Origin of the sequence: Thermotoga sp. 38H-to, from assembly GCF_011057665.1 — a bacterium.
GTDB lineage: Bacteria > Thermotogota > Thermotogae > Thermotogales > Thermotogaceae > Thermotoga.
Map to the genome: position 1 here is coordinate 402,670 of NZ_LNFZ01000002.1, position 57,671 is coordinate 460,340.

General features: G+C 46.7%; 53 protein-coding genes and 9 tRNA genes (2 of these 62 only partly in view). 42 read left to right on the forward strand and 20 right to left on the reverse strand.

The window, feature by feature from the left end:
* Together AS158_RS06095 and AS158_RS06100 are read left to right on the forward strand one after the other, a co-directional pair.
* Positions 1-450: the 3' portion of a 3'-5' exonuclease gene (locus AS158_RS06095; protein WP_012310544.1), read on the forward strand. 111 nt of this gene lie to the left of the window's left edge; 450 of the gene's 561 nt are visible here — the last part of the coding sequence; its start codon lies beyond the left edge, outside the window; the stop codon is at positions 448-450.
* Positions 451-454: 4 nt separating this feature from the next.
* Positions 455-1,711, forward strand: coding sequence for a PhoH family protein (locus tag AS158_RS06100; protein WP_012310545.1), 1,257 nt, complete (start codon positions 455-457; stop codon positions 1,709-1,711).
* Here AS158_RS06100 and scpB read toward each other — a convergent pair.
* The 3 genes from scpB to trpS are packed head-to-tail and all read right to left on the reverse strand — an operon-like array spanning position 1,676 to position 3,842.
* The gene (gene scpB, locus AS158_RS06105; protein WP_011943070.1) at positions 1,676-2,179 is read right to left on the reverse strand and encodes an SMC-Scp complex subunit ScpB; all 504 of its coding nucleotides are present in this window, start codon (positions 2,177-2,179) and stop codon (positions 1,676-1,678) included. The two genes, AS158_RS06100 and scpB, sit on opposite strands and share 36 nt — an antisense overlap.
* Positions 2,157-2,846, reverse strand: a complete 690-nt coding sequence (locus tag AS158_RS06110) for a ScpA family protein (protein WP_165304718.1) — start codon at positions 2,844-2,846, stop codon at positions 2,157-2,159. Before AS158_RS06110 ends, scpB begins: the two co-directional genes overlap by 23 nt.
* A 9-nt stretch (positions 2,847-2,855) precedes the next feature.
* Positions 2,856-3,842, reverse strand: a complete 987-nt coding sequence (gene trpS / locus AS158_RS06115; protein WP_011943072.1) for a tryptophan--tRNA ligase — start codon at positions 3,840-3,842, stop codon at positions 2,856-2,858.
* A 57-nt stretch (positions 3,843-3,899) separates the two neighbouring features.
* Between trpS and AS158_RS06120 the strand changes: the two genes are divergently transcribed.
* From AS158_RS06120 to AS158_RS06130, 3 genes are read left to right on the forward strand one after another with little or no spacing between them, the layout of a single operon-like run.
* Positions 3,900-4,514, forward strand: a complete 615-nt coding sequence (locus AS158_RS06120; RefSeq protein ID WP_010865134.1) for a DUF4897 domain-containing protein — start codon at positions 3,900-3,902, stop codon at positions 4,512-4,514.
* Positions 4,486-5,220, forward strand: coding sequence for an NAD-dependent protein deacylase (locus tag AS158_RS06125; protein WP_011943073.1), 735 nt, complete (start codon positions 4,486-4,488; stop codon positions 5,218-5,220). Before AS158_RS06120 ends, AS158_RS06125 begins: the two co-directional genes overlap by 29 nt.
* On the forward strand, positions 5,217-5,741 hold the full coding sequence (locus tag AS158_RS06130) for a DUF6115 domain-containing protein (protein WP_011943074.1): 525 nt from the start codon (positions 5,217-5,219) through the stop codon (positions 5,739-5,741). Before AS158_RS06125 ends, AS158_RS06130 begins: the two co-directional genes overlap by 4 nt.
* On the opposite strand, the gene prmC is transcribed toward AS158_RS06130, so the two are convergent.
* Together prmC and AS158_RS06140 are read right to left on the reverse strand one after the other, a co-directional pair.
* A complete protein-coding gene (gene prmC, locus AS158_RS06135; RefSeq protein WP_012310546.1) occupies positions 5,722-6,570 on the reverse strand; it encodes a peptide chain release factor N(5)-glutamine methyltransferase in 849 nt (282 codons plus the stop codon). The two genes, AS158_RS06130 and prmC, sit on opposite strands and share 20 nt — an antisense overlap.
* Positions 6,519-6,827: a metal-sulfur cluster assembly factor gene (locus AS158_RS06140; RefSeq protein ID WP_011943076.1), complete on the reverse strand. Its 309-nt coding sequence runs from the start codon at positions 6,825-6,827 to the stop codon at positions 6,519-6,521. Before AS158_RS06140 ends, prmC begins: the two co-directional genes overlap by 52 nt.
* Before the next feature lie 72 nt (positions 6,828-6,899).
* Between AS158_RS06140 and AS158_RS06145 the strand changes: the two genes are divergently transcribed.
* The 4 genes from AS158_RS06145 to AS158_RS06160 are packed head-to-tail and all read left to right on the forward strand — an operon-like array spanning position 6,900 to position 9,559.
* The gene (locus AS158_RS06145; protein WP_011943077.1) at positions 6,900-7,184 is read left to right on the forward strand and encodes an MTH1187 family thiamine-binding protein; all 285 of its coding nucleotides are present in this window, start codon (positions 6,900-6,902) and stop codon (positions 7,182-7,184) included.
* On the forward strand, positions 7,156-7,908 hold the full coding sequence (locus tag AS158_RS06150; protein WP_011943078.1) for an ABC transporter permease: 753 nt from the start codon (positions 7,156-7,158) through the stop codon (positions 7,906-7,908). The genes AS158_RS06145 and AS158_RS06150 overlap by 29 nt, the downstream gene beginning before the upstream one ends.
* Positions 7,905-8,855: an ABC transporter substrate-binding protein gene (locus AS158_RS06155; RefSeq protein ID WP_011943079.1), complete on the forward strand. Its 951-nt coding sequence runs from the start codon at positions 7,905-7,907 to the stop codon at positions 8,853-8,855. Before AS158_RS06150 ends, AS158_RS06155 begins: the two co-directional genes overlap by 4 nt.
* Positions 8,780-9,559 carry an ABC transporter ATP-binding protein gene (locus tag AS158_RS06160; protein WP_235231264.1) on the forward strand — a complete coding sequence of 260 codons (780 nt, stop codon included), beginning with the start codon at positions 8,780-8,782 and terminating at the stop codon, positions 9,557-9,559. The genes AS158_RS06155 and AS158_RS06160 overlap by 76 nt, the downstream gene beginning before the upstream one ends.
* Here AS158_RS06160 and AS158_RS06165 read toward each other — a convergent pair.
* Positions 9,543-13,790, reverse strand: a complete 4,248-nt coding sequence (locus AS158_RS06165; RefSeq protein WP_012310548.1) for an acyl-CoA dehydratase activase — start codon at positions 13,788-13,790, stop codon at positions 9,543-9,545. The genes AS158_RS06160 and AS158_RS06165 overlap by 17 nt on opposite strands.
* Positions 13,791-13,889: 99 nt before the next feature.
* Between AS158_RS06165 and AS158_RS06170 the strand changes: the two genes are divergently transcribed.
* From AS158_RS06170 to AS158_RS06295, 26 genes are all read left to right on the forward strand, one after another.
* Positions 13,890-13,965: transfer RNA gene (locus tag AS158_RS06170), tRNA-Lys, on the forward strand.
* Positions 13,966-13,970: 5 nt separating this feature from the next.
* Positions 13,971-14,057: transfer RNA gene (locus AS158_RS06175), tRNA-Leu, on the forward strand.
* An 11-nt stretch (positions 14,058-14,068) separates the two neighbouring features.
* Positions 14,069-14,143, forward strand: a tRNA-Gly gene (locus AS158_RS06180).
* A gap of 63 nt (positions 14,144-14,206) precedes the next feature.
* Positions 14,207-15,355, forward strand: coding sequence for a TIGR00529 family membrane protein (locus tag AS158_RS06185; RefSeq protein ID WP_012310549.1), 1,149 nt, complete (start codon positions 14,207-14,209; stop codon positions 15,353-15,355).
* Positions 15,352-18,102, forward strand: coding sequence for an excinuclease ABC subunit UvrA (gene uvrA, locus AS158_RS06190; protein ID WP_038033638.1), 2,751 nt, complete (start codon positions 15,352-15,354; stop codon positions 18,100-18,102). Before AS158_RS06185 ends, uvrA begins: the two co-directional genes overlap by 4 nt.
* Before the next feature lie 19 nt (positions 18,103-18,121).
* On the forward strand, positions 18,122-18,352 hold the full coding sequence (secG, locus tag AS158_RS06195) for a preprotein translocase subunit SecG (protein ID WP_004081487.1): 231 nt from the start codon (positions 18,122-18,124) through the stop codon (positions 18,350-18,352).
* 4 nt (positions 18,353-18,356) lie between these two features.
* Positions 18,357-19,562 carry a tyrosine--tRNA ligase gene (tyrS, locus tag AS158_RS06200; RefSeq protein WP_165304719.1) on the forward strand — a complete coding sequence of 402 codons (1,206 nt, stop codon included), beginning with the start codon at positions 18,357-18,359 and terminating at the stop codon, positions 19,560-19,562.
* 82 nt (positions 19,563-19,644) lie between these two features.
* Positions 19,645-20,847 (forward strand): S-layer homology domain-containing protein, encoded by a 1,203-nt coding sequence (locus tag AS158_RS06205; protein ID WP_165304720.1) that lies wholly within the window; start codon positions 19,645-19,647, stop codon positions 20,845-20,847.
* 34 nt (positions 20,848-20,881) lie between these two features.
* On the forward strand, positions 20,882-22,135 hold the full coding sequence (locus tag AS158_RS06210; RefSeq protein ID WP_165304721.1) for a hypothetical protein: 1,254 nt from the start codon (positions 20,882-20,884) through the stop codon (positions 22,133-22,135).
* A gap of 67 nt (positions 22,136-22,202) precedes the next feature.
* Positions 22,203-22,291: transfer RNA gene (locus AS158_RS06215), tRNA-Ser, on the forward strand.
* A gap of 37 nt (positions 22,292-22,328) precedes the next feature.
* The gene (locus tag AS158_RS06220) at positions 22,329-22,853 is read left to right on the forward strand and encodes an isochorismatase family cysteine hydrolase (protein WP_038054712.1); all 525 of its coding nucleotides are present in this window, start codon (positions 22,329-22,331) and stop codon (positions 22,851-22,853) included.
* Between the two features lie 10 nt (positions 22,854-22,863).
* Entirely contained in the window at positions 22,864-24,159 is a 1,296-nt protein-coding gene (locus AS158_RS06225) for a nicotinate phosphoribosyltransferase (protein ID WP_038054714.1), read from the forward strand.
* Between the two features lie 13 nt (positions 24,160-24,172).
* Complete coding sequence (gene pdxS, locus AS158_RS06230; RefSeq protein ID WP_004081493.1) at positions 24,173-25,054, forward strand: pyridoxal 5'-phosphate synthase lyase subunit PdxS; 882 nt, start codon at positions 24,173-24,175, stop codon at positions 25,052-25,054.
* A gap of 3 nt (positions 25,055-25,057) precedes the next feature.
* On the forward strand, positions 25,058-25,624 hold the full coding sequence (gene pdxT / locus AS158_RS06235) for a pyridoxal 5'-phosphate synthase glutaminase subunit PdxT (protein WP_004081494.1): 567 nt from the start codon (positions 25,058-25,060) through the stop codon (positions 25,622-25,624).
* Entirely contained in the window at positions 25,621-26,250 is a 630-nt protein-coding gene (locus AS158_RS06240; RefSeq protein WP_165304722.1) for a diguanylate cyclase, read from the forward strand. Before pdxT ends, AS158_RS06240 begins: the two co-directional genes overlap by 4 nt.
* Positions 26,251-26,290: 40 nt before the next feature.
* The gene (locus AS158_RS06245) at positions 26,291-27,280 is read left to right on the forward strand and encodes a YbhN family protein (protein WP_081501862.1); all 990 of its coding nucleotides are present in this window, start codon (positions 26,291-26,293) and stop codon (positions 27,278-27,280) included.
* Positions 27,277-27,870, forward strand: a complete 594-nt coding sequence (locus tag AS158_RS06250) for a TIGR03936 family radical SAM-associated protein (RefSeq protein ID WP_165304723.1) — start codon at positions 27,277-27,279, stop codon at positions 27,868-27,870. Before AS158_RS06245 ends, AS158_RS06250 begins: the two co-directional genes overlap by 4 nt.
* Positions 27,863-28,231, forward strand: coding sequence for a response regulator (locus AS158_RS06255; RefSeq protein WP_165304724.1), 369 nt, complete (start codon positions 27,863-27,865; stop codon positions 28,229-28,231). Before AS158_RS06250 ends, AS158_RS06255 begins: the two co-directional genes overlap by 8 nt.
* Positions 28,224-29,561, forward strand: coding sequence for a PP2C family protein-serine/threonine phosphatase (locus AS158_RS06260; RefSeq protein ID WP_165304725.1), 1,338 nt, complete (start codon positions 28,224-28,226; stop codon positions 29,559-29,561). Before AS158_RS06255 ends, AS158_RS06260 begins: the two co-directional genes overlap by 8 nt.
* Entirely contained in the window at positions 29,561-30,322 is a 762-nt protein-coding gene (locus AS158_RS06265) for a YebC/PmpR family DNA-binding transcriptional regulator (protein ID WP_038054720.1), read from the forward strand. The genes AS158_RS06260 and AS158_RS06265 overlap by 1 nt, the downstream gene beginning before the upstream one ends.
* An 8-nt stretch (positions 30,323-30,330) precedes the next feature.
* Complete coding sequence (locus AS158_RS06270; RefSeq protein WP_038054722.1) at positions 30,331-31,047, forward strand: hypothetical protein; 717 nt, start codon at positions 30,331-30,333, stop codon at positions 31,045-31,047.
* Positions 30,989-31,837, forward strand: coding sequence for a protein-glutamate O-methyltransferase CheR (locus AS158_RS06275; protein WP_165304726.1), 849 nt, complete (start codon positions 30,989-30,991; stop codon positions 31,835-31,837). The genes AS158_RS06270 and AS158_RS06275 overlap by 59 nt, the downstream gene beginning before the upstream one ends.
* Entirely contained in the window at positions 31,838-32,398 is a 561-nt protein-coding gene (locus AS158_RS09315; protein ID WP_165304727.1) for a signal peptidase II, read from the forward strand.
* Complete coding sequence (locus tag AS158_RS06285) at positions 32,310-33,191, forward strand: RluA family pseudouridine synthase (RefSeq protein ID WP_241241268.1); 882 nt, start codon at positions 32,310-32,312, stop codon at positions 33,189-33,191. Before AS158_RS09315 ends, AS158_RS06285 begins: the two co-directional genes overlap by 89 nt.
* Positions 33,188-35,716: a DNA polymerase III subunit alpha gene (locus AS158_RS06290; RefSeq protein WP_165304729.1), complete on the forward strand. Its 2,529-nt coding sequence runs from the start codon at positions 33,188-33,190 to the stop codon at positions 35,714-35,716. Before AS158_RS06285 ends, AS158_RS06290 begins: the two co-directional genes overlap by 4 nt.
* Positions 35,717-35,781: 65 nt before the next feature.
* Positions 35,782-37,626, forward strand: a complete 1,845-nt coding sequence (locus tag AS158_RS06295; protein WP_165304730.1) for an ABC transporter substrate-binding protein — start codon at positions 35,782-35,784, stop codon at positions 37,624-37,626.
* A gap of 59 nt (positions 37,627-37,685) precedes the next feature.
* Here AS158_RS06295 and rpoC read toward each other — a convergent pair whose 3' ends face one another.
* From rpoC to AS158_RS06365, 14 genes are all read right to left on the reverse strand, one after another.
* Positions 37,686-42,758, reverse strand: a complete 5,073-nt coding sequence (rpoC, locus tag AS158_RS06300; protein ID WP_165304731.1) for a DNA-directed RNA polymerase subunit beta' — start codon at positions 42,756-42,758, stop codon at positions 37,686-37,688.
* 16 nt (positions 42,759-42,774) lie between these two features.
* Positions 42,775-46,566, reverse strand: a complete 3,792-nt coding sequence (locus AS158_RS06305) for a DNA-directed RNA polymerase subunit beta (RefSeq protein ID WP_165304732.1) — start codon at positions 46,564-46,566, stop codon at positions 42,775-42,777.
* 190 nt (positions 46,567-46,756) lie between these two features.
* Positions 46,757-47,143 (reverse strand): 50S ribosomal protein L7/L12, encoded by a 387-nt coding sequence (gene rplL / locus AS158_RS06310; protein WP_165304733.1) that lies wholly within the window; start codon positions 47,141-47,143, stop codon positions 46,757-46,759.
* A 15-nt stretch (positions 47,144-47,158) separates the two neighbouring features.
* Complete coding sequence (gene rplJ / locus AS158_RS06315) at positions 47,159-47,698, reverse strand: 50S ribosomal protein L10 (RefSeq protein ID WP_165304734.1); 540 nt, start codon at positions 47,696-47,698, stop codon at positions 47,159-47,161.
* 140 nt (positions 47,699-47,838) lie between these two features.
* On the reverse strand, positions 47,839-48,540 hold the full coding sequence (rplA, locus tag AS158_RS06320) for a 50S ribosomal protein L1 (RefSeq protein ID WP_165304735.1): 702 nt from the start codon (positions 48,538-48,540) through the stop codon (positions 47,839-47,841).
* Between the two features lie 23 nt (positions 48,541-48,563).
* Entirely contained in the window at positions 48,564-48,989 is a 426-nt protein-coding gene (gene rplK / locus AS158_RS06325; RefSeq protein WP_165304736.1) for a 50S ribosomal protein L11, read from the reverse strand.
* 47 nt (positions 48,990-49,036) lie between these two features.
* The gene (nusG, locus tag AS158_RS06330) at positions 49,037-50,098 is read right to left on the reverse strand and encodes a transcription termination/antitermination protein NusG (protein ID WP_165304737.1); all 1,062 of its coding nucleotides are present in this window, start codon (positions 50,096-50,098) and stop codon (positions 49,037-49,039) included.
* Positions 50,099-50,109: 11 nt separating this feature from the next.
* The gene (gene secE, locus AS158_RS06335; protein WP_165304738.1) at positions 50,110-50,307 is read right to left on the reverse strand and encodes a preprotein translocase subunit SecE; all 198 of its coding nucleotides are present in this window, start codon (positions 50,305-50,307) and stop codon (positions 50,110-50,112) included.
* Between the two features lie 26 nt (positions 50,308-50,333).
* Positions 50,334-50,409, reverse strand: a tRNA-Trp gene (locus tag AS158_RS06340).
* Positions 50,410-50,413: 4 nt separating this feature from the next.
* A complete protein-coding gene (gene rpmG / locus AS158_RS06345; protein ID WP_165304739.1) occupies positions 50,414-50,563 on the reverse strand; it encodes a 50S ribosomal protein L33 in 150 nt (49 codons plus the stop codon).
* Between the two features lie 26 nt (positions 50,564-50,589).
* A tRNA-Tyr gene (locus AS158_RS06350) sits at positions 50,590-50,676 on the reverse strand.
* Positions 50,677-50,685: 9 nt separating this feature from the next.
* A tRNA-Thr gene (locus tag AS158_RS06355) sits at positions 50,686-50,761 on the reverse strand.
* A 23-nt stretch (positions 50,762-50,784) separates the two neighbouring features.
* Positions 50,785-50,857 (reverse strand) — tRNA-Met (locus AS158_RS06360).
* A 106-nt stretch (positions 50,858-50,963) separates the two neighbouring features.
* Positions 50,964-51,039: transfer RNA gene (locus AS158_RS06365), tRNA-Met, on the reverse strand.
* Between the two features lie 56 nt (positions 51,040-51,095).
* On the opposite strand from AS158_RS06365, the gene AS158_RS06370 reads away from it, so the two are divergent.
* The 7 genes from AS158_RS06370 to AS158_RS06400 all read left to right on the forward strand — a co-directional run.
* Positions 51,096-51,248, forward strand: coding sequence for a hypothetical protein (locus tag AS158_RS06370; RefSeq protein ID WP_004081516.1), 153 nt, complete (start codon positions 51,096-51,098; stop codon positions 51,246-51,248).
* 90 nt (positions 51,249-51,338) lie between these two features.
* The gene (gene thyX / locus AS158_RS06375) at positions 51,339-52,001 is read left to right on the forward strand and encodes an FAD-dependent thymidylate synthase (RefSeq protein WP_004081517.1); all 663 of its coding nucleotides are present in this window, start codon (positions 51,339-51,341) and stop codon (positions 51,999-52,001) included.
* Positions 51,998-54,133, forward strand: coding sequence for an outer membrane protein assembly factor (locus AS158_RS06380; protein WP_008192085.1), 2,136 nt, complete (start codon positions 51,998-52,000; stop codon positions 54,131-54,133). The genes thyX and AS158_RS06380 overlap by 4 nt, the downstream gene beginning before the upstream one ends.
* 12 nt (positions 54,134-54,145) lie before the next feature.
* On the forward strand, positions 54,146-55,288 hold the full coding sequence (purK, locus tag AS158_RS06385; RefSeq protein ID WP_165304740.1) for a 5-(carboxyamino)imidazole ribonucleotide synthase: 1,143 nt from the start codon (positions 54,146-54,148) through the stop codon (positions 55,286-55,288).
* Positions 55,276-55,791 carry a 5-(carboxyamino)imidazole ribonucleotide mutase gene (purE, locus tag AS158_RS06390; protein WP_008192081.1) on the forward strand — a complete coding sequence of 172 codons (516 nt, stop codon included), beginning with the start codon at positions 55,276-55,278 and terminating at the stop codon, positions 55,789-55,791. The genes purK and purE overlap by 13 nt, the downstream gene beginning before the upstream one ends.
* Before the next feature lie 120 nt (positions 55,792-55,911).
* Complete coding sequence (gene hydF / locus AS158_RS06395) at positions 55,912-57,126, forward strand: [FeFe] hydrogenase H-cluster maturation GTPase HydF (RefSeq protein WP_165304741.1); 1,215 nt, start codon at positions 55,912-55,914, stop codon at positions 57,124-57,126.
* Positions 57,123-57,671: the start of an aspartate ammonia-lyase gene (locus AS158_RS06400; protein WP_165304742.1), read on the forward strand. Its footprint extends 828 nt past the window's final position; 549 of the gene's 1,377 nt are visible here — the first part of the coding sequence; its start codon is at positions 57,123-57,125; the stop codon falls past the right edge of the window. The genes hydF and AS158_RS06400 overlap by 4 nt, the downstream gene beginning before the upstream one ends.

The window sequence follows — 57,671 nt, forward strand, 5'->3', positions numbered from 1 at the left end:
AAGATCTACAGGAACAAAGCGTTTCACTCTCTCGTGAATCCCAGAATAAGAATCCCTGCGCTGATTCAGAAAGTTCACGGTATCAGCAACATGGACATTGAGGAAGCACCTGATATGGATGCGGTTTACAATCTCTTCAGAGACTACGTGAAAGGGACGGTGCTCGTGTTTCACAACGCCAACTTCGACCTCACTTTTCTGGATATGATGGCAAAAGAAACGGGAAATTTTCCAATAACGAATCCCTACATTGACACACTCGATCTTTCAGAAGAGATCTTTGGAAGACCCCATTCTCTCAAATGGCTCTGCGAAAGACTTGGGATAAAAACCACGATACGGCACCGTGCACTTCCAGATGCCCTGGTGACCGCAAGAGTTTTTGTGAAGCTTGTTGAATTTCTTGGTGAAAACAGAGTCAACGAATTCATCCGTGGAAAACGGGGGTAATAAAATGGTTAAGAACTACGTTCTCGACACGAACGTCTTGATTCACGATCCAGATTCCATCTTCTCCTTCGAAGACAACAACGTGATCATTCCTCTTCCCGTTCTTGAAGAGCTCGACAAGCTGAAAAGAGAACACGGAAGTGTGGGAAAGAACGCCCGAGAGGTGATTCGACACCTCGATGAACTCAGAAAGAAAGGAAATCTCAGAAAAGGAATCCCGCTGGAGAACGGCGGAATTCTCCGCGTCATGGTTTTGGAAAGAGAAGTGGAGAACGTTCCAAGATTCCTTCACGAACGCTACGTGGACAACATCATTCTCGCGTACGTGATAGAGCTCATGAACAGAGAAAAGATCCCCACCATTCTCGTCAGCAAGGATATAAATCTTCGGGTGAAAGCGGACTCTCTTGGTATTCCCGCCCAGGACTATCTGACCGATCGATCCGAGCTGGAGACGATGCCTAAGGGGTATGTCGAAATCGACGACGAAGAACTCAAAAAACAGTTAAAAGTGAAAGGAGTTGTGGAAAAGAAACTCGACCTTCTCGACAATTTCTACATAGATCTGGGTGGAGTGTACGGGAAATATCGCAAAGGAAAAGTTCTGAGAGTGGAACCTTTCGAGACTATGGGCATTTCTCCGCGGAACAGAGAACAGATCTTTTCCATGGATGCCCTTCTGGATGACGAAATACCTCTGGTCTTCCTTGTTGGAATCGCAGGAACCGGAAAGACGCTTCTCGCTCTCGCTTGCGGTCTCTACAAAGTCCTCGTTGAAAAACGCTACAAAAAACTGATAGTGACTCGTCCTACGGTTCCCATGGGACGCGATATCGGGTATCTCCCCGGAGAACTTGAAAAGAAAATGAAACCGTGGCTCCAACCGATAATGGACAATCTTGAACTCATATCTTCTCTTTCCGGTTTGAAAATCAAGGAACTCGAGAAACAGGAAATACTGGAAGTGGAAGCGATATCTTTCATCAGGGGAAGATCCATACCAAAGCAGTTCATCATCATAGACGAAGCACAGAACCTCACTCCACACGAGGTAAAAACGATCCTCACACGTGTGGGAGAAGACACCAAGATAGTTCTCGTTGGAGATCCGTACCAGATCGACACCCCGTATCTGGACAAAGACACGAACGGACTGGTTTACGCAGCCTTGAAACTTCTGGAATCGGATCTTTCCGCGGTGATAAAGCTGGAGAAGGGAGAAAGGTCAAGACTCGCCACCATCGCTGCTGAGCTTCTGTGAGACCTCTTTCAATATTTCATCCAGCATGGTGCTTTCAACAAACGAAGGGGAAAGCTGATACAGATAGCTTTTCCCCTTTCTTTTCTTTCTGACAATTCCCATTCTCTGAAGCGAGGAGAGAACAGCGGATGAGTCTTTCCCCCTGAACGCGTCTATTTCGCTCTTTGGAATCGGTCCTGAGAGGAGAAGCAGTGCCACCACTTCCATCTGCGCATCGGTGAGATTTTTGTACTTCCTTCCGGACAGCTTAGAAACGAAATCAGCGTACTCAGGTTTGGTGAAAAAACGATACCTTCCATTCACCTCTCTCAGAACAACTCCGTGTGCTTCGTCTTCGTATTCCTTTTTCAATTCTTCGAGAACTCTTTTTATCTCTTCAGGATCTTTTTCGAGTATTTTGATAAGCCTTTCCAGAGTGATACCATTTGAAGCAAATATGAGTGCCTCAATAGCGGCCTTGAGCTGCATTTGTGTACCTCCTGATCCTGCTTTCTCCCACGAGAATCAATTTCCCTATCTTCACAAGCTCGAGGATAGCAAGAAGTCTGACTATCAGTTCGTAGACATTCTCCGCTCTGGAAAGCAATCGCAGGATCTCGATCTCACCATCTATTTCATCAAGTATTCTCTCCATCATCTCTTCAACAGAAAGAGTTTCGCTCCTCACCTTGTGTACAGCTTCACGTAGTGATTCTTCTTTCCATATCCTCTCGAGCGTTTTCCTGAACCTTTCCAGGCCTTCTATTCTTTCAAAGAAGACACTTCTCACCCTGATTTGTTTTCTCTTCAGAAGATTCGTTTCATTTCTGATTCTCTGGATAATTTCCTTCACCTTGGAGTATTCCTCAATTCTTCTGTAGAGTTCTTCTTTCTTTCTGTCTACCTCTTCTTTTTCTTCTTCTCTCACTCTCGGAATGAGCATTTTCGACTTGAGCTCCATCAGAGTGGAGGCCATTTCCAGAAAATCGGAGGTGACCTTCATATCCAACTTTTTCATCTGCTCGAGGTATTCTACGAACTCGTCTGCGAGCTGTGCGATGGATATTTCTCTGATATCTACCTTTTTCTTTCTCACAAGATAGAGCAGAAGATCGAGAGGTCCCTCGAAAACGGGAAGTTTGAAGACAAGTTCCATTCTTTCACCTCAGAACATCAAGTTCATGGCCTTTCTCACTTCCTCCATCGTTTTAGAGGCTACTTCTCTGGCCTTCTTCGTCCCTTCCATTATAACGTCTTCTACGTAATGTGGATCTTCGTCTATATTTTTGAAATTTTCCCAGATCGGTGCCAATTTTCGTTTCATATTCTTCAACAGCAACTTCTTACAATCAACACAACCGATGCTGGCCGTTGTACAGCCTTCCCATACCCATTTGCTCTCTTCTTCACTGATATCGAACGCCTGGTGGTATTTCCATACGGGGCAGTTCTCCGGATTTCCAGGGTCGCTCCTTCTCACTCTTGCCGGGTCGGTCATCATTCTCAGTATAGTCTGTTCCAGTTCTTTTTCCGTGATTTCAAGGTTTATTATGTTCCCATAGCTTTTGCTCATCTTTCGGCCGTCCGTTCCTGGAAGCTTTGGAACTCGAGACAGAATTGCTTCTGGTTCTGGAAAGACTTCATCGTAGAGATAGTTAAAACGCCTGGCGATCTCCCTCGTGAGTTCTATGTGGTAAACCTGATCTTCACCGACTGGTACTCCTTCAGCTTTGTAGATCAAAATATCGGCTGCCTGAAGAACGGGATAGATGAGAAAACCAGCCGTGGAAAGATCTTTGTAGTTCAGCTCACTTTTTATCTCTTTGTAAGTGGGAACCCTCTCGAGACGTGAAACAGAAACGATCATGCTGAAAAGCAGTGCAAGCTCAGCGTGCTCTTTGACACCAGACTGAACAAAAATCACGGACTTTTCAGGATCTATTCCACAGGCGAGAAATCCCCTCACCAGGTCGCGGGTGTATTCTTTGAGCTTCGAAACATCGTCGTAGTGGGTGGTCAAAGCGTGCCAATCCGCGACAAAGTAGAAACATTCGTTTCCTTCTTCCTGAAGCTTCACCCAGTTTTCCAGAGCTCCCACGAGATGACCTATATGGAGTTTTCCGGTAGGTCTCATGCCGCTCAGTATTCTCAACTTTTATCCCTCCATGTTCTGTGATAATATTAATTGAGAATATCAAGAATGAGGAGAGTGAAAAGGTTGAGCTCAAGAACCATCTACATCTTGCTGATCATCATGGTTGTTTTCATGCTCGTCGAATTTCTCTTTTTCTTTCTGGGAGGAAGAGCTCCCTTTGAAATAGTATACTACAGGAGCACCATGGAATACGATTATTCCGGGAACGCCACGTTCACCACCAGTGCGAAGCTTTATTTTAAAGATGAGAAGAAAAAAGAAGAGTACAAGATCAATTATGCTTCTGCATCTAAGGAGGAGTTGAATAAATACTTTTCTCAGATCAGCAAAGAAGTTGGAAGAGAAATAGTTCCACTGGATTACAACGTGAGAGTTGAAGACACAGGAGGTATGCTCGAAGTCACAGAAACAACGCTCCTGAGGGGAGCTGCACAGGTGAAGGGTGATGTCTTGGACACCAGCATGGGAAGTCTCACAATGAACGTAGCGGGTGAAACGGAGATCGTCGTGAAATTACCTGAAGACGCAGCTGTGATATCGGTCACACCAACCCCATCTGAACGTGAGAACAACACTCTGATCTGGCGTCCAGATTCATCCATGGTGTTTCCAAAAGTTATCTTTAAAAGGGTGAATGAAAATGAAGGAATTCCTGGATCTTCTCAATGAATCCAGATTGACCGTCACTCTCACGGGAGCCGGTATCAGTACCCCAAGCGGCATACCAGATTTCAGAGGACCGAATGGGATATACAAAAAGTATTCCCAGAATGTCTTCGACATTGATTTCTTCTACTCTCACCCTGAGGAATTCTACCAATTCGCCAAGGAAGGTATTTTCCCTATGTTAGAAGCAAAACCGAACCTTGCACACGTGCTGCTCGCAAAACTGGAAGAAAAGGGCCTGATAGAGGCTGTGATCACACAGAACATAGACAGACTTCACCAGAGAGCGGGCAGTAAAAAAGTGATAGAGCTACACGGAAACGTTGAGGAGTATTACTGTGTGAGGTGTGAGAAAAAATACACCGTCGAAGATGTTATAGAGAAACTCGAATCATTGGATGTTCCACGCTGTGATGACTGCAACGGTTTGATCAGGCCGAACATCGTGTTCTTTGGGGAAAATCTGCCGCAAGACGCCCTCAGGGAAGCGATCGAACTTTCATCCAAGGCCAGTTTGATGATCGTCCTGGGATCTTCGCTCGTTGTGTATCCCGCTGCCGAGCTTCCCCTCATAACTGTCAGGAGCGGTGGAAAGCTCGTTATCGTGAATTTGGGAGAAACTCCTTTCGATGATATCGCAACTTTGAAGTACAACATGGACGTTGTCGAGTTCGCCAGAAGAGTGATGGAAGAAGGAGGTATCTCATGAATCTCGTAGACTATCTGGTGGTGCTTTCCACGGTGGGAACGGTGGTCTTTTCGTGGACGTATCTTCTCCTTGGGAGGAACGGTAACTCAAAAGAGCCGAATCAGGAGGATGTAGAAGAGAGGATCATGGAACTCATGGGAAAGTTCCGCTACCTGTCGGCCAACAGACTCGAACTCCTCGAAAAGAAGACACAAGAGTTAAGAAAACTCATATCCGAAGCCAACACCGTGATGTCAAGGCTGATGGTCAAGATGTCCGAAATAGAAAGAGAAAGGATCTTCTCCTCTGAAGATGAAGGGGAAAAATCTGAAAAGATGGAAAAACCAATTATCCCTGTTATTCAAGAGCAGGATGAAACGAAAGCGGAAGAAAAAGAAGAGGAACTGGAAACCGCTTTAGAAAGAAGAATCGTCTCGATGTACGACAGGGGATTTTCAGAAGTGGATATCGCCAAAAAACTGGGTATCACGGTTGGAGAAGTCAGACTGATACTCCAACTGTTCAAGAGGAACGCCGGTTGAGAAAGAGAAAACGGTACTTTCCGGCGGAATCCTTCAGGAAAACAGCGTCGGAAACGATCTTTTTCAACTCCTCCACCTGGTCTTCTCCTATCTCCATCAGCACAATCTTTCCACTCGTGTTGTACCTGCCGAAAAATTCTCTGTAAAAGTCGAGGCCGTCCTCTCCTCCAAAAAGCGCCTCTGCAGGTTCGAAAAGAACATCTTTTGGCAGATGAGCACTTGATTTCACGTATGGAGGATTCGAAAGGATCATCTCGATCGATGCGAACTTTTCTTTGAACGGTTCAAGAAACTCACCTTTTCTCACAAAGAATCTGTCGGAAACACCGTGCCTCTCCGCGTTTTTTCTGGCGACTTCAACAGCTTTGGAAGAAACGTCCGTCGCGAAAACAACCACATCGGAGAATTTCGCTACACTCACTCCAATGGCACCGCTTCCTGTTCCTATGTCTGCGACTGCTTTTATTCCGTACTTTCTTATCAGCTCGAGGGCGAGTTCGACCAGTTCCTCCGTCTCCGGTCTTGGAACGAATACACCTTCTTCCACGAGTAAAGAAAGACCCATGAACTCTTTCTCACCGAGAATGTAGTGCAGGGGATATCCACTTGCTCTTTTCTCCACGAGTTTCAGAATCCTTTTTTCCTCAGTTGGAGAAACTACCAAGTCTTTCAAAAAGAGATCTTCCTTGCGGATCCCAAGTACCCGGGAAACGATGAGTAACACCTCAAGAACAGGAGTTTCGGTCACTCCCTCGAGTTTTCCAGAGCAGTCTTTTATCAAACTCCAAATTTTTCTCTCAGCTCCGGAGACATTCTTTCTGGTGTCCATGGTGGGTCGAATGTGAGCTCCACCTCCACGTTGTTGACTCCCTCGATCCTCTTTATCGCCTCTTCAGCGTCGGAAAGAATCATTCCGGCAAGAGGACACATGGGTGTGGTCATTGTCATGAGGACTTTCACGTTGTTCTGATCGTCTATCTGGATGTCGTACACCAGACCCAGACTCACCACATCCAGACCGAGTTCAAAATCGATCACGTTTTTCAGGGCGTTCAGAACATCTTCTTTAGTCACCTTTTTCGACATCGGCATCCCTCCCGGTTCTATTATACTATGTTATAATTCAAATTAGAAGAGCCGAATTGAGGAGGTGAAAAAATGCCGAAAGTAACGGTTTCCATAAAGGTGATTCCCGCCGTGGAAGATGGAAGACTCCACGAGGTGATCGACAGAGCGATCGAAAAGATCTCTTCGTGGGGCATGAAATACGAAGTGGGTCCTTCCAACACCACCGTGGAAGGTGAATTCGAAGAGATCATGGATCGTGTGAAAGAGCTCGTCAGATACCTTGAACAGTTCGCGAAACGATTCGTTCTTCAGCTGGACATCGATTACAAAGTCGGAGGTATCACGATTGAAGAGAAGGTATCGAAGTACCGCTAAATGGCTGTTTTTTATAGCTCTGATTTTCGTGTGGGAGTTCTCGAAAGTCCCACAGTATCTTCTTCCCAAACCTTCTTCCATAGTTCTCGAGGGACTTTCGCAGTGGAAAATCTTGATGGATCACAGTCTCTACACGATCCTTGAGGCTTTTTCTGGCCTGGTTATAGGCCTCGTGTTGGGAATGGGGCTTGCGGTCCTGATGGATCTGTTCCAGACGGTGAAAGAGGTAATGTACCCGATCCTCATCATCTCACAGGCGATACCCATCGTTGCTGTGGCACCGCTCGTCATCATCTGGTTCGGTCTGGGCGTGGGCACGAAAATAGGCATAGTAGCGTTCGTCACACTCTTTCCGGTTGCGCTCAACACTCTCGAAGGATTCAGAACGATCGATCAGGACGCTCTGGATCTTTTCAAAGTGATGAAGGCAACGAAGATCCAGATCTACAGGTACCTTGTACTACCGCACACGTTACCTTACGTTCTCTCTGGGCTCAAGATATCCGCCACATACGCTGTGGTTTCCGCTGTGATAGGAGAATGGCTTGGAGCAGAAAAAGGCCTGGGCATATACATGATAAGGGCAATGAACACCTTCAGAGCTGACAGGCTCTTTCTCTCTGTGATAGTTGTGGTTGTGCTCAGCGTTGCCGTCTTCAAGATAGCTGATATTCTCTCCAGAAAACTCACACCTTGGTTCGAGGAAAGGAGGCTGGTAAAATGAAAAGACTGACCTTCATTGCGATGTTTTTGATCTCTGTCCTTGCACTTTTCGCTGAAGAGGTAACGGTCGTACTGGACTGGTATCCCAACACGAACCACACGGGGCTCTACGTAGCCAAGGACCTTGGATACTACAGAGAAGAAGGGTTGGATGTGAAGATCGTTCAACCGTCTCGGTTGACAGCGGAACAGCTTGTAGCGAGTGGAAAAGCGGAATTTGGCGTGAGTTATCAGGAAGCGGTCACCCTCTCCAGAGGAGAAGGGATGCCCATCGTCTCCATAGCTGCCATCATCCAGCACAACACATCGGGTTTCGCTTGGCTGAAGGATGAAGGAATCAAAAGTGTGAAAGACTGGGAGGGTAAGAGATACGGAAGCTGGGGTTCTCCTATAGAGAAGGCGACCATAGAATACATCATGAGAAAATACGGTGCAGATCCTTCAAAGGTGATTTTTGTGAACGTGGGACAGATGGATTTCTTTGCGGGAACGCTGAACAATGTGTTCGATTTTGCCTGGATCTTCTACGGATGGGACGGTGTTGCCAGCAAGGTGAAAGGGATAGAGATAGAGTTCCTCCCGCTGAAGGATATAGACGAAGTCTTTGACTACTACACGCCGGTTCTGATAACGAGCGAATCTCTCATAAAGCAAAATCCAGATCTCGTAAGAAGATTTTTGAGAGCCACGGCCAAGGGATACGAGTACGCAATACAGCACCCTGTGGAGGCAGCCAAAATACTCCTCAAATACGCTCCGGAACTGGATGAAAAGATCGTTGTAGAATCTCAAAAGTACCTCGCAGGTCAGTACAAAGCGGACGCGGAAAAATGGGGCTACCAGAAAGAAGAAGTCTGGAGGAGATACGCGGAATGGCTTCACTCTATGGGATTCCTGAAAGAGACGATAGACGTGACGAAGGCGTTCACAAACGAGTTCCTACCGTGATAAAGGTATCCCACCTCACGGTTTGCTACGGAGAACTCAAAGCGGTGGAGGATCTCTCCTTGGAGGTTCAAAGGGGAGAGATCCTCTCCCTTGTGGGACCATCCGGATGTGGAAAGACCACCGTTGTGAAGGCTATTCTGGGATTGATTCCCTACGAGGGAAAGATAGAGATCTTCACATCTCGTCTCGGATACTGTCCTCAAAAGGATGTGCTGTTCGACTGGATGACCGCCTATGAGAACGCCGTGCTCCCACTCGTTCTCAGAAAAGAACTGCCGCCATCAAACATAAAAGAATTGTTTGAACGATTCGGTCTTTCTGGCTTTGAAGAGAAAAGGCCGTACCAGCTGAGTGGCGGTATGAGGCAGAGACTGTCTCTTCTGAGGGCCGTTCTATCGGGCGAGGAGCTCCTCGTACTCGATGAACCTTTTTCTTCGGTAGATGCTTACACTCGAAAGAAACTCCAGATATGGCTTTCTGAGATCGTACACAGGATGAAAAGTACGGTCGTACTCATCACTCACGACGTGGAGGAAGCGGTCTTCCTTTCAGACAGAATATTGATCCTCTCCGATCGCCCCGCAAGGATTTTGAAGGAAATACGCGTGCCGTTTCCAAAGCCGAGAACCATAAAAACTTTTTCCGATCCTCGTTTCTCAGAAATAGAAGAAGAGGTGCTGGAGACTCTCATGAATCAACCCTGATATTTTCAGGGAGAGTCTCTTCAGTTTCCTCCAGGGTGTTCTCCGTGTTCAGCAGACCGTTCAGGTAGTTTCTCAATCTTCTGACCTGGAACATGAACGCCTCCAGCTTGCTCTGTACCGTTGGTGTGAACGGATTCCCATCGGACTCTATGTGTATCACGGGAAGGTCTCCGAACTCGTCCAGTACTTTTCTCAAAACCCCTGTGGTCTTCTCTTTTTGTTCTTTCAAGCCTTTTTTCACAACCGCTTCCGCTATCCTGCTCGGCATGCAACCAAAGGGTCCTATTGAGATGATACCATCGTAGTGGTTTACGATCTCATGCAGGACGGTTCCTATGGTGAGGATCGCTTCTCCGGTGAGCTTTGGATTCAGGTAGTCTTTCGCCGCGTCAACAATGGATTCTACATCCACCATATGAGACCTGTAAAAGCCGCTTTTTTCCAAGATTTTTTTCACTCTTCTCTCTACGTACCTTTTCACGAGGATCTCGATTCGCTTCTTCAGCCTGTCCACGCGGGTGGAATTCGGAGAGATCAACCTGTTGAGGTACAGATAATCCGTGTAATAGATCCACTCGTGGACCGGCGATATGTGCATGATGATCCCGTTCTTCTCCATCAGGTTTTCGAGGTGTTTTCTGGAAAACTCGTCTCTTCTCACGTAGATTTCTCCTGTGAGCAGTACCTTCGGTGCCTTTTCGTAATCCATTATTCTCTCAACACCCGAAAGTATCTCTGAGACTTCATCGAGTGTTTTGAAGAAGTCCCTGAGAGAATCGTTTGCAAGACTGTTCAATATCTTTTCCCTGCATCCTTCAAGGATTTTTTTCGCTTCTTCTTTGTCCCTCGCCAGCGTCATCACAGCGCGTTCCACATCGAAGAACACATCGGAAACGACAACAGCCAGCCATGCTCTGATCCTGAAAGCGATTCCAAGCCCCGCGTAGGCGTTTTCGGAATTCAAACCGAAGAGCGTCACGTTTCTCACGTTGTTCCTGTCGAGCCACAGGTTCATGAAGACACTGTACTGCCCGAAACGGCACGGTCCCATCGTCTCTGGCATGAAATAAAGTATGATCTCGTCATCGGATGCTTTCTCTCTGATGTACTTTATGAGGCTTCCAAGAGTGAGTTGAAGAGGAAGACACTCCTTCGAAAGAGAGTTCCCCCTTCCGAGTTTGAACTCCTCGACGTCCGGTGGAGGACACACGTCGGACCTGACACCGTAGTATCTGAAAGCCGCAGAAAGACACTGAGACCCGAACTGACCCATCGACGGGAAAACAACCTTCACCCTTTCATCGTTGAGCCGCAGTCTCTCTCCGTCCGGAGTGATCACGTAGAGGGTGTTTTTCTCCAGCACTGTTTGGGGTCTTTTCGCACTCTTTCTTTCTTCTTTCTTTCTCTGAAGTCTGAGATAACTCTTCACAATGTCTATGAAGGCTTCGATTCTCGTTTCTATGCCCGCGTCCGCTGTGTGACTGTCGAGTTCCAGAACGAGTGATGGTTTCTTCGCCATTATGTCTCTGAAGTAAGAGATGATGAAAGAATCGGGCCCACAGCTGAAGTTGGTGATGTAAACCCCAAAGAGTTTTGGATGCTTTTCGACGAATCGTGACGCTTTGAGAATCATCTCTCCCCACGACCAGTACATGTTTCTGTAGCCCTTTTCATCCTCGAAGGGTATGGAATCGAAGTTGATGATGGGAATTCCGCGGGTGGCGAATTTTTCGGGGATTCCCATGTTCGCATCGGAAGAGAAGGCGTTGTAAGATCTTCCAAAGAGAACCACACCGAATTCCGACTCGTCAAGAATTTTCAGAAATTCATTCCACTGTTTCTTTATGAGACTAAACCTTTCGTTGAAAGCCTTCCAGGCCTTTTCAAAGGCTCGTTCCCCTTCCTCGCGTGATCTTCCAAGCCTTTCAGCCACTCTGAGAAATTCTTCCTTTTCATCACCGCGCGAGAAATCGAAATAGCCCGTCACGAGCTTTTCTTCCATTTCAGGAAACGCAGATGTGAGCCAGTCAACTTCACTCTGAACAAAGGGACAGAAGACGTTGTAGTTCTCTGAATTTTCCACTTTGATTCCTCTCAACCTTGGAACGAATATCAGATCCGGATTCTTCGAGATCAGATCGTACATGTAGCCGTGGGAGAGTTCCACCGGGAAGCAGAATTCGGAGTTCATCATCTCCCAGCCGCGTCTGTCGGACTTTTCGGGAACCACAACGTCGAAACCGAGTTCTGTAAGGAAGGTGTAGAAAAGCGGGAAAAGGTTGTTCATCGCCAAAGATCTGCTCAAACCGATGGTCTTTGCTCCCTTCACTTCTCTCTCGAGGTGGAAAATGTATTTCTCCCTGTTTTTGACGAAGTTGTACTTTGTGCTGTCTATGTTGGCGTGTCTCAGCACGTTCTCGTACTTGTTGCAGGCACCACCGAACGGGAACCGCTTTCCATCGATCTCTATGATCCTGATCTCACACTTTCTATCGCATTTTTCTTTCCCACCGGGACAGATGAACGTTCCTCTGTATCTGACTTCTCTGGAGATCAATTCCTTCAGTTTGAACTCTTTCTTTTCCAGAAAACCGAGTTCAAGATTCTCTTTGGTGAGCAGAGCCACTCCGTAAGCGCCCATCAAACCCGGGTGCGGGGGAACAACTATGTTCTTTCCAACGAGAGCAGCCATGGCAACAGGCACCGCTTTGTTGTAGCAAACTCCGCCCTGCATGAAGATCTTCTTTCCTACAGGTCTGCTTCCTTTCACCCTGTTCAGGTAGTTCATACACACGGAGTACACAAGCCCGGCGCATATGTCTTCTTTAGAGATCCCTTCGTTCACCGCCGTCTTGACGTCGCTTCCTATGAAGGCCGCGCACTGATCGCTGAAGTTCGGAGGATTTTCGCCTTTCAGAGCGAGATCTCCGATCTCGGTGTAGTGGACTCCAAGGGACTCTCCCGCTGCCTCTTCGAGGAAAGATCCCGTCCCGGCCGAACAGGCTTCGTTCATCGCGTAATCCGCCGGAACCCCGTTCACCAGATAGGTGTACTTGGCATCTTGACCTCCTATCTCGAAGATCGTGTCCACCTCTGGATCGAAATGAGCGGCCGCTTTCGCGTGCGCCATTATCTCGTTGTACACGGCGTCGGTCTGAGAATACAGCCCAACGATCTTCCTCCCTGATCCCGTCACACCGAGTCCGATTATCTTCACTTTCGTCCCGTTGAGCTGCTCCAATATAGAGGAGTAGCACTGCCTTGCCGCTCTTATGGGATCTCCCAGAGTTCGAAGGTACACTCCCGCCAGGATGGCTTCATCATCGTATCTCATCAGCACCGCTTTCGTTGTGGTGGATCCAACGTCTATTCCCAGCACACACACATCCCCATCTCTTGCCTGCTGGAACGGCATTTCTTTGAACTCGACCATGTGCAGGTACTTTTTGAGAGGCTCGTGAGTGGGAAAACTGGTAATTTCTTCTTTTTTGATCGTGAAGGTCTTTTTCGATACCACTCCGTTCAGCTTTCCCCACAGGTAAGCCCCGTAGGCTTCGAAGAACAGCGCTTCTTCCGGAACGATCACTTCCAGAACTCTTTCCAGGTGCTTCAACATGAGCCTGTTTCTCGTCGTTCCACCGACAAGGAGGATCTTCTTAACTCCTGCCTTGTGAGCCAGTTCCACTATCTTGTCGGCCATCACCTTTCCAAGACCGTTCAGAACGAGTTCCTTTGGAACCCCTTTGTTCAGCGCGTGGGTGCAATCACTCTTGCAGAAAACGGTACACCTCGAGGAGAGTTCATAGTACTCTTCCGTCTCGACACTGTTGGCTTCCTCAAGAGATATTCCCATCCTCTGAAGCTGCTGAAGGAAGAATTCTCCCGTTCCCGAGGCGCACTTGCTACCCGTGTATATGCCGGTTATGATTCCCTTATCGTTCACTCTGTAGAGAATGGTGTTCTCCCCACCGGCACTGACAACGGCTTCGACCTTTCCGTATTTTTTCATGAGATGCCTGTAGGCGATTTCCGTTGCCTCCGCTTCGGATATCTGAGGCAGATCTATTATTTCTCTTGTCTTTCGACCTGTGATGACCACGGGCCCTTCATCGAGAAAAGCGGGGATCATCATGGAAAGCAGAGCGAGGGGATCTCCGTTGTGAGGAAGATTTCCTTTCTCCCTTTCACTGTAGAATGAAACACTCGAGGAACCGATGCACACTCCGGTCATTTCACATCACCTCTTTGTTGAATATTTTAACACCTAACGTTCGCAGTCTCAACTCACCTCTTGAAATCCTCTCCACTCTGTGATATCATTTGTACCGGCGACCCGGTAGCTCAGCAGGCAGAGCACCTGACTTTTAATCAGGGGGTCGTGGGTTCGAATCCCACCCGGGTCACCAGCGGTGCGAGAGTGGCGGAACTGGCAGACGCGCTGGACTTAGAATCCAGTGGGCTGAAGCCCGTGTGGGTTCAAGTCCCACCTCTCGCACCAGGATAGAGCAGGCGGGTGTAGCTCAGTGGTAGAGCACCAGCTTGCCAAGCTGGGGGTCGCGGGTTCGAATCCCGTCGCCCGCTCCAGACAAGAAAGAAGGGGAAATCTCCCCTTCTTCTTTTTCTTTACGTCGTGGAGGTAGAAGAGTCTTGAACACTCTGTCAGTGTTGTTATCCCTTTTCACAGTCATTGTTGTGCAGAGAGTTTTCAAAAAACTTTCCATTTCTCTGCTCTCTGGTGTCATCGTGATGATTCTCTCTCTCAAGGTGAGAAACATTCCGGAAATTCTTTCCTGGACGATCTCTTCAGATTCCTTCTGGTCACTCATTGCGACGGTTTTTCTGATATACCTTCTTTCAGGAATGATGGAAAATTCAGGTGATTACAACCGCTTTTCCGAGGAAATGCGAACTATCTTTTCGAAGAACGTGGATTCGTTCGTCCCCGCTCTCATAGGTCTCATGCCGATGCCCGGCGGAGCTCTCTTCACAGCTCCCATAGTGAAGAATTCACTTCCCGAAGAGAATCCGCTGAAACTCGCCGTCAAGAACTACTGGTTCAGACACACGATAGAATTCTTCTGGCCCATATATCCAGCTGTGGTGCTCGTCTCTGAACTCTCCGGGATCCATCCGGGAAAGGTTTCTCTGACTCTCTTTCCTGTGTTTGCCATAGCCTTTCTTCTGGGATGGTTTTTTTTCAATGGAAAGCAACTTCCCCGTCTCTCTAAACCCAGATCTTTCTTCAATCTTCTTCCACTGATACCCGTTCTGGGAACGGGTGTTCTCATACTTATTTTCAAAGTTCCAGGATGGTTCGCACTTCTTTTGAGCACATCGGGTTATGCGGTATTCAGGAGAAGATACCTTCTAAAGACTCTGAAGCAGGTTTTCAATAAGTGGGATGTTTTTCTCGTCCTTTTTCTTGTTTACATCTACAAGGTCATAGTTGAACACTCCGGCGTGGGTGAAGGCATCGCGGCTGAATTTGTCAGATGGAATCTTTCTCCCTGGATCCTTCTCATCTTTTTACCTCTCGTGTCGGGAATCTCCACGGGTATCACACAGGCAGCCGTCGGTATTTCTCTTCCTGTTTTGATGGAGGTGTTCAGCAGCAAGTACGCCGTGTACACCTACATGTTCGCTGTGGGTGGTGTCATACTGTCTCCGGTTCATCTGTGCGTCGTGCTGTCTGCGAAATTCTTCGAGGTAGAGGTGTTCGACATTCTAAAGAAGGTGTTCCTCCCACTGGTGCTGACTCTGATCCTCGGCGCCCTCGTTTTGGGGGTGATCCTGTGAACGAAATCGTGGTGAAAGGAGCAAGAATTCACAATCTGAAAAACATAACCGTGAGGATTCCAAAGAACAGGCTTGTTGTCATAACGGGAGTTTCAGGATCGGGGAAGTCTTCACTCGCCATGGACACGATATACGCCGAAGGGCAGAGAAGATATCTGGAGTCACTTTCTACGTATGCGAGACAGTTCCTCGGCAACCTGAAAAAACCCGATGTTGACGAGATAGAAGGGCTTTCCCCCGCCATAGCCATAGATCAGAAAACCGTCTCTCACAATCCCAGATCGACCGTTGGAACGGTGACGGAAATTTACGATTACCTGAGGGTGCTCTACGCGAGGATAGGAAAAGCCCACTGCCCTGAGTGCGGAAGGCCTCTCGAGAAAAAGAGCATCGATGAGATCCTTCAGGATTTGTTCAATTCTTTCAAAGAGGGGAGTCGAATCTACATACTCGCACCAGTTGCGACGGAGAAGAAAGGAACATTCAAAAAAGAGATCGAAGAGTTCATCTCCAAAGGATTCGCGAGAATAGAAATAGACGGCGAGATTTACAGGCTCGAGGAAGTGCCGGAACTCGACAAGAACAAACGACACACTGTGAAGCTGGTGGTCGATAGGTTGATCCTTGAAACCAGAAACGAACACAGGATACTGGACAGTCTCGAGCTAGCAATGAGGGAAGGAAAAGGATTCGTCGAGATCAGAAACGTCGACACCGGAGAATGCAAGATCTTCAGCGAAAACCTCATGTGCCCGGTGTGTGGTATCGGGTTTCCAGAGATCACACCAAAGCTGTTTTCTTTCAACAGTCCGTACGGTGCGTGTCCGAACTGTCACGGCCTCGGCTTCACATTTGAGGTGGATCCATCCCTCGTGATAGACGAAGAGAAGAGCGTTCTCGAAGGTGCGATCATTCCGTACAGATGGGACAGAAGGCTCTCGAGATGGGTCGCAAGGGAGATAGAAAAGCGAGGTGTTTCCCCTCACCTTCCCTTCAAAGATCTGCCTGAAGATGTGAAAGAGTTCATCTTGTACGGAGATGATCGTTTCGAAGGAGTGGTTCCAAAAGTTCAGAGGTGGCACAGAGAAACGGAATCTCCCGAGATGAAGGAGTGGCTGGAAAAGAACTTCATCGTACAGAGAACCTGCTCCGTCTGCGGTGGGAAAAGACTGAACAGGGAAGCCCTCTCTGTGAAGATAAACGGTTTGAACATACACGAGTTCACCGAGCTTTCTATCTCAGAAGAACTCGAATTTTTGAAGAATCTGAATCTCACCGAAAGAGAGCGAGAAATCGTGGGAGAACTCCTGAAGGAAATAGAAAAAAGGCTCGAATTCCTCGTGGACGTTGGACTCGAATATCTCACTCTCTCCAGATCCGCCACCACACTCTCTGGAGGAGAATCTCAGAGAATAAGGCTCGCAACACAGATAGGTTCGGGTCTCACGGGAGTCATCTACGTTCTGGACGAGCCGACTATTGGACTCCACCCAAGGGACACAGAGCGACTGATAAAAACCCTCAAAAAGCTCAGAGATCTTGGAAACACGGTGATAGTGGTGGAACACGATGAGGAAGTGATCAGGAACGCTGACCACATCATAGACATCGGACCGGGCGGGGGAACGAACGGTGGTCGGGTCGTCTTCCAGGGTACCGTGGATGAACTTTTGAAAAATCCAGACAGCTCTCTGACGGGTGAATACCTCTCGGGGAAAAGAAAGATCGCAGTAAACAAAACGAGGCGGCTTCCTTACGCGTCTTTGAAGATCAAAGGCGTTCGTCACAACAATCTGAAGAACATAGACGTTGAGATTCCCCTCGGTGTCTTCGTCTGTGTCACGGGAGTGTCGGGATCTGGAAAATCTTCCCTCGTCATGGAAACGCTCTACCCGGCGTTGATGAATCTCCTTCACAAAACCAAACTTCCCGCTGGAGAATTCGATTCGATCGAAGGACACGAGAACATCGACAAGGTGATCGCGATAGATCAATCTCCCATTGGAAGAACACCGAGGAGCAACCCGGCTACCTACACCAAGGTGTTCGACGAAATAAGAAGCCTCTTTGCCATGACCCCCGCTGCTAAGGCACGTGGTTACACCAAGAGCAGATTCAGCTTCAATCTGAAGGGAGGAAGATGTGAAGCCTGTCAGGGTCAGGGTTACGTGAAGATAGAAATGCTCTTCCTTCCCGATGTGTACGTGGAGTGCGATGTTTGCAAGGGAAAGAGATACAACAGAGAAACACTCGAGATAACCTACAAAGGAAAAAACATTTCTGATATACTCGATATGACGGTGGATGAAGCGCTGGAGTTCTTCAAGAACATACCCTCTATAAAGAGAACGCTTCAGGTTTTGCACGATGTGGGCTTGGGATACGTGAAACTCGGGCAACCAGCCACCACCCTCTCCGGGGGTGAGGCGCAGAGAATCAAACTCGCCTCTGAGTTGAGAAAAAGAGATACGGGAAGAACCCTCTACATACTCGACGAACCAACTGTGGGACTTCACTTTGAAGACGTGAGAAAACTCGTGGAAGTTCTCCACAGGCTGGTAGATAGAGGAAACACCGTAATCGTGATAGAACACAATCTCGATGTCATAAAAAACGCAGACCACATCATAGATCTCGGTCCTGAAGGTGGAAAAGAAGGTGGCTACATAGTTGCAACGGGAACACCAGAGGAAATAGCAAAGAATCCTCACTCTTACACCGGAAGATTCTTGAAGAACGTGTTATAATGCCCAGGGAGGTGTAGTGATGAAGACGTTTTTCCTAATCGTTCACACCATCATAAGCGTGGCTCTCATCTACATGGTCCAGGTACAGATGTCGAAATTCTCAGAGCTCGGTGGTGCCTTCGGAAGTGGAGGACTTCACACCGTTTTTGGAAGGAGGAAAGGCCTCGACACCGGTGGAAAGATCACTCTTGTCCTGTCTGTACTCTTTTTCGTTTCCTGCGTAGTAACAGCTTTCGTCCTAACGAGGTGATGGGATGACGCCGGAAGAACAGGTGAAAATTCTCAAAAGAAATGTTGTTGACCTCATAAGCGAAGAAGAACTCCTCGACAGAATAAAAAGAAAGGGAAAACTCCGCGTGAAACTCGGCGTGGATCCCTCAAGGCCCGATTTGCATCTGGGTCACGCGGTCGTTCTGAGGAAGTTGAGAGAGTTTCAAGAGCTCGGTCACACGGTCGTTCTGATCATAGGAGACTTCACCGCACGCATTGGTGATCCCTCTGGAAGGAACGAAACGCGTCCCATGCTGACCAAAGAAGAGGTTCTGGAGAACGCAAAGACCTATCAGGAACAGGCCTTCAAGATACTGGATCCAGAAAGAACGGAGCTTCGATTCAACGGTGAATGGCTCGACAGGATGACCTTCGCGGATGTGATCGTTCTGGCTTCAAAGTACACGGTTGCGAGGATGCTCGAGAGAGACGATTTCGCAAAGAGATTCAAAGAAGGCATTCCCATCGCCGTATCGGAGTTTCTGTACCCGCTCGCACAGGCCTACGATTCCGTTGCCATCCAGGCAGATGTGGAACTCGGCGGAACGGATCAGCTTTTCAACCTCCTTGTGGGAAGGAAGATACAGGAAGAATACGGTCAAGAGCCCCAGATCGTCATGACGATGCCGATCATCGAGGGAACAGACGGAAAATTGAAGATGAGCAAAAGCTACGGAAACTACATCGCTTTCAACGATCCGCCCGAGGAGATGTACGGGAAACTCATGTCCATACCTGATGAACTCATCATAAAATACATGCACCTTCTCACGAACATCCCAGAAGAACGGATCGAAGAGTACGAGAAAAAGATGAAGGAAAAAACGATCAATCCACGAGACGTAAAGATGGTTCTCGCGTACGAAATAACCCGTTTCTTCCACGGAGAGGAAAACGCAAAGAAGGCCCAGGAACAATTCGTGAAAGTCTTTCAAAAGAAAGAAATTCCTGACGAGATGCCGGTCGTTGAGATTTCTCAGGATAAGAACATCGTGGATCTCCTCGTGGAGATAGGAGCTGCATCCAGCAAAAGTGAGGCTAAAAGACTCGTTTCTCAAGGTGGAGTGTACATCGACGGAGAGAGGATAGAGGACATAAAATTCACTGTAGAACCTGATGGAGAGCGAGTTTTGAGAGTTGGAAAGAGGAAGTTCTACAGAATATCAGGTGGAGAGACAAAAAAACTTTAGAAAACTCTTGAATTTCCTTTGGACGGGATGGTATAATCACCACAGGATTTAACTGTGATCAATAAGAAGGGAGGTTTGTCCCATGAAGAGAGTTCTTCTTACCGTTGCAATGCTGTCCGTTTTCTTCTCAGCGATGTTCGCGTTCTTCCCTGATGTTCCAAAAGATCACTGGGCTTACGAGTACGTCTGGAAGCTGTGGCAGAGGGGTATCTTCATAGGTTATCCGGACGGCGAGTTCAAAGGGGACAGGTACATCACCAGATACGAAGCAGCGACTGCGGTGAGCAGGCTCCTCGATTTCATCGAACAGAAGATGCTTGCAGGTGCTTCAGGTGATCTGGCACAGGTTGTTGGAAATCTCTCCGACAAGTACATGGCCCTCGAGGAGAAGGTTAACGGTCTCACCGGCATACTGGACACTCTGGCATCCCAGATAGGTACCACTCAGGCCAATCTCACAGAAACCGAAAGAGAACTGCTCGAGAAGATCGATTCTGTGAAAGAAGAGATCGAGATGGAGTTCGACAAAGAGATCTCGCTCAACAGAGAAGTTGTGAACAACATCGGGCTCAAACTTGGAAATCTCTCCAGAGACTACGAAAGATACAAGGAGAATGTGGACGCAAAGATCTCCGAAGTGAACGAAAAACTCGCAGCCCTTGAAAAGGACCTTGGAAACAAGATCGCCGATCTCGAAGGAATAGTCAACCTTCACGAGAAAGACATCATAAACATCTACAACAAGATCAGTTCCGTTAACGAAGAACTCAACAACAAAATCGCCGCGGCAGAAGAGAAACTCTCCAGGAAAGATGAAGAAATCTCCGCAATGGTCGAACTTCACGAAAAAGACATCATAAACCTCTACAACAAAGTCGCTGCACTCAACGAAGATCTCAACAAAAAAATACTTGACACGAAGGCCGAACTTTCTGCTAAAATAGAGTCACAGGAGAAAACGTTGAACATGGTCTACACAAAACTCCTCGACACAGAAAGCAAATTGAACGATGAGATTTCCGCTCTCAAGGAAAAAGACGCAGAGATACAGAAGATGGTTGATCTTCACGAACAGGACATCATCAACGTGTACGGCAAAATATCTTCTCTTGAAGAAGACCTCAATCTGAAATACGACGAAACCAACGAAAAAATCGATCAGGTGAAAACAGAACTCGAAAGCAAAATCGAAAGCGTGAAGGCTTACAACAGAAATCTCAGCATCCTCACAGGCGCGTTCTTTGGAATTCTCGGTCTCATTCTGATCGCAATCAGTGGTAAATAAAACCAAAATTTATTCTGAGGGGAGGTAAGATGTTATGAAGAAGTTGCTCGCTCTTTTCCTGGTACTGGGTCTTTTAGTCACAGCAGCGTTTGCCTACGAAGACGTCGTTAAAGTCAATGTCTCTGGAACTGGCTACTTCAACGCGTACCTCGATGAAGAAGGCATCGATCTTGAAGGTGGTATTAGTGATTTGTCTGTGTCCATTTCTCCAAGCTCTGGCAGTGTAACAGCACCTGCTACCATTACAGCAGAATTTTCCATTGACGTCCTTGGACCAACCGCTTCTCTCAGCAAGATAGCTGTCACAACAGATCTGTTCGATCTCACTTACTACAACTCTGATATCTATGGGGATGGCTATGTGTTCTACTACGTAGGAGACAGAGCACTTGAATTTACGCCAAAACTTGGTCTTGAAGGAATTTCTCTGACCGCCTACTTTGCAGACATTGTGTCTGAGACAGATCTCACCAACGCCACGAATGATACCAACAACTACTTCGACGATGCCGTTGCTCTGAAACTCGGCGTGACAAACCTTGATCTTCTCGATGCAACACTCTTTGGTGCGTTCTATGATACCGATACGAACAATGCTACAAGCGCGTATGGCTATGCTGCCCACTTGAATCTCACTGGAAAAGACATCCTTGAAAATCTCGTGGTCGATCTTGCCTACGCCTACGAAGCAACCAGCATGTACCTGGTAGAAGCACAGTACAGCAAGTCCTTTGAAATGGAACCTGTTACTCTGACGGTGTCTCCATACTTTGTCTATTCTGAAGGAGCCCCCACATACTACGACGATGATTCTGTTGATGGCGATGGCTGGACAGCACCCTGGGGATCCAAACTCGTGAAAGTTGGTCTCAAAGCGGAAGCTGGTGTCACCGATGAAGTGACCTTCAGTGCAGAACTGACACCGACTTACGATCTTGATGCCAATTCTTTCAGCCTGCCTGTGACGCTTGCTCTTGCTTACGACTCCGATATGGCAGAGGCAAATGTGAGCGCTTCCTGGGATGATGCTGTCGCTTCTGCTACTAATGTCACCATCGATGCCAACCTGACAGTCACAGCTGTTGAGAATCTCAAAGTCAAAGCAGCTGCACAGTACAAAGTTGACACCAACGAACTTGGATACAACGTTGACACCAGCTACGTCTACGGACCTCTCACAACAGGATTCTTCTTCGGAACATTGTTTGATTCCAATAGTGATGGTACTGCTGATATCAACGATTACTTCACCTGGTACCTCTACTTGAAAGCTTCCGTTGCATTCTAATCCAAACCATCATAAATCAACCCCCGGCACTTGCCGGGGGGTTTGTTTTGTTGTATAATTTAAAACTGGAGGCGTGTCCGAACTGGCTAAGGAGCCGGTCTTGAAAACCGGTGGGCCGGAAGGCCCGTGTGGGTTCGAGTCCCACCGCCTCCGCCAGCCCCGCACGGGGCTTTTCTTTTTAGGGGGTGAAAACGTGAGAGCGCTTCTTGTGATAGACCTTCAGAGAGATTTCGTGGACAGAGGAGGTGCTCTCTACTTCGAGGGTGCGGAAAGGGTGATCGACCCCGTTTTGAAATGGGTTGAAGAGTTCAAAAAGGAGAACCTCCCCATCATCACCACCCAAGACTGGCATGATCCTGAAGACAGAGAATTCAGCCTCTGGCCGAAACACTGTGTTGCGAACACCGATGGTGCAAGACTCACCGAAAAGCTCGAGAAAGCCCTGGAAGACTATCCCAATCACTTCTCTGTGAAGAAAAACCGATACAGTGCCTTCTACAACACAAATCTTGAAAAGGTAATCAGGGACAACGAAATAGACGAAGTCTACGTCTGTGGAGTTGTAACACACATTTGTGTACTCTTCACCGTTGAAGAGTTGAGAAACAGGGATATCCCTGTTAAAATAATCACTGAAGGCGTTGCTTCTTACGATGAAGGGCTTCACCGTTTTGCACTGAGAGAAATGAAAGAAATCTTAGGAGCAGAACTCATCTGAGGTGATCAATGTGAAAAGACTCAGTCCAGAGGTCTTCAAGGTTCCCATCGACCGCATCAGAAACGGTTACTACTCCGATATTTATTTCATAAACTACGTGAAAGTCCTGAAGAAAGACAACCACCATCCACGGGTGTACTACCAGTTCTTTCCGAGAAAAGACGCTACTATCTGTGGAATTGACGAGGCTCTCGCCATCTTGAAGTTCTGCACAGGATACTACAGAGACGAAGAAAAAGCAAGAGAGCTCTTCGAGGAGATCTTGAAAATAGACAAAGAAATGCAGGCAGCTTCAGTTGAAATGAACGTTCAGAGGATTCTGGAGCTCACTCAGAAAAAGTGGGACCTCAGATTGAAATTGAACGATCTGTGGGTTGACAAATGGGAAGAAATAGAAGTACACGCCCTCTACGACGGCGAGGAAGCGAAAGAAGGAGAGCCAGTAATGACGATAGAAGGAGATCCCACCTATTTCGGGTATCTTGAGACGGTTCTCCTTGGGGTGATTGCAAGAGCAACCAGCACGGCGACTGCCGTCAAGAAAGTAGTGAAAGCGGCGAGAGGAAAACCCGTGCTTTTCTTCAGCGCCCGTTTCGATCACTACTGGGTCCAAGCAACGGACGGCTACGCAGCGCTCAAGGCCGGAGCTTTTGGAGTTTCGACGGACGCGAACGCGGACTACTGGGGCGTCAAATCGATGGGAACGATGCCGCATGCTCTGATAGCTTGCTACGACGGAAAGACCGAAGATGCTGCCATCGCGTTCGATATTCACATGGAGGAAGACGTGAACAGGATCATTCTTGTGGACTGGGACAACGATGTGATAGGAACGACCTTCAGGGTCATCGAAAAATTCTACGAGTACGTGATGAAAAAGCCGTTCAAACTCGGAGTGACAGATCCTTCACCGATCATAGGTCCCGGAAAGAACAAGATATGGGGTGTGAGGTTCGACACTTCCGGGAATCTAAGAGATAAATCCGTGGTACCAAAGGACGAGTCTTCCTTTGGGGTGTGCCCGGAACTCGTCTGGAGAGCCCGTCAGGAGTTCGACAGAGTGGGGCTCAAGGATCTGAAGATAGTCGTCTCTGGAGGATTCGACGAGAAGAAGATAGATCTCTTCGAAAGACTCGGAGTTCCTGCAGATGCTTATGGTGTTGGATCTCGCCTTCTGAGGGAGAAAGTGGACATCACAGCCGATATCGTTGAAGTCAATGGTAGACACTGTGCGAAGGTGGGAAGGTACAAGATAGAAAACCCCAGACTGAAAAAAGTGGAGAAGCGCTACTGGGAAGAAGAGTGAGGAGGTGGATGGAATGGAAATCAAAAAGGGCACCTGGATCATAAAGAAAGGTTTTGCGGAGATGTTCAAGGGTGGCGTCATCATGGACGTCACCTCTGCTGAACAGGCAAAGATCGCAGAAGAAGCGGGAGCAGTCGCCGTCATGGCCCTCGAAAGGGTTCCCGCCGATATCAGAAAAGAAGGTGGAGTCGCAAGGATGGCTAGCATCGCAAAGATCAGAGAAATCATGGAAGCAGTGTCCATCCCTGTGATGGCGAAGGTGAGAATCGGTCACATAGCCGAAGCAAAGATACTGGAGGAACTCGGAGTTGACTTCATCGACGAATCCGAAGTCCTCACACCAGCTGACGACAGGTTCCACATCAACAAACACGAATTCAAAGTGCCCTTTGTCTGCGGTGCAAGGGATCTCGGGGAAGCTCTCAGAAGAATAGCGGAAGGTGCAGCCATGATCAGAACGAAGGGAGAAGCCGGAACGGGAAACGTTGTAGAAGCAGTGAAGCACATGAGAAGGGTGATGGAACAGATAAAACAGGTGACGAAGATGGAAGACGAAGAACTCGTCGCTTACGGAAAAGAAATAGGAGCTCCCGTCGAGCTTCTCAGAGAGGTCAAGAGACTTGGAAGACTTCCCGTTGTGAACTTCGCAGCGGGTGGTGTGGCAACTCCTGCGGATGCGGCTCTCATGATGATGCTCGGAGCAGATGGAGTGTTCGTGGGATCCGGTATCTTCAAGTCCAAGGATCCGAGAAAGATGGCGAAAGCCATGGTGCTGGCCGTTACCTACTGGGACAATCCAAGGATACTCCTCAAGATCTCCGAAGACATAGGAGAGCCGATGAGAGGGCTCGATGTCGAAGAACTCGAAGTGAGAATGCAGGAGAGAGGGTGGTAAAGAATGAAGATAGGCGTTCTGGGTGTTCAGGGAGACGTCAGAGAACACGTGGAAGCTCTCCATAAACTCGGAGTTGAGACCCTGATAGTGAAACTTCCAGAGCAGCTGGACATGGTGGATGGCCTCATTCTGCCCGGTGGAGAATCGACCACCATGATAAGAATTCTCAAAGAGATGGATATGGATGAAAAGTTGGTGGAAAGAATAAACAACGGCCTTCCCGTCTTTGCAACGTGTGCCGGTGTGATCCTTCTCGCAAAGCGCATCAAAAACTACTCTCAGGAAAAACTAGGAGTTTTGGACATAACCGTTGAAAGAAATGCCTACGGAAGACAGGTCGAAAGTTTTGAGACGTTTGTAGAGATACCCGCTGTAGGAAAAGATCCGTTCAGAGCCATTTTCATAAGGGCTCCGAGGATCGTTGAAACAGGAAAGAATGTGGAAATTCTGGCAACTTACGACTATGATCCTGTTCTAGTGAAAGAAGGAAATATACTCGCGTGCACGTTTCACCCAGAACTCACCGACGATTTGAGACTGCACAGATACTTCCTGGAGATGGTGAAATGAAAGTGAAGATTGATCTGGAAGATGAAAAACTCCGTGAACGAATAGCCAGTATCGTTCAAGAGGCAGGTTTTTTCATAAATGAATCGGCGGATGTGATCATCACCGACGATTTGAAAAAACAGGGTCGGTGGGTGATTCTGGTTTCAAAGAACGTACCTGAAAATATCCCGGAAGGTGTGCTGGACGTGATCGATCCACGCCTTCCGGACTTTTTGCTGAGAAGAAAATTCGAAATGATGAAGGTGTACCTGATATTCCCATTTGGTATCCTCAGCTATCTCGAAGACGAATTCGAAAAATCAAAGCGATACGGATTTCCACTTTCTGTTATCTATCTCTTCTTCGAAGATGACGGCACAGCGAGACGCGTCTATGAAATCCTCCGGGAACTTTTGAGGTCCTCTGATAGATTCGATTTTCTAAAGAGAAACGAAATAATGATCGTTCTTCCTGGAACATCGAAAGAAGGTGCGGAGAGACTTCTTAAAAGATTGAAGAGAAAGTTCCTGAGATTAGACTGGACGAAACAACCGATTCTCGAGTACGGAATCGCTCAGGTCGAAGACTGGATGGAAACCGTTGAAGATCTGCTCGCATCCCTTGAATCCTCTCTGAGGAGGTTGTAAAAATCTGAGTAAAAAAGAGTGGATCAACATAATTCTGGCACTGGCTTTTGGATTTCTCGCCGTTGTTTTTATTTTCAGGGAAGTGGATCCCGCTGAATTTTCCAGATATTTTCATTTGAAATCTCTCCTTTACATGTTCCTTCTCTGCGGAACATTTGTTTTTTCTATCGTCATAGACTCTCTCAGGATGAAATGGCTCTACTCATTTGTGTGGAAAGAGAAGTTTCCACTGTACGATGCCTTCTTCAACAATTACATGAGTTTTGTCTTCAGCATGCTCACCCCTTTCTATTTTGGAGGACAGTTTTTCCAGACGTATCACCTCTCAAAAATGGGTTTCAAATCTGAACACAATGTGAACGTGATTCTTTCCAGATTTGTAGAATACCTGATCTCCGTTACTGTTCTTTCGATTCTGGGCCTTGTGAGATACAGAAACTTTCTCTTCTCGAACGCACTTTTGACTTCAAAGTTGATACTTCTCGCGTACCTCATCAGCGTATCGTTCATTGCTGTTTTGATGTCTGCGCTGATAAATCCTCCCCTCATCGCACGTCTTTTTAACGCTTTCAAAAGAATAAGATGGATAGATCGACTCATCAAAAAGATCACCAAAGCAGAAGACTGGGATACCAGATTTCTCGAATGGACAGAAAAATTGAAGGAAAGTGTTCAAGTACTCTGGAAAAGCGGCTTTATGTTTTTTGATTTTCCTCTCACTTTCATTTCCCTGCTTGTTCAATCTTTTGTTCTCTACCTTGCCATCTGGCTCACATCCGGAAAAATAGGTTTCCTCGATGTCACAGGCCTCTTCTATTTCTTGAGTTTGGTCGTGTTTTACATACCCACTCCTGGAGCGAGTGGAGGAGTGGAAGCGGTTTATCAGATCGTTTTTTCCAAGATTTTGAATTCTTCCGAAAAAACACTCGCCTCCATTCTCATCTGGAGGATTTCCACCTATTACCTTCCGATATTCATTGGTATAGCATTCCTCTTGATTTACCGCTATCCGAAGGAAGTGACAAAATGAAGATCGTTCTCAGATTCAAGAAAAAAGGAATGAGGAGATTTCTCTCAACACTTGAGTCCATAAAACTCGTGGAAAGATCCATAAGGAGAGCAGATTTTTCGATCGTTTTCACGGAAGGTTTCCACCCAAAACCGAAAATGAGCTTCCTCGACGCCATGCCGGTGGGTGTGGTGAACCTTGCTTTCTATGTGGAACTCATTGTGAAAAACATCTCAGAAAAACACATAGAGACTCTGAAAAGCATTCTCCCAAAGGATTTCGCTTTAGAAAGTGCATGGATCTTCGATGGAAACATCAACGAACTAGTCAACGCGTATCGTTTTTTGGTGATCTCAGAAAAACCCATGGATCTGGAAAAAGTAATTTTGAAAAAGAACAAAAAGATTTCGTTCAAAGAGAGTCTTCTGGATTTTGAAGTATCGAGTAGAAAAAAATATCACATTTTCAGGTATACTCAAAAGAGGGAGAAACTGATAAACCCGTTGCTTCTTGCAGAAGAAGGAACTTTTTTCTTACCCATATGTGAAGAGGCCATGACCGAACACGGTCCTCTTTCTTCTCTCCTCGAAAGGAGGGGTGCGTGTGTCTAAAAGGATTCTTCTTGTTGACGATTCGGCGGTTTTGAGAAAAATAGTTTCTTTCAATCTGAAAAAAGAAGGATACGAAGTGATAGAAGCGGAAAACGGGCAGATAGCCCTGGAAAAGCTTTCAGAATTCACACCAGACCTGATAGTTCTCGACATAATGATGCCCGTGATGGATGGGTTTACCGTGTTGAAAAAACTTCAAGAAAAAGAAGAATGGAAAGGAATTCCGGTGATAGTCCTCACGGCAAAGGGCGGTGAAGAGGACGAATCTCTGGCACTTTCCCTGGGTGCCAGAAAGGTCATGAGAAAGCCATTCAGTCCCTCCCAGTTCATCGAGGAGGTGAAGCATCTACTAAATGAATGAAAGGGAAATTTGCGAAAGAATCGCTGAAATCTTGAGTGTTGAACACAACTGTTTGAAAGGAATAGATGATCTTTTGAAGATCCTGGAGTACGAGATAAACGAATATCGAAAAAGCTTAGAAGAGCAGGCCATGTTCATGGAAGCCCAGATCGAAGAACTTTCGCGCTCGTACGAAGAAATATCAACCCTGCTCGAAATCTCGGAGATTTTCGGAACATTTGAATTTCCTTTGAACTTGCAGGACAAACTGGAAAAGGTTATTCGACTCCTCAGGAATGTGATAAAATTCGAAAGCTACCTTGTTCATCTTGAAAGTGAGCTAACATCTGGAGATCTAAACAGAGAAGAAATAGAAGCGGAAATAGGAAATGAAGAAAAGACCGTTCTGATAGAGCCTGGAAAATCTGAGAAATTTTCAAATCTTCTGTTTGTACCGATAAAAGGAAACAAATACTACGGATACGTGTGCTTCGCTGGAAAAGAAGACGGAGGAGTTTTCACCGCTGGCGACAGAAAGATAGCTGAGATGACAGCAAGATACATAGCGAGCGCTCTCGACAGACTGGATTTTCTCAAAAAGGAAATAGAACGCGAAAGGTTGGAAGAACAAATGAACATAGCAAGGCAGATACAGTCCAATCTTCTTCCCCGGAAAACTCCAGAGATTGGTTTCATAGAAGCGGATGCTTGTTCTCAACCCGCTGTTCAGGTTGGTGGAGATTATTACGATTTCTTCGTGTCACAGGAGAAAAGATTTCTCACAGTCGTGGGTGATGTGGCAGGAAAGAGTGTACCGGCGGCTCTGCTCATGAGTGCCGTGAGGAGTTATCTGAAAGTACTGGTCACCACGTGTCCCAATCTAGAAAGACTCGTGAACAGGTTGAACTCCATTCTCTGTGAAGATATGACAAACGATCGTTTTGTAACGATGGCTTTTATAGAAATATCTCCAGATGGAACTTTGAATCTTATAAACGCAGGACACAATCCAGTTTATTTCTTGCATAAAGGAGAGCTCGTCAAGCTTGAAGCTTCTGCAATCCCAATCGGTATAACAGAGTGGGAATACAAAAAACACTCTATTCATTTGAAACCTGGTACATTCGTTATATCTTACTCCGACGGATTGACAGAAGCGAGGAACGAAGCGGGCGAAGAATTCGGATACGAAAGGCTGGAAAATATATTGAGGGAATTCAAGGGTGAAACATCCGCCGAATTGCTGGAGATGCTGAGAAAAAACGTTAAGTCGTTTATAGGAGATGCCCAGCAACATGATGATATGACAATCGTGGTGTTAAAATATAAAGGACAGCAGGAGGTGGAATGATGTCAGGTCATAACAAGTGGGCCAATATTAAACACAGGAAGATGGCCCAGGATGCGAAGAAATCCAAGATTTTCACAAAACTAATCAGAGAAATCATCGTTGCGGCAAGAGAAGGAGGAGGAAACATAGAAACAAATCCGCGATTGAGAGCGGCAGTTGAAAAAGCAAGGGCGGAAAACATGCCCAAAGAAAACATTGAAAGAGCCATAAAGAGAGGAACAGGAGAACTCGAGGGAGTAGACTACCAGGAAGTGATCTACGAAGGATACGCACCCGGAGGAGTCGCCGTGTACATCAGAGCGCTCACAGACAACAAAAACAGAACCGCTCAGGAGCTCAGGCATCTGTTCAACAAATACGGTGGCAGCCTTGCGGAAAGCGGTTCGGTGAGCTGGATATTCGAAAGAAAGGGTGTTATCGAAATCTCGAGAGATAAGGTGAAAGATCTGGAAGAACTCATGATGATCGCTATAGACGCGGGTGCGGAAGACATAAAAGACACAGAAGATCCAATACAGATAATCACAGCACCTGAGAACATCTCAGAAGTGAAGAGCAAGCTGGAAGAAGCCGGTTACGAGGTGGAATCTAAGGTAACATTCATCCCTAAAAACACGGTGAAAGTCACAGGCAAAGATGCCGAAAAAGTTCTTGAATTTCTCAACGCGCTGGAAGATATGGACGACGTGCAGGAAGTGTATTCGAACTTTGAAATGGACGACAAAGAGATGGAGGAGATACTTTCCAGGCTGGAAGGATAACCCTGATTTTGTTTGTTTTAGTAACTGTCTCTGCATACGCTGGTTTCATCGAAGTGGGAGCAGGAGTTTATAATGGTTCTCCCACACTGGGTTTCGTGCTGTCTCCCGAACTCAAAACAGATTTCATAGAAGGAAAATTCAGGTTCGATTTTTTTGCAAGTTTTTCGGAAGGGGAGCTTTCTCTCCTTCCTTTCATTTACGGCAATCCTGTTTATTTCCGATTCGGAATCGATGATTTTTCATTCGAATATCACGCACCGACAGTTTTGAAGGCATCTTTTGTACCGTTCAAAAAGAGCTGGAACGTGAGACTTGGTTTCATGGGTAGTATCTGGAACGGAGAAAATGTTTTCTTCTTCACGGAGAAACCTGTGTTTCTCGTTTTGTCGAACGATGGTAACTACCATATCGGTCTGAACTTCAAAGTATTCGATACAGGCCTCGAACTCTTCGTTGAAAACGAAAAACCCGGTGTCTGGTTGGAACTTGGGAGTTTAAAAGTTGGTGTTTCAAACTGGATTGGTTTGATCTTCGAGCGTAAAAAAGCAGTGGTCCGTCTTCTTTACGATGGAGAATTCAAACCCGGTTTGACGTTGCTCGAGGAAAACGGATGGATCTTCATCAACAGCGACTACGTAGAAGGAAGTTGGAAGGTGGGAAGATTCCATGCAGGAGGAAAGATCGGAAAAGAAAATTGGGCCTTTCAAATTTCAATCGAATTTTGAGTGGAAGGAATTTCCTCAGGAGGAATTCGAATGGTTCGTGAAAGAAATTGAAAAGAGGTTCGGGCTGAACCTCTCTTCTTACAAACCGCAGAGGGTAAAGCGCAGAACAGAACTTCTTCTCAGGAAGTACAACGTAGATTACAGAGAGTATATAAACATGCTCACAAAGGACAAGAAGTACCTCGATGAATTCATGGATAAGATGACGATAAACGTGACAGAGTTCTTCAGAAATCCGGAAAAATGGTGGGAACTGAGAGATGAAATCATTCCTCTGATTGCAAAAAATTCCCTTAGGATGAAGTTCTGGAGCGCGGGTTGTTCCTCTGGAGAGGAACCGTACTCCCTGGCCATCCTGGTTCACGAACTCAATCTTTCCTATAAAACTCGTATTCTGGCAACGGACATCGACATCGGCGTGCTTAGAAGAGCCCAGGAAGGGATTTACGAAGAAAGGGCCTTCGTCAGCACTCCAAAGGAATACCTGGAAAAATACTTTGAGAAGCTACCAGATGGAAGGTACAGGATAAAAGATTCTGTGAAGAAAATCGTGGAATTCAAAAGGCACGATCTTTTGAGAGATCCGTTCGAAAAGAACTTCGATCTGATATTGTGTCGAAACGTGGTTATTTACTTCGAACCAGAAGCGAAAAATGAGCTCTACAGGAAGTTCGCTGAATCCATGAAACTGGGAGGTTTCTTCTTCGTCGGAAACACCGAAAGAATTTTCAACTACAAGGAACTGGGATTTGAGATATACAAACCGTTCATCTACAGAAAGGTGAAGTAAATGGCATTTGTGATGGTTCTCACGATTGTTTTGGATCAGCTCACAAAGCGGATAGCAAGCGGGATACACGGAACTTTCTTCATAGTTCCAGGTTTTTTGAGATTCGTGAAAGCAACCAATCGAGGAATCGCACTCGGGCTGTTTAAAAATCTTTCCGAACATCTTCTCTGGACCGTGATGTTTGTTGTTGTTTTTCTCTCTCTAATTCCTTACATTTTCAAGTTCAGCAGACTGGAAAGAATAGCCATGGGTTTCATTCTGGGAGGAGCCCTCGGCAACCTCCTCGACAGGATCAGATTTGGATACGTTCTCGATTTCTTGAACCTGACCTTTCTTCCAACGGTATTCAACCTCGCGGACGTGTTCATCATAGTCGGGGGATCACTTATGATACTGGGAGTCTTCAGAGGTGGAGACAATGAGAGTTTGGAGGGTCGAAAAAAGAGAAGAGGGCTGGAGACTGGATCAGTTTCTGAAGGAGAAGACACCGTCGTGGATCTCGAGATCACTGATTCAAAAAGCGATAAAAGAGGGAAGAGTGAAGGTCAACGGTCAGATTAAAAAACCGAGTTACAAGTTGAAAGAGGGAGAGATAGTAGAGGTTGACCTTCCTGAAAAACCGCAGGAAGCAACCGTTCAGCCCGAAGAAATAGAGTTGAAGGTACTTTATGAGGATAGAGACATTGTAGTTATCGACAAACCCAGAGACATGATCGTTCATCCCGTTCCCTCCAAACTCAGCGGAACGCTCGTGAATGCTCTTCTTCATCACTGTAAAGATCTTCAGGGGGTTGGAAGAAAGCTCCGGCCGGGAATAGTTCACAGGCTCGACAAAGAGACCTCTGGTGTCATGGTAGTAGCCAAAAATGACTTCGCACATCAAAGCCTCTCGAAGCAGTTCAAAGATCGAAAGGTGAAGAAGACCTACATACTCCTGGCGAAAGGCAGAATGAAAAATGATGAAGGAGTTATCGATCTTCCACTCGCGAGACATCCCGTTCTGAGGATAAAAATGGCCGTCGTTGAAACAGGGAAGGAAGCGATCACGGAGTACAGAGTTCTGAAAAGGTTCGATGACGTTGCGACGCTCGTTCTCGCCTTTCCTAAAACGGGTAGAACACACCAGATCAGGGTGCACATGAAAAGCCTCGGACATCCGATCATGGGAGACAAAATCTATGGGAAGCCGAAAGAAGATGAGATCTTCGGAATAAAAAGGCAGATGCTTCACGCCCTGAGACTCGGTTTCTTCCACCCTCGAACGGGTGAATGGATGGAGTTTGTCTCACCCCTGCCGGAAGACTTCAAAGAAGCCATCAGAAAGATCTATGAGTACGTGAGGGAAAGGTCATGATTCCATGGGTGATATCTCCCTATTCTTTCGATGGCTCAGTCGTTCGATTCGAAAAACTGGCCCTTCTCTTGAAAAGAAAGGGACTGAAATCTGTCGTTCTTGCCGACAGAAACTTCCACGCTGCTGTGAAGTTCAATACGATCATGAGAAAACACGACTTGATACCAGTTCACGGTCTCTGGAAAGACAGCAGAATCTTCATCGCGAGAAACAGAGAAGAATTCGACAGTCTGGTCAGGTACTACAACGGAGAAACAGATAAACTCGAAAACGTACCTGTTTTCCATGAAAGCGAACTAACACCTGTAAGATATCTCGATGTCTCTGAAAAAAAGGCCAGCATCTTCATGAGAAAGATCTTCGGACTCGACGAAGACGTTCAGGGTTTTCCAGAAAAATGTGAAGATGCGGCCGACGCTTTGAACACAGAAGCCTACGATCTCAGCGTGAATCACAGATTTCCCACACCTCCAAAAGATTGGAACGAATTACTAATAAAAAAGGCAGAGTCGCTGGGTGAAGAGTACGTCAGCCGCCTGAAGAGAGAACTCGAGGTGATAAAAAGAAAGGGCTTCGCCCCGTACATCTACACGGTGGAAAAAGTGGTAGAGATCGCAAAGAAAATGGACATAAAAGTCGGTCCTGGAAGAGGAAGTGCGGTGGGTTCTCTCGTTGCGTACCTGTGTGGAATAACCGAGGTGGATCCCATAAAATACGACCTTCTTTTTGAACGCTTTCTGAACGAAGAAAGGCAGGAACCCCCCGATATAGATGTGGATGTGGAAGACAGAAAAAGAAAAGACCTGATAAGGGAACTATCAAAGTCTTTTCAGGTCTATCAGGTTTCAACCTTCGGGAACCTCACAGAGAAATCGCTGGAAAACCTCATAAACTCCGTTCTTCCAGATGCGTCTCTCGAAGAGAAAAACGAAATCTACAAAATCGTTTACGGACTGCCACACCATCCCAGTGTTCACGCCGCGGGAGTCGTGATCTCAGAAAATCCTCTTCCATTGCCTACAAGAACGGAAGAAAATATTCCGATAACGGACTACGACATGTACGATCTCCAAGAAATAGGTGTTGTGAAGATCGATATACTGGGTCTTAAAACCCTCTCGTTCATAAAAGATTTCAAAAAAGAGGTTTTTGACTATTCCGACGAAAAAACGTACCATATCATCTCCAAAGGAAAAACCCTCGGTGTGTTCCAGCTTGAAGGCCTTCAGGCAAGAAAACTGTGCAGAAGAATCTCTCCCAGAAACATGAACGAACTCTCCACTCTCCTTGCCCTAAACAGACCTGGCCCGTTGAGGTCTGGTCTGGACGTCATGTTTTCGAATCCAAAGAATGTTCCCGCGTTTTTCAGGAAGATGTTTCCAGAGACAAGAGGGGTTCTGATCTATCAGGAACAGATCATGCGACTCGCCATGTTCGCGGGCCTCTCAGGCACCGAAGCGGATATTTTGAGGAGGGCCATTGCGAAGAAAGAAAGAGAAAAAATGGAACCACTCCTTGAAAAGATGAAAAAAGGCCTCCATGAAAAAGGTATGGAGAACGCAGAACAGATTCTCGAAATCCTCCTGAACTTTTCCTCGTACGCCTTCAACAAATCTCACAGCGTCGCATACGCTCACATCACATACCAAACGGCATATTTAAAAGCCCATCATTTTGAAGAATTTTTCAAACTCTACTTCGCGTACAATTCTTCCGACACCGGAAAGATCTTCCTTGCCGTTCAGGAACTGAGAAACGAAGGATACAGAGTACATCCCCCAGATATCAACATCTCCGGGAAAGATCTGACCTTTCATGGTAAAGACGTTTATCTTCCCCTGACGGTTGTGAAAGGATTGGGAACGACCCTGGTTGAACAGATCGAAAAAATCAGGCCGATCAGTAGTGTGAGAGATCTCCAGGAGAAGGTAATCGGCGTTCCAAGAAACGTTATAGAAAATCTGATCATAGCAGGCGCTTTCGACGGACTTTATGAAAACAGAAAACTGGCACTGGAAGAACTGAATAAGAAGGTTGAGAAAGATATTCTGGAAATTCGAAGTCTCTTTGGAGAAAAGGTGGAGCAGGAAAGTTCAAACGTTAAAATAGGAGATATCACCGAACTCGAAGAGAAAAGCATGGGATTTCCGTTGACACCAGTTCTCGAAGTCCCAACAGGGCTCTTTGCTTGTATAGCCGATGTCTTCACGTATGGTAGGATCCTTCCTGTGCTTGTCAAAAGAGTTTCGAGAAACATCGTGACGGATGGTCTTTCCGTTTGCCGTGTGAGCACAGACATTCCCGATGGTGTTCACCTTGTGCTCCTCTCACCCCTTCAGAAGATCATCAAAATCTGGCCCTTCAATGAAAACACCAGGTTCGTGTACAGAGTGGATTTTACCGCGACACTGGAAAAGGCCGGTCAAAACGAGATAACGGAAGTCCTTAAAAACGGGGCTGTCGTAAGGTATGAAGGATACAGACCTCTAACGGATGAATATCGCTACAGAGTCGTTCCTCGGTAAGCACAGTATGCTATAATTCAAATATAGTAAGGAGTCATCACATTTTTGGAAAGGGGGATTTCGTTATGAGGAAACTGTTTGTGCTGTTCCTGGCAATCCTATCAGTTCTGGCACTGGCCGAGGTGAAAAACCCGGACACCATAATCGACGCCACCATTGGAGAACCCGATACTCTAGACCCACACTACGCCTATGACACGGCGAGTGGTGAAGTCATCTACAACGTGTACGAGAACCTGATCGCCTACAAAGGAGAGAGCCTCACAGAATTCGAACCACGCCTTGCAGAAAGATGGGAAATCCTGGACGGAGGTAAAACCTACAAATTCTACATCAGAAAAGGTGTGAAGTTCCACGAAGGTGGAGATCTCGCACCGGAAGACGTGGAATACAGCTTTGAGAGAGGCCTCATTTTCGATCCAACAGCGGGTCCCATGTGGATGCTCTGGGAAGCCCTATTCGGTGTGGATTCACTGGAAACTTTCGTCGAGGAAAAGATCGGCAAGCCTTACAGCGAACTCTTCGACGAAAACGGTGAACCACTTCCAGAGTACAAAGACGCCCTCATAAAGATCTACACGGACTACATCGATCCTGCCATCGAAGTTGAAGGTGACGCCGTTGTGTTCCACCTCGTGAGACCCTTTGCACCGTTCATGTACATACTCGCCCAGAGCGCAAGCTGGAGTGCCGTCCTCGACAAAGAGTGGTGTATAGAGATAGGATGCTGGGACGGAAGAGCCGATACCTGGTGGAAGTACCACGATATCAGAAAAGAAGATTCTCCACTCTACGCGAGAATGAATGGAACTGGACCCTTCAAGTTCGTCGAATGGGACAGAGCCCAGCAGAAAGTCATCCTCGAACGAAACGACAACTACTGGAGAGAACCCGCGAAGATCAAAAGAGTTGTCATCTGGGGAATCGACGAGTGGAGCACAAGAAGGGCGATGTTCCTACAAGGAGATGCCGATATCTGCGCTGTTCCAACCCAGTACCTCGAACAGGTGGAAGGAAAACCCGGTGTCACCGTTATAAAAGGACTTCCTGAACTCGCAGTAACATCCCTTCACTTCGCATGGAACGTTCCCGAAGACAGCAAGTACATAGGCTCTGGAAAACTCGATGGAAACGGAATACCAACAGATTTCTTCACTGATGAAAATGTGAGAAAGGCCTTCATCTACGCGTTCGACTACGACACCTTCATAAATGAAGTCCTCAAGGGTCTTGGTAGAAAGATACCAACAGATCTTCCAGAAGGACTCCTTGGATTCAACGAAGAGCTGCTGAACGATCCCAACGCTCCACATTTCGATATTGTGAAAGCAACAGAGTACTTCCAGAAAGCGTGGAATGGAGAAGTCTGGAAGAAAGGATTCAAGATCACACTGCTTTACAACACTGGAAACGATGTGAGAAGAGCAGCTGCGGAAATGCTGAAGGCATACATCGAAATGATCAATCCAAAGTTCAAGGTTGAAGTAAGAGGTGTTCAATGGCCCACATATCTCGATGCAACCAAGAGAGGAGAAGTACCTGTTTTCATCATAGGATGGCTCGCAGATTATCCGGATCCTCACAACTTCATCTTCACCTACTACCACAGTGCAGGAGTTTATTCCGGAAGACAGGGCGAAAACTTCAGAAAGTTCGTCTCCACTCCACATCCCGATCTTGGCGGTAGAAGCCTCGACGAACTCATAGAAGAAGCAATCGCAAAGACCGATCCTGCAGAAAGACAGGCACTCTACGAAGAGATCCAGAAGTTCGCAATGAAGCACGCCCTTGGTATGCCTCTCTACCAACCACTCGGTGTGAGAGTCCAGAGAAGCTGGGTCAAGGGATGGTACTACAACCCAATGAGACCTGGTGACGACTACTACGTGCTCTGGAAAGCAGAAGAGTAAAGATCATAAAAAAATAAAAGGGGCTCCGAAAGGAGCCCCTTCTTTTTTCTCTTTGTTCTTCACGCGAGTTCTTCTTCCACCGCAGCTCTTGGGGTTTCTTCTACCTGGATTCCCGCGAAGACATCGAGACCGGTTCCTGCGGGTATCAGCTGACCTACGATCACGTTTTCCTTCAACCCAATGAGTGGATCGACCTTTCCTTCGATCGCTGCTGCGGTCAGCACCCACGCAGTTTCTTCGAACGCAGCCGCACTGAGCCAGCCGGGGTAGTTCAGAGCCGCTTTCTTGAGCGACAGAAGTCTTCTCTTGTACTTAATGGGTTCCTTCGGGAGAATCTGGTACGTCACAACTTTATCTTTCTCGAAGACGTCGATCTCTTTTATTCCCGCTTCTATGATCTTCTTCAAAAGTTCTTCGGTCACTTCATCACCTTTTTGCGCGAGTTCCACGAGTTCTCCCTCTTCTGTTTCCGTGATGATTCTCTTTGCGAGCGTCTTTCCTATGACCCACTTCCTGTTCTCTTCTACTTTCGCGTTTCCTTCGAGAATTTCTCTGTTGAATCTCTTTATATCCATAAGCGGCACCAGTTGATCCGGCAAGTAATCGCTGTCCCCTGGATCGATGATCGTTGCCATGCTGAGCATCTGTTTGAATATGATCTCGAAGTGCTTGTCGTGTATACTCACACCCTGTTGCACGTAAGCGTTCTTTATGATCTTCAGCAGATTCATCGCCGTCATTACACCTTTTTCTGATTCGAGTTCCAGGAGTTTCCACCACACAATGGCACCACTGGTGAGGGTATCCCCTTTCAGGACTTTCTGGCCTTTTTCTACCCTTACTTTCGCTCTCTTCGGTACTTTGTAAGCGTGGATGTTACCGGCGTAATCTTCGACGTAAATCACTGTTCTACCACTTTCATCGGTTGATATGTCTTTAACGAAACCATCGACTTCACACAGAATCGCTTCAGATCCATAGTATTTTTTGATTTCTTTCTTTCCACCGCTCTTCTCTTCTCTCAAGAACGCGTACGGTTCGAACGTCTTCTCCACAGTTGTGAGACCGCTGACGATGTCGCTCGCCCCCATGACTCCTCCAACGTGGAAAGTCCTCATCGTAAGCTGTGTACCAGGCTCTCCTATGGACTGAGCGGCCACGATTCCCACCGATTCACCGACGTTCACTATCTTGTGGTTGGAAAGATCCATACCGTAACAAGCAGCACAGACACCGTACTCGGACTCACAGGTGAGAGGTGATCTCACAATGATATCGGGTCTTACAGGAACTTTTTCTATTCCATTCTCTTCGAGCATCTTCGCCACAATCTCGTTTATCACTTCCTGGTACACGAGAAGTTGTCTTTCACCTCTTTTATCGTAAAGAGGTTCTTCTTCCGCGTAAACAGTTCCAACAACAGGATAGACCTTCACCTTTATGCGGTATTTCCCTTCGTTCTTAGCGGCTTTTACCACATCCCAAGTGAGTTCCGTTCCTTCTTCGTACTCTCCAACTGGTTCCGCAATCTCGGCGTACATATTGGGGAGTGAGAGTTCTGTTATGTCTATCTCTTCGTACCTCACAACGTCAACCATTTTTTTGTAAGAAGCCAGGAAGTTCGCATCGTCGTCCGTGAGCATGGTGTTTCTCGTGTATTCTTTGCCTGTTTCTGGATTCTTCAAAACTTCTTTTGTTTCTGGATCAAGTATATCCCTTGCGAGCACTCTACCAAAGAGGAACTCGTTCATCTTTTCTACAACTGTTCCTTCTTTCATCAGGTCCATGGCTCTGATTCCATCGTGGGTTCCACAGTCGGGTTCCGCCACTGTAACACTTTGAGCCACATCCACAAGACGCCTAGTTAGATATCCCGCGAAGGATGTGTTCATTGCTGTGTCAACCTGTCCCTTTCTGGCACCGTAGGTGGATATGAAGAACTGCAGGATGTCAACGCCCTCTCTGAGGTTCTTATCGACCGGGTAATCGAAGGTAAGTGCTTCGTGTATTGCCTGACCCTTGAAGATCTTGGACTTTATTTCCCTGGATCTTGGGTCGTACGCCTTGATCATCAAACCTCTGATACCGGCGAGCTGTTTCACCTGATCTATGTTACCTCTGGCACCAGAGTTCACCATCATGTATATAGGGTTGAACGGATCCTCCGCGAGCGTTCTGGATGTGAGTTTTGTGATCTCCTCTGTCACACTCATCCAGAGTCGTATGATTTCACTCTTTCTCTGTTCTTCCGTCAAGAAGCCTTTTTCATAGTTCTCTTCGATTATTCTGACCTTCTCCCAGGTCTTTATGAGAATCTCATCTCTTTCTGGTGGTATCTTCAGATCCTTCAGTGAGAGAGTCAGCCCGGAAACAGTTGCATAGTGGAAGCCGATGTCTTTTATGCCATCCAAAAGATCTGCCGCTCTGTCTATGCCGTGTCTCTTGAACGTTTCATAGACAAGGGTGTTTATCTGCTTTTTGTCGAAAATTCTATTGTAATCTCTCAAATCTTCCGGGAGAATGCTGTTGAAGATAACTCTTCCCAGTGTCGTCTTTATTCGTTTTTCCTCACCATTGACAACGGCCTTTATCAGAATCGGAGTGTGAAGTTTTATGAATCCAAGATGGTAAGCCAGCATTGCCTCTTCAGGTGAAGAGAACTTCCATTTCACATCTTCTTCTTTCAGTGAATCGAATTCTTTACTGACCGTTGTGAGGTAGTAAGAGCCTATGATGATATCCTGCGTTGGTAGTGAAATCGGTTTTCCGTGTGCTGGGGAAATGATGTTGTATCTCGAAAGCATGAGAAATCTTGCCTCTGCCTGCGCTGCTGCTGAAAGCGGTACATGAACCGCCATCTGGTCACCGTCAAAGTCCGCGTTGAAAGGCGGACACACGACAGGATGGAGCTGTATGGCGTTTCCTTCAACGAGTTTTGGTTCAAACGCCTGAATCGACATTCTGTGGAGTGTGGGAGCTCTGTTCAAAAGAACGACGCTCCCCTTTATCACTTCTTCGAGCACTTCCCAGGCTTCCGGCATCTCTTTTTCTATGATCGCTTTCTTGACCTTTCTCATGGTTTTGCTGGAAGAACCCTCTCCAAGAAGTTTTGCCAGAACAAACGGTTTGAAGAGTTCCATTGCCATTTTCTTTGGAATACCGCACTGGTGGATTTTCAAATGTGGTCCCACGACAATGACCGCTCTTCCAGAGTAGTCCACCCGCTTTCCAAGCAGATTTCTTCTGAATCTTCCCTTCTTTCCCTTCAGGAGATCGGTGAGCGATTTCAGAGGTCTACCATTTCTGTCTTTCAAAACGGCTCTTCTGCTTCTCTTTCCTTCCGAATCGGAACCGTTGTGAATGAGAGCGTCAACCGCTTCCTGGAGCATTCTTTTCTCGTTTCTCAGAATGATCTCAGGTGCCCCGAGTTCCAGAAGTTTTTTGAGTCTGTTGTTTCTGTTTATGAGTCTCCTGTAAAGTTCGTTGAGGTCTGTTGTGGCGAACCTTCCTCCCTCGATCTGTATCATCGGCCTGAGATCGGGTGGAATCACAGGAACGACTTCGAGAACCATCCATTCGGGTTTGTTACCAGATTTCAGGAAATCCTTCACCATCTTCAACCTTCTTCTGAGCTTTATCGCCTTCGAGCTGGAAGAAGGTAACTTTTTAAGTTCCGCTTCGATTTCCACCTGAAGCGCTTCCAGATCCAGATTTTGAAGCAGTTTCTTTATCGCCTGTGCTCCGGCGTCAGCCACTATCTTTTCTGGATAGATCTGAAGATACGCTTCGTACTCGTTTTCTGTGAATATATCGCCAACTTTCAAGCCTGTCTCTTTGGAAACCTCAGGATCTATATCCGTTATGACCACGATCGGCCTGTCATTTTCCGTTCTCTCTTCGACATCGAACATGGTTGGATAGTGGGACTCGAAGATTTTGTACTCGGTGGCAGAGAGGTACTCCTCCTCAAAGAGGAATCTGTCAGCCAGGTGATCTCCTTTCTTCACCTGGTCACCGTTGTTAACGTAAACAAGTGCTCCTTCGAAGACGGGATATTTTCTTTCCTCTATAATCTGTTCCACGTAGACCTCACCGGTGGAGAGCACTTCGAAGTTTCTGTCTTCAAGCGCTCTTACGTTGAGGTTGGAACTGAATTTCACTGTACCAGATATGCTCGCTTTGACAGCTGGGAGGCTGGTAGAAGTCGTGATCTGGTCTCCTTTTTTCACCTTCTGGCCGTTCGAAACGAGAATCCTCGCTCCGTAAGGAACCGTGAAAACAACCGGCTGATCCTTACTGGTTGTGAGCGGTTTCAACGTAATAGTATTCGAAAGTTCATCTATTTCCACGTGACCGTCAAATGGAGCATAAACAGGGTCAATTGTCATTTCTTTTGTCAGATCCTGTCCTTTTTCCACTTCCTGTCCGTCTTTCACAGAGAGAATCATTCCAGGGAGCACCGTGTGTGTGGCTCTGGTGATGTTCTTCACTATGATCCAGGTGATTTCCCTCCCTGTGATAGACTTTTCTGTCTTCAAAGTCACTTCTCCATCAATATCGGAAAGAACGGGAGATTTTGGATTCTTCACCACGAACGCCTGCTCAACGTCGAAATCCCACTTTTTCCTGTATATCCTGTACTCGGTCTCGTAGATCACGTCTCCCTGGGAGAACGGAGTATCTTTGGGATCAGTCACAATGAAAGCCCTTTCTATGACACGGCGACTGCCGTAATAGATGATGTTTTCCAGGTCTGAAGTGCTCATGTTCAAAAGCGTTCCGAGGACACTCGGTATGCTCTCGAGGTACCAGATGTGCACAGCGGGTGCTGCCAGTTCTATGTGTCCCATTCTCTTTCTTCTGGCTTCTCTGGATTCGACCCTGACACCACACCTTTCACAGACGGTGCCCTCGTATTTCTTTCCCTTGTACTTACCACAGGCACATTCGTAGTCCTTCACAGGACCGAAAATCCTCTCACAGAAAAGACCGTCTCTCTCGGGCTTGAACGTTCTGTAGTTGATCGTTTCGGGTTTCTTGACTTCCCCTCCAGACCAACTTCTTATCACTTCTGGAGAGGCTATCTTTATCTGAATTGCCTTTATCTTCCTCTTGAAAGAGGACATTGGCATTCTACCAACCTCCCAATCAGTACTTATCGATATCTATTTCGTTACCGTTCTCATCGTAGAGTCTCACATCGAGCGCGAGACCTTTAAGTTCTTTGATGAGAACTCTAAAGCTTTCAGGAACACCAGGTTCAGGTATATTCATGTTTTTCAGTATGGCTTTGTAGGCTTCGTTTCTTCCTTTTATGTCGTCGGATTTTATGGTGAGCATCTCCGTGAGAGTATGAGCCGCTCCGTACGCTTCCAAAGCCCAGACCTCCATTTCTCCAAGCCTCTGTCCACCAAAGTGAGACTTTCCTCCGAGAGGCTGCTGGTGAATGAGAGAGTAAGGTCCTGTGGATCTTGCATGAATCTTTTCTTTTGCTATGTGAACGAGCTTCAGCATGTACATGTAACCGACCACCACAGGATTGTCGAAGGGTTCTCCCGTTCTTCCGTCTCTGAGAATCACTTTTCCGTTTGGATTGTCTTCGTCATCCCCAAGGTGAAGACCTCTTTTCTTTCTTTCCTCGTAGAGCGGTCTGAGAATCTCGTCTTCTTTCGCCCCTTCGAAAACAGGTGTTGCGAACCATTTTCCAGTCAGTTTGGCGAGCCATCCAAGGTGCGTTTCCAGAATCTGACCGACGTTCATACGTGAGGGTATTCCCAGCGGGTTCAACACCATCTGAACCGGTGTTCCATCGGGCAGAAACGGCATGTCTTCTTTGGGAAGTATGTTTGAAACAACACCCTTGTTCCCGTGGCGTCCTGCGAGCTTGTCTCCAATGTCGAGCGTCTTTCTTGAGGCAACGTACACCCTGACGAGCTTCAAAACTCCCGCTCCCAGTTCTGCTATATCGTTTTGATCGTAAACATCGACCCTTATAACTCTTCCCTCAACTCCGTGAGGCAGTCTGAGAGATGTATCCTTCACGTCTCTCCCGCGTTCACCAAAAACAGATCTGATGATCTTCTCTTCTGGTGTTGTGTCTCCTTCACCTTTCGGTGTTACCTTTCCAACCAGTATCGCCTGAGAACCCACTCCATAGTCGCTCACAACGTACGCTCCAACTCTGATGATACCGTTCTCATCGAGATTTTTCAGAAGTTCTTTGCTCACGTTCGGTATATCGGCTGTGATTTCTTCAGGACCGAGTCTTGTTTCCCTTGCCTGAGTTTCATAAACTTCTATGTGGATCGACGTGAAGACGTCTTCTTCGAGAAGCTCCTGACTCACAAGAATGGCATCTTCGTAGTTGTAACCTTCCCATGGCATGAAGGCGACAAGGATGTTTCTTCCGAGTGCCAGTTCTCCCATGTCGGTTGCCGGACCGTCGGCTATGGGATCACCCTTCTTCACAAAATCGCCTTCGTTCACGATGGGTTTTTGATTTATCATAGTATCCTGGTTGGTTCTCACAAATTTTAGAAGTCTGTATTCATCAACCACTGGATTGCCTTTATCATCGTACATGAGATTTCCATTCTCGTCTGTTCTGTGAACAACGATTCTAGCAGCGTCGACCTCTTTCACTATTCCATCGTGTTCTGCGAGAATGACATAACCAGAATTTTTCGCCGCTTCCCATTCCATTCCAGTTCCGACAAGAGGTGCTTCTGCTTTCAGAAGGGGGACAGCCTGTCTCTGCATGTTCGAACCCATAAGGGCTCGGCTGGCATCGTCGTGTTCGAGGAACGGAATGAGTGAAGCCGAGACGCTGAAGGGCTGTTTTGTTGATATGTCCATGAAATCTACTTCTTCTCTGGGAACAAGCCTGATATCTTCACCCACTCGAGCCACCACTCTCTCTGGTATTATGTTGCCCTCTTCATCCACGGGTGTGGTGGCAGGTACAATTTTGAAATCTTCTTCTTCGTTAGCCCTCAGATAGACCACTTCATCTGTCACTTTTCCATTGACTACCTTTCTGTAAGGAGTCATGAGAAATCCGTATTCATCGATTTTAGCGTATATAGCCAGCGATGTTATGAATCCTATGTTCGCACCTTCAGGTGTCTCAATGGGACAAAGCCGTCCGTACTGTGAGTAGTGCACGTTTCTTGCCTCAAAGACTTTGGATTCTCTTCTCAACCCACCGGGTCCAACGGCAGAAACCCTTCTTTTGTGAGTGAGTTCCGACAGAGGGTTCACCTGATCCATGAACTGAGAAAGCTGGTTCATCGCGAAGAACTGGTTGACCGTTGATATAATGGATTTTATGTTTATGAGACTCTGAATGGAAACCTTGCTCAGAGAGTTTATGAGTGTGAGTCTTTCCTGAATGGCCTTCTGCGCCCTCGCGAACAATCTCTCGAACTCTCTCTGGACGAGTTCTCCCACTGTTCTAACGCGTTTGTTCCCGAGATGGTCTTTTGTATCGAAGGGTAGCGAGGGAAGCTCTTTGTTTATGTTGGAAACGTACCTGATAGCAGCAAAAACACTGAGATCGAATGTTACTCCATAGTTTCTTCGAAACACCGATACAAGCTTTCTGAGGTCGTAAGAAGCTGTTTTTCTCTTTTCCAAATATTCTTCTTTGAAGATTCTGATCAAATTTCTCAACTCGTAAGAATCTATTTCAAAATCGTTGACGTATCTTCTCTCAAAGTAGTCAAAGAGAATTCTGGAAGCGAGGATTATATCGAGTGGTTTCAAAACGAGAGAAGTTTCGTTGTAAGTTTTCTTTTTTGCCTCTTCGGGATCTTCCCCTTCAACCTCTATGAGGTACCTGATGTAAGCGTTTCTTAGTCTTTCGTTGACTTTGTACCTTCCCACCTCGGAAAGATCGTATCTTTCTGGATTGAAGAAGAGGTCGTGCAGAAACCTTTTTGCCGCGTTTATTCTTGGAAGTTCCTCGGGTCGCAATCTTCTAAATATCTCCAGATAAGCGTCCACAACGGTGACTTCGTTTAAACCGTAAATCTTCGTCTTTTCCTCTTCCTCTTCCACCTCTTCACTCGAAGAGGACACTACTTCCACCATCTTTTCAAACGTATTCTGTGCTATTGGATGAACGATCTTTATCTGATTTATGTCATCTATCATCAGAATCCTTTCCGCGAGATCCTTGGTCAGGATATCCCATTTTTCAGCGATCTTTCTGTCACCATCGTAGATGTCTTCAAGCAGAATGGAACCCACGTGGAGAAGAAGACTGTCTTCATCGTCGGCATCCAGATAAGTAGGATAAAGTGAGAGAATATCCTCATCCTTTTCGTAACCGATCGTTTTCAGAAAGAGGAAAAGATTGACCTTCTTTCCATCAAGACCCGCGTAAAGAACTCCATCGTAGGGATCGAGTATGACTTCAAGCCATGCACCTCGAGATGGAAGAAAGTATCCGCCGTACTCTTCTCTGTCTATGTACTCAGACGAGAAGTAGAGTCCCGGAGAAACCACTATCTGATTGACCACAACTCTTTCGGCTCCGTTTATTATAAACGTTCCACGATCTGTCATGTAGGGAATGTAGCCAAGGAACACTTCTTCTTCCTTCATTTCACCGCTTTTCATGTCGGTGAGACGGGCCGTTGCATATATTGGAACACTGTAGGTTAAACCTTTTGTTTTACATTCAAGGGGATCAACAACAGGTTCTCCTATCCTGGTTGAAACAAATTCAAGGGCAAATCCTCTGTCCGATTTTCTCAAATCTGAGCGGGTCGCCTGCGAATAAATGGGGGAAAATTTCTTGAGGACTTCGAACAAACCTTCTTCGAGGAATCTTCGGTAGGAACTTTTCTGAATCTCCACGAGGTCTGGAATTAGTAGGGGTTCCTGAGTCTTGCCGAAAGAAACCCTTGTCCTCCTACCGCAAGAGATCTCTTTCATTTTCTCACCTCTCAATGTGGAATAAGAAACTCCCAGGATTTCTCTCCCGGGTTTTGCTTAGATTGAGTGGAAAGGAAACAATAGGGTGAGGAAGAACGTTCGTACCACACTCTATTTATTAAAACACAAAAACCCTGTACCGGCAAGATGCGGTACAGGGTTGAAACATTCTTTTTTCACAAACGAAAATTTACTTCAGTTCCACCTCAGCGCCAGCTTCTTCAAGCTTTTTCTTGATATCTTCTGCTTCCTGTTTGGAAACACCGCTCTTAATGATTGCGTCGGGTGAACCGGCTTTTTCAACGAGATCCTTGGCTTCCTTGAGACCGAGTCCGGTGATTTCTCTGACAACCTTGATGACTTGAATCTTGTTCTGACCGAAGCTCTTCAGAACAACGTCAAATTCTGTTTTCTCTTCCTGAGCAGCACCGGCAGCGGCTCCGGCAATTGGAGCGGCAGCGACGGCCACAGGAGCAGCAGCAGTCACTCCAAATTTGTCTTCAAGCTTCTTCACAAGCTCTGCGAGCTCTGAAACTGTGAGTTTCTCAATCGCTTCGATGATTTCATCAATCGTCATCTTCAAACACCTCCATCATTCGGATTTTTTCTCTTTAATGGCATTGAGCACATACACGAGATTCCTCAAAATACCACTCAGAACAAACACAAGACCGGTAATTGGAGCTTTCACGCGACCAACGAGCATAGCGTAGAGCTCTTCTTTGGATGGGAGTTTCGCGATGTTTTCCACTTCTTCTGCCGTGAATTTCTTTCCCTCGAGGAAACCACCCTTGAGCCTCGAAAGATCCACTTTCTTATCCTTGTAAAAGTTGTAAACTATCTTGACAGCCTCCACAGGATCCCCTTCCGTGACGTAAAGCACAGCTGTGGGGCCTTTGAGAAATTCTTCGTAGCCCTCGTATTCAGCGTTCTTGAGAGCGAGATTCAAGAGAGTATTTTTCACGACCTTGAATCTTGCTCCATCTCCGTACTTTTCTCTCAATCTGGAACGAAGTTCGGTGAGATCAGCTACCGTGAAACCTAGAAAATCGGCAAAGAGTATCAGCGATGTCTTTTTGAATATTTCACTCATTTCTTTAACTATGAGTTCTTTCTGTTGCCTGGTCAGCAAAGGATTCACCTCCCAAAAAAATTTTGTGGACCCCGGAGGGTCCACAAAAAGGTCATAGAACCTTTCTGGGACGCCTCCGGCAGGATCTTTAACCCCATGGGCCCTGCCATCTACGGCGTCTTATTGAGTTTTCGATTGCTTTACTCTTTCAACAGGCTCTGAAGATTCAACTTTATACCGGGTCCCATTGTAGAAGACAAAACCGCTTTTTTAATGAACTGTCCTTTCACACCTGCGGGTTTCATCTGCATGATCTGTCTTACAGCTGAAATTATGTTTTCCTTCAATTTTTCGTTGTCAAAACTCCTTTTACCAACGGGTATGTGAATGTTCCCAGTTTTGTCCGTTCTGACTTCAATTCTTCCTTTTTTGAATTCTTTAACCGCCTCCGCTACCTCCTGAGTCACCGTTCCGGATTTGGGTGACGGCATCAAACCTCTTGGTCCCAAAATCTTTCCGAGTCTTCCAATTACTCTCATCATATCAGGCGTGGCTATTGCAACATCGAAATCGAGAAAACCTTCCTTTTCTATTTTTTCCACAAGATCCTCAGCTCCTACGTAATCGGCACCCGCTTCCAATGCCTCTTTCGCCTTTTCTCCCTTGGCGAACACCAGAACCCTGACTTCCTTACCCGTTCCGTGTGGAAGCACGACAGTTCCTCTGATGTGCTGCTCAGGTTTCCTGTAGTCTATTCCAGTTTGAATGTGGAGTTCTATCGTTTCATCGAATTTCGCTGTGGCAGTTTTTTTAACGAGTTCTATAGCCTCGTCAAGATCGTAATATTTCGTTCTATCTACGAGTTTCTTTGCTTCAAGATACCTCTTGGAGTGCTTCGGCATTGCGCCTCCTCCTTTCCGTTACTTCAATCCACCACTTCTATTCCCATGCTCTTAGCGGTTCCCTCGATGATCTTCATAGCCGCTTCCAAACTGTTTGCGTTCAGGTCTGGCATCTTCGTTTTCGCTATCTCTTCGATCTGTTTTCTGGTAACCTTTCCAACAATCTTTCTCTTTGGTTCAGAAGAACCTTTCTCTAAACCTGCCGCTTTCATGAGAAGGAAGGAAGCAGGCGGTGTTTTGATGATAAAGGTGAACGACTTATCTTCGTACACCGTTATAACAACAGGAAGAATCATGCCTGCTTTATCTGCGGTTTCGGCATTGAACCTTTTACAAAATTCCATGATGTTTACGCCGTGCTGACCTAGAGCAGGTCCAACAGGTGGCGCCGGCGTAGCTTTTCCTGCAGGCAGTTGTAATTTAATCTGAGCCGCTACTTTCTTTGCCATGCTCGAACCTCCTTATGCGTGGTGCGGATTTCTCCTCCCACGTTTTCTCACTCGATTTTCTCGACTTCAGAAATATGAAGTACAACAGGAGTCTCACGCCCGAATATAGTTACGTTTACCTTCAATTCCTGTCTCTCCGGATCGATTTCCTTTATAACACCCGCGAAGTCTTCGAAAGGACCGCTTATTATCTTCACCATATCTCCAATCTTAAAACCGATCTCGACCTTCACAGGCTTCTTCTTCTCTTCGTACTCTTCGAGTCCCGCAAGTCTCAAAATAGGTCTCATTTCTCTATCCTTTACGGGAATAGGTTGTCCACCTGAACTAACAAACCCCATCACGTATGGCACGGAACGAACAAAGTTGTAGGCTTCATCGTTCATGATCATTTCCACGAACACATAACCAGGGAAGAGTTTTCTTCTTTTCGTCTTGTAAATTCTGATCTCTTTTCTTGTTAAATAATCCACCACCTCAACTCTTCCTGAAATCCTGGCAAAAAATTTCCTGGTTTCTGCTAGCATTTCCCCCTGTTTCACTTCTTTTCCTTTTTTTATCCTATCCCTGTCGAAAACATCCAAGGGAATGTAATAAACGTCCTGCTCACCGTCGGATGTCTGAACAACCACTTTTTTCATTCGCTCTATCTCAACGATCTTTCCATCCAACTCGCAGATGTACTCTTCACTTTTTGAAAGCGGTAGTCCTTGTTTCACTTTCGTTCCAACCCTCAAACCCGGCTCGATTCCCGCGGATTCAGGAATGTAATACGTCTTCGTATATTTCCTATCGATGGTTTCTACGACGATCTTTCTGACGTTCTTCACGTCGACAATCACACCGCTTCTTCGAGCATAAATAGGAGGCTCTTCGGCTATCAAATTCCCTTTGTTAATATCTTTTCCGTTGCTTACGTGTAATTTTGCCTTCGGAGAAAGTATTAGTCTTTCAGAAGGACTGGTGGCGTCCAGAACTACCTCTTCAGGAATAACAATACGCCCCACCAGATTTTTGATTCCGGTGGCTTCAATTTTCTTTTCGATATTTTCTTTAACTCTTTCTTCGTAACCAGACATGGTGAGCACTATGTACCAATTTTTCTTCATCACCTATCACCTTATCCTATTCCCAACGCTTTGAAAATCGCACTCACAACTCCTGAGAATATGAAATCAAGCACAAAAAAATAAACGCTTGTAACAGCGAGTATCACGAGAACAACACCAAAAGAAGTGAGTAACTCTTTTCGGGAGGGCCAAGAGACTTTCTTTGCCTCGGCGATCACTTCTCTGAAGAATTTTCGAAGTTTTTCCACCTTTCATGCCCCCTCGCACCACAAAATGGCAGGGCCGGCAGGACTCGAACCCGCAACCACCGGTTTTGGAGACCGGCGCTCTACCAGTTGAGCTACGGCCCTGCGATTACGCTTTCGTTTCGGTATGAATCGTGTGGGCATTGCACTTTGGGCAGTACTTTCTCACTTCAAGTTTTGCTCTTTTATCTTTGTTCTTTGTGGTGTAATAATTCTTGTTACCACACTGAGAACATTTCAGAGCTACTTTCACTCGCATATCTTCCACCCTTTCTCAAAGAAATCTGGTGGTGGGGGGAGGATTTGAACCTCCGAAGGCATTCTGCCAGCGGATTTACAGTCCGCCCCCTTTGGCCGCTCGGGCACCCCACCACATACTCTTGGAGCCAGCGGTGGGACTCGAACCCACAACCTACTGATTACAAATCAGTCGCTCTACCGGTTGAGCTACGCTGGCCCTATTCCCTTTCCGATGACCTATGGCGGCGGTGGGACTCGAACCCACGACACGGTGATTATGAATCACCCGCTCTCGCCGCTGAGCTACGCCGCCCAAGACCGTTCATTAATTTTACTATCAGAGCTTTTCTTTGTCAACCTCGAACATCTTTGAACGATGTGTTAAAATAATAAGGAGAGCCGTGCTCTCCTTCAGGAACTGGTGGGCTCGGGAGGATTCGAACCCCCGACCACCCGGTTATGAGCCGGGCGCTCTGCCAACTGAGCTACGAGCCCACACCGCTATCAGATTATATTCTAACAAAACCCCGTTGTCAAGGAGTGTGATCAGCATGAAGAAAGATCCCATCAAGGAAATGCTCGTAAAATATCCGAGAATTCTCGTGATAAAAGCCGCTCTGAAGATTTTAAAGGACGGAAATAAGATAGACCGAGAACGGATCGAAAAAACGATTGTCAAGATCATGACCAAAAAGGAGGGCTGAAAACTTCAGCCCTCTAAGCTTATATGTTAGTATTGTTATAAAAGACCGGCACCCTCCAACAACGAGCACTCTCCGGAAGGGAGGATATCGATGAAGATCGATATCTTGGACAAAGGATTCGTTGAACTTGTGGATGTGATGGGAAACGACCTCTCCGCTGTACGGGCTGCCCGCGTTTCTTTCGATATGGGTTTGAAAGACGAAGAAAGGGATAGACATCTCATCGAATATCTCATGAAACACGGTCACGAGACACCTTTCGAACATATTGTCTTCACTTTCCACGTGAAAGCCCCTATATTCGTGGCGAGGCAGTGGTTCAGACACAGGATCGCTTCTTACAACGAACTGAGCGGCAGATACTCGAAGCTCTCCTACGAATTCTACATTCCCTCTCCCGAACGCCTGGAAGGGTACAAAACGACCATCCCTCCCGAACGGGTGACGGAGAAGATCTCAGAAATAGTCGATAAAGCGTATCGAACGTATCTGGAGTTGATAGAAAGCGGTGTTCCTCGAGAAGTAGCGAGGATAGTTCTCCCTCTGAATCTGTACACGAGGTTTTTCTGGACTGTGAACGCAAGAAGTCTCATGAACTTTTTGAACCTGAGGGCAGATTCTCACGCTCAGTGGGAAATTCAACAGTACGCTCTGGCAATCGCGAGAATTTTCAAAGAGAAGTGTCCCTGGACTTTTGAGGCATTTCTCAAGTATGCTTATAAAGGAGATATCCTGAAGGAGGTACAGGTATGAAGAAAGAACTGGTTCTTCTGATGGTTCTGCTGGCTGTTTCCGCGATGGCAATTTACATCTCAGAAGTCGATTTCAAGGGATTGAACACACTCAATTCCGAATTCATAGTTCAAAAAGTCGGAAAACTCTTCGGAGAGGTATCATCCGATGAAATTCAGGAGTATCTGAAAAAAGTCTTCAACCTTGGATATTTCTCCTCTCTAACACCCTCTCTGGAACCAGCTGATGTGGGCTACAGACTTGTCGTCTCACTGGAGGAAAATCCAGTTGTCAAAGATTGGAAACTGGAAATAGAGGGCCCTGGTCTGGTGGACAAAAAAGAACTCGAAGAGCTCGTTAAAATCGAGAAAGGCATGCCGTTGAACGTGAACCTTTTGAAAGAAACGTTCGAAGCTATGAGAAACAAGTATCAGGAAGCGGGATACTTTCTTGTGGAGATAAACGGAAACTTTGAAGACGGTACTTATAAAATCGTTGTGAAAGAATACGCTCTTTGGGATATCGTTTTCAACGGAGAAGTGGATGGCCTTGATTTCGTTTCCATCCTTTCGAAAGCGAAGATAAAAACCCTGAGAGACTTCTATTCTTCCTCTCCACTGGTGAGGTTTTTCACCATGAGCAAGAAAGATTTCTATCCAAAGTACTCCGATATAAACAACCTCATCTCAGTTATAAATTCCTACCCGTTCTTCTCGAAAGAAACAACGGTTGACTTCAAGAAAACCACGGTGAAGGACATCGAAGAAAAAAACGTCGTAATCATGGTGGTCAATGTAGTGCAGAGAAGACTGTTTGAAGGAGAGAAAGCTTTCAAAGAGATTCTCTTCCACGGTAACACGATCTTCACGGATCAGGAGCTTTTGAAAGCGTCCGGGTTGTCTCCAGATCAGCCCTACACGAATTCTCAGGTGCTTCTCGCGATGAACAGAATAGTTGATTTTTACGAGAAGAACAATTTCCCATACACGTGGGTGGAAGCAAAGGTAGAAGACGACAGCCTCGTGTTCGATATCTACGAGAAATACGTTCGCTCCGTTAAAATCGAAGGACTCAAGAAAACAAAACCCTACGTGGTGGAGAACCTGGTCACCATAAAAGAAGGAGAACCTCTGAACAAAGAAGAGATCATGCTCACCTACTCTTATCTGCAGAACAGCAGGTACTTCGATTCTGTGAACATATATCCACAGCTTTCTCCAAGCGCAACTCAGGTGGATGTCGTGATAGACCTCAAAGAAGCGGAAAAAACGAGGAATTTCATAGGTGGAATTGGATGGACCATGCCGAAAGAAGGTGAGTGGTGGCAGGGCTTCAGCGGAATGGTTCAGTTCTCCGCAGTGAACACTTTCGGCTACGGAGAGTCCTTCTCTGTGAATCTCAACCTCGGTTTCACCGAAAGGAGCTTTGAAGGAAGTGTAAAACTCCCTGTCAAATTCGAAGTTCCAATGAACCTTGAACTGGGGATTGGATACACAGATTACACCACCTCCAGCGGCACCGATACGATCAGCCTCAAAGGCTTGATCTCTTCTCTTCCGTACAAGGGGCATTCCTTCGGTATCGGACCCATCTACGAAAAAACATTGGTCGACGGAAGCAAGGGAACTCTCGCAATTCTCACGAGATACAAATACAACACCAAGAACTCCGCAATCCTTCCAACCGAAGGATACTACCTCTCGCTCGACCTGACGCGCGCGGGTCTTTTCGGGCTGGACGATCAAAAGTACTGGAAGGGCATCCTCTCGGGAGAAGCGTACTATCCGATCTTTGAAAGTCTCTTCTGGAGCTTCAAAGGCACAGGCGGAATGGTCCGCAACGAAATTGGAACGGAACTTTTGGAAGTTTCCGGACCTTACGCGGTACGTGGTTACAACTACTTCGAGACTGAAAAGATGTTCAAACTCTCAGCCGATCTGAACTGGATTCTCCAGAAAGAAAACGTACCCGTCGTCACTGGACTGTTCGTCGACTACGGCGGAATAGAAGAGAACGGAAATATGAACACTCTCTCCTCAGCAGGAGTGAAACTCGATCTCGTCGTTCCCCTTCTTGGAAGCGTGGAAGTTGGCGGTGCCTACAGATTCAACGAAAAGAACTGGCAAATCTACTTCTTCATGGGTGGCTGGTGAGGAGGGAAGTCGGTGAAAAAGATCGGCATCATTGGCGGTGGCCAACTCGGAAAGATGATGACCCTGGAAGCAAAGAAGATGGGGTTTTATGTGACCGTGCTCGATCCCACTCCGGGGAGCCCCGCTGGACAGGTGGCGGATGAGCAGATAGTCGCAGGTTTTTTCGACTCAGAAAGAATTGAAGATCTGGTAAAAGGTTCAGATGTTACCACCTACGATCTTGAACACATCGACGTTCAGACATTGAAGAAACTCTACGACGAGGGCTACAGAATACATCCCTCTCCGTACACTCTGGAAATCATACAGGATAAGTTCATTCAAAAAGAATTTTTGAAGAAAAACGGCATCCCAGTTCCCAGATACAAACCGGTGAAGGATCTGGAAAGCGACGTCAGGGAGTTCGGTTTCCCTGTTGTTCAAAAGGCGAGAAAAGGAGGATACGACGGCAGAGGTGTGTTCATCATAAAAAACGAAAAAGATCTCGAAAACGCCTTGAGTGGTGAGACCTACCTCGAGGAATTCGTTGAGATAGAAAAGGAACTCGCTGTCATGGTGGCAAGAAACGAAAAGGGAGAGATCGCGTGCTATCCTGTGGTGGAGATGTACTTCGATGAAGATGCGAACATATGCGATGTGGTGATAGCACCCGCCAGAATAGAAGAGAAAGAGACAAAGATCGCAAGAGATGTCGCTGTGAGTGTCGTGGAAGCCCTTGAAGGTATCGGAATCTTTGGCATCGAGATGTTCCTCACAAAACAGGGTGAGATCCTCGTCAACGAGATCGCACCACGCCCGCACAACTCCGGCCATTACACCATAGAAGCGTGTGTAACAAGCCAGTTTGAACAGCACATAAGGGCCATCATGAACCTGCCGCTTGGGTCAACAAAACTTCTCATCCCCGCCGTGATGGTGAACCTGCTCGGTGAAGAAGGGCATTACGGAAAACCTGTTCTTGTGGGTCTGGAAGAGGCTCTGGCCATAGAAGGCCTTTCCCTTCACTTCTATGGAAAAAAAGAAACAAGACCTTACAGGAAGATGGGACACTTCACCGTGGTCGATGACAGCGTGGAAAGGGCACTTGAGAAGGCACTGAAGGCAAAAAAGATCCTGAAGGTTGTATCGGAGGAGGGAGCGATGTGCCAAAGGTAGGAATCATCATGGGAAGTGATTCTGACCTTCCTGTGATGAAACAGGCAGCGGAGATCCTCGAGGAGTTTGGGATAGATTACGAGATCACGATCGTTTCCGCCCACAGAACTCCGGATCGCATGTTCGAGTACGCAAAGAGTGCCGAAGAGCGGGGTATAGAGGTCATCATCGCAGGAGCAGGGGGAGCAGCGCACCTTCCCGGAATGGTGGCAAGTATCACACATCTTCCCGTTATCGGTGTTCCTGTGAAGACCTCCACACTGAACGGTCTTGACTCTCTTTTATCCATCGTTCAGATGCCGGGGGGAGTTCCCGTTGCCACCGTCGCCATAAACAACGCAAAGAACGCGGGAATACTCGCAGCGTCCATTCTGGGGATCAAGTATCCGGAGATCGCAAAGAAGGTGAAAGAGTACAAGGAGAAAATGAAACAGGAAGTTCTGGAAAAGGCAAAAAAACTTGAAGAGATGGGATACAGGGAGTATCTGGAACAGAAGGGTTAATTTGTGATAAAATTAACTTGGAAAGCCCAATCCCACCTGAGGTGGAGGGTATCCGACACCGAGGGGGGAGAATACCCCTTCGGTTGTGCGAAGGGGATTTTTCTTTGTAGAGGTGATAGTGTGAGACTGCCGGACGCCGGTTTCAGAAGATACATCGTTGTTGCGGGAAGAAGGAACGTTGGAAAATCCTCTTTCATGAACGCCTTAGTTGGTCAGAACGTGTCTATCGTGAGCGATTATGCGGGAACTACGACCGATCCCGTCTACAAATCCATGGAACTTCATCCTATCGGTCCCGTCACCCTCGTGGATACTCCCGGACTCGACGACGTGGGAGAACTTGGAAGACTGAGGGTAGAGAAGGCAAGGAGGGTGTTCTACAGAGCAGACTGTGGAATTCTCGTGACAGACAGCGCACCAACTCCCTACGAAGACGACGTTGCAAATCTCTTCAAAGAGATGGAAATTCCTTTTGTGGTCGTGATAAACAAGATCGATGTTCTGAAGGAAAAAGCCATGGAACTGAAAAGACTGTACGAGGATCGATACGAAGCAAGGGTGCTCCTTGTCTCGGCACTTCGAAAGGAAGGCTTTGAAGATATAGGGAAAGTCCTCTCTGAGATCCTTCCGGACGACGAGGAAATTCCCTATCTTGGCGATCTGATAGATGGCGGTGATCTTGTGATTCTTGTTGTTCCCATAGACCTTGGAGCACCCAAGGGAAGGCTCATCATGCCACAGGTACACGCAATAAGAGAGACTCTGGACAGGGAAGCCATCGCACTCGTTGTGAAGGAAAGAGAACTCAGGTACGTGATGGAGAACATTGGAATGAAGCCGAAACTTGTGATCACAGATTCTCAGGCCGTGATGAAGGTCGTCTCCGACATCCCCGACGATGTGGAACTCACCACCTTCTCGATCGTGGAATCACGCTACCGTGGCGATCTTTCTTACTTCGTTGAGAGTGTGAAGAAGATAGAAGAGTTGAGAGATGGCGACACGGTCGTGATCATGGAAGGTTGCACCCACAGGCCCCTCACCGAAGACATCGGAAGGGTGAAGATTCCAAGATGGCTCGTGAACCACACGGGAGCGCAGCTCAACTTCAAGGTCATAGCCGGAAAAGATTTTCCTGATCTTGAGGAAATAGAAAACGCAAAACTTATCATCCACTGCGGTGGATGTGTTCTGAACCGCTCAGCGATGATGAGAAGGGTAAGGATGGCAAAAAGACTCGGTATACCGATGACGAACTACGGTGTGACCATCTCTTACCTTCACGGTGTGCTAGAGCGGGTGATACGTCCCTTCAGAGAGGAAGTGAAGGTGTGAGAAAGGAACACGATTACCTCGGGGAACTGGAGATAGAAGACGAAGCCTACTATGGAATTCACACAAAGAGGGCCCTCATGAACTTCCCATCCACCGGTGAAAAACTCGACGAAACCTTCATCTGGGCGTACTTCATGGTGAAAAAAGCCTGTGCCCTTTTGAACACGGAACTCGGTTATCTAGACGAACGAACAGGAAACGCCATTGTGAAAGCCTGTGACGAATGGGAAACGTTGAAAGAACACGTTCTGGTGGATCCCCTCTCGGGTGGAGCTGGAACGTCGATAAACATGAACATAAACGAGGTGATAGCAAACAGGGCAACAGAGATACTCGGTGGAAAGAAAGGAGAATACCTCGTCGATCCCATAGATCACGTGAACTTGCACCAGTCAACGAACGACACCTTTCCAACGAGTGCGAAGATCGCCACCATCGTGAAACTGAGAAAACTCATAGAAGCGGTGATAAATCTTCAGGAGAAGATCCAGGAGAAAGAGAAGGAGTTCTACTCCATCAGAAAGCCGGGAAGAACCCAGCTCATG

Excerpts from the sequence above, each read along its gene's own strand:
- AS158_RS06100 (WP_012310545.1), top strand. The coding sequence starts at position 455 with ATGGTTAAGAACTACGTTCTCGACACGAACGTCTTGATTCACGATCCA.
- scpB (WP_011943070.1), bottom strand. The coding sequence starts at position 2,179 with ATGCAGCTCAAGGCCGCTATTGAGGCACTCATATTTGCTTCAAATGGT.
- AS158_RS06110 (WP_165304718.1), bottom strand. The coding sequence starts at position 2,846 with ATGGAACTTGTCTTCAAACTTCCCGTTTTCGAGGGACCTCTCGATCTT.
- AS158_RS06125 (WP_011943073.1), top strand. The coding sequence starts at position 4,486 with ATGAAGGAATTCCTGGATCTTCTCAATGAATCCAGATTGACCGTCACT.
- AS158_RS06130 (WP_011943074.1), top strand. The coding sequence starts at position 5,217 with ATGAATCTCGTAGACTATCTGGTGGTGCTTTCCACGGTGGGAACGGTG.
- prmC (WP_012310546.1), bottom strand. The coding sequence starts at position 6,570 with ATGGACACCAGAAAGAATGTCTCCGGAGCTGAGAGAAAAATTTGGAGT.
- AS158_RS06140 (WP_011943076.1), bottom strand. The coding sequence starts at position 6,827 with ATGTCGAAAAAGGTGACTAAAGAAGATGTTCTGAACGCCCTGAAAAAC.
- AS158_RS06145 (WP_011943077.1), top strand. The coding sequence starts at position 6,900 with ATGCCGAAAGTAACGGTTTCCATAAAGGTGATTCCCGCCGTGGAAGAT.
- AS158_RS06155 (WP_011943079.1), top strand. The coding sequence starts at position 7,905 with ATGAAAAGACTGACCTTCATTGCGATGTTTTTGATCTCTGTCCTTGCA.
- AS158_RS06160 (WP_235231264.1), top strand. The coding sequence starts at position 8,780 with ATGGCTTCACTCTATGGGATTCCTGAAAGAGACGATAGACGTGACGAA.
- AS158_RS06165 (WP_012310548.1), bottom strand. The coding sequence starts at position 13,790 with ATGACCGGAGTGTGCATCGGTTCCTCGAGTGTTTCATTCTACAGTGAA.
- secG (WP_004081487.1), top strand. The coding sequence starts at position 18,122 with ATGAAGACGTTTTTCCTAATCGTTCACACCATCATAAGCGTGGCTCTC.
- tyrS (WP_165304719.1), top strand. The coding sequence starts at position 18,357 with ATGACGCCGGAAGAACAGGTGAAAATTCTCAAAAGAAATGTTGTTGAC.
- AS158_RS06205 (WP_165304720.1), top strand. The coding sequence starts at position 19,645 with ATGAAGAGAGTTCTTCTTACCGTTGCAATGCTGTCCGTTTTCTTCTCA.
- AS158_RS06210 (WP_165304721.1), top strand. The coding sequence starts at position 20,882 with ATGAAGAAGTTGCTCGCTCTTTTCCTGGTACTGGGTCTTTTAGTCACA.
- pdxS (WP_004081493.1), top strand. The coding sequence starts at position 24,173 with ATGGAAATCAAAAAGGGCACCTGGATCATAAAGAAAGGTTTTGCGGAG.
- pdxT (WP_004081494.1), top strand. The coding sequence starts at position 25,058 with ATGAAGATAGGCGTTCTGGGTGTTCAGGGAGACGTCAGAGAACACGTG.
- AS158_RS06240 (WP_165304722.1), top strand. The coding sequence starts at position 25,621 with ATGAAAGTGAAGATTGATCTGGAAGATGAAAAACTCCGTGAACGAATA.
- AS158_RS06250 (WP_165304723.1), top strand. The coding sequence starts at position 27,277 with ATGAAGATCGTTCTCAGATTCAAGAAAAAAGGAATGAGGAGATTTCTC.
- AS158_RS06260 (WP_165304725.1), top strand. The coding sequence starts at position 28,224 with ATGAATGAAAGGGAAATTTGCGAAAGAATCGCTGAAATCTTGAGTGTT.
- AS158_RS06265 (WP_038054720.1), top strand. The coding sequence starts at position 29,561 with ATGTCAGGTCATAACAAGTGGGCCAATATTAAACACAGGAAGATGGCC.
- AS158_RS06275 (WP_165304726.1), top strand. The coding sequence starts at position 30,989 with ATGCAGGAGGAAAGATCGGAAAAGAAAATTGGGCCTTTCAAATTTCAA.
- AS158_RS09315 (WP_165304727.1), top strand. The coding sequence starts at position 31,838 with ATGGCATTTGTGATGGTTCTCACGATTGTTTTGGATCAGCTCACAAAG.
- AS158_RS06290 (WP_165304729.1), top strand. The coding sequence starts at position 33,188 with ATGATTCCATGGGTGATATCTCCCTATTCTTTCGATGGCTCAGTCGTT.
- AS158_RS06295 (WP_165304730.1), top strand. The coding sequence starts at position 35,782 with ATGAGGAAACTGTTTGTGCTGTTCCTGGCAATCCTATCAGTTCTGGCA.
- rpoC (WP_165304731.1), bottom strand. The coding sequence starts at position 42,758 with ATGCCAATGTCCTCTTTCAAGAGGAAGATAAAGGCAATTCAGATAAAG.
- AS158_RS06305 (WP_165304732.1), bottom strand. The coding sequence starts at position 46,566 with ATGAAAGAGATCTCTTGCGGTAGGAGGACAAGGGTTTCTTTCGGCAAG.
- rplL (WP_165304733.1), bottom strand. The coding sequence starts at position 47,143 with ATGACGATTGATGAAATCATCGAAGCGATTGAGAAACTCACAGTTTCA.
- rplA (WP_165304735.1), bottom strand. The coding sequence starts at position 48,540 with ATGCCGAAGCACTCCAAGAGGTATCTTGAAGCAAAGAAACTCGTAGAT.
- rplK (WP_165304736.1), bottom strand. The coding sequence starts at position 48,989 with ATGGCAAAGAAAGTAGCGGCTCAGATTAAATTACAACTGCCTGCAGGA.
- nusG (WP_165304737.1), bottom strand. The coding sequence starts at position 50,098 with ATGAAGAAAAATTGGTACATAGTGCTCACCATGTCTGGTTACGAAGAA.
- rpmG (WP_165304739.1), bottom strand. The coding sequence starts at position 50,563 with ATGCGAGTGAAAGTAGCTCTGAAATGTTCTCAGTGTGGTAACAAGAAT.
- AS158_RS06370 (WP_004081516.1), top strand. The coding sequence starts at position 51,096 with ATGAAGAAAGATCCCATCAAGGAAATGCTCGTAAAATATCCGAGAATT.
- thyX (WP_004081517.1), top strand. The coding sequence starts at position 51,339 with ATGAAGATCGATATCTTGGACAAAGGATTCGTTGAACTTGTGGATGTG.
- AS158_RS06380 (WP_008192085.1), top strand. The coding sequence starts at position 51,998 with ATGAAGAAAGAACTGGTTCTTCTGATGGTTCTGCTGGCTGTTTCCGCG.